42 protein-coding genes (2 of these 42 running past the window's edge) are annotated in these 57671 nt (G+C 58.8%); 17 read left to right on the top strand and 25 right to left on the bottom strand.

The window, feature by feature from the left end; all coding sequences use genetic code 11:
- From DIT72_RS06420 to DIT72_RS06430, 3 genes are all read left to right on the top strand, one after another.
- Positions 1-1121 carry the 3' portion of an acetyl-CoA C-acyltransferase gene (locus DIT72_RS06420; RefSeq protein WP_135954330.1) on the top strand. It extends 64 nt beyond the left edge of the window, so 1121 of the gene's 1185 nt are visible here — the last part of the coding sequence; the start codon falls outside the window, past its left edge; it ends in the stop codon at positions 1119-1121.
- Between the two features lie 162 nt (positions 1122-1283).
- The gene (locus tag DIT72_RS06425) at positions 1284-3086 is read left to right on the top strand and encodes an acyl-CoA dehydrogenase (protein WP_135954331.1); all 1803 of its coding nucleotides are present in this window, start codon (positions 1284-1286) and stop codon (positions 3084-3086) included.
- 135 nt (positions 3087-3221) lie between these two features.
- Positions 3222-4637, top strand: coding sequence for an aldehyde dehydrogenase family protein (locus DIT72_RS06430; protein ID WP_135954332.1), 1416 nt, complete (start codon positions 3222-3224; stop codon positions 4635-4637).
- Between the two features lie 148 nt (positions 4638-4785).
- On the opposite strand, the gene DIT72_RS06435 is transcribed toward DIT72_RS06430, so the two are convergent.
- Positions 4786-5370, bottom strand: a complete 585-nt coding sequence (locus tag DIT72_RS06435; RefSeq protein WP_135954333.1) for a QsdR family transcriptional regulator — start codon at positions 5368-5370, stop codon at positions 4786-4788.
- Positions 5371-5557: 187 nt separating this feature from the next.
- Here DIT72_RS06435 and msrB point away from each other — a divergent pair, with 187 nt between their 5' ends.
- Positions 5558-6778, top strand: a complete 1221-nt coding sequence (msrB, locus tag DIT72_RS06440) for a peptide-methionine (R)-S-oxide reductase MsrB (RefSeq protein ID WP_135954334.1) — start codon at positions 5558-5560, stop codon at positions 6776-6778.
- 12 nt (positions 6779-6790) lie between these two features.
- On the opposite strand, the gene DIT72_RS06445 is transcribed toward msrB, so the two are convergent.
- The 6 genes from DIT72_RS06445 to DIT72_RS06470 all read right to left on the bottom strand — a co-directional run bounded on the left by DIT72_RS06445 (position 6791) and on the right by DIT72_RS06470 (position 16857).
- Entirely contained in the window at positions 6791-7528 is a 738-nt protein-coding gene (locus tag DIT72_RS06445; protein ID WP_228260742.1) for a 3'-5' exonuclease, read from the bottom strand.
- Positions 7521-9395, bottom strand: a complete 1875-nt coding sequence (locus DIT72_RS06450; protein WP_135954335.1) for a putative nucleotidyltransferase substrate binding domain-containing protein — start codon at positions 9393-9395, stop codon at positions 7521-7523. The genes DIT72_RS06445 and DIT72_RS06450 overlap by 8 nt, the downstream gene beginning before the upstream one ends.
- A 166-nt stretch (positions 9396-9561) precedes the next feature.
- A complete protein-coding gene (locus DIT72_RS06455) occupies positions 9562-12753 on the bottom strand; it encodes an efflux RND transporter permease subunit (RefSeq protein ID WP_168355024.1) in 3192 nt (1063 codons plus the stop codon).
- A complete protein-coding gene (locus tag DIT72_RS06460; protein WP_135954337.1) occupies positions 12740-13894 on the bottom strand; it encodes an efflux RND transporter periplasmic adaptor subunit in 1155 nt (384 codons plus the stop codon). The genes DIT72_RS06455 and DIT72_RS06460 overlap by 14 nt, the downstream gene beginning before the upstream one ends.
- Positions 13891-15201 (bottom strand): TolC family protein, encoded by a 1311-nt coding sequence (locus tag DIT72_RS06465; RefSeq protein WP_135954338.1) that lies wholly within the window; start codon positions 15199-15201, stop codon positions 13891-13893. The genes DIT72_RS06460 and DIT72_RS06465 overlap by 4 nt, the downstream gene beginning before the upstream one ends.
- A gap of 351 nt (positions 15202-15552) precedes the next feature.
- On the bottom strand, positions 15553-16857 hold the full coding sequence (locus DIT72_RS06470) for an MFS transporter (protein WP_135954339.1): 1305 nt from the start codon (positions 16855-16857) through the stop codon (positions 15553-15555).
- A 206-nt stretch (positions 16858-17063) separates the two neighbouring features.
- Here DIT72_RS06470 and DIT72_RS06475 point away from each other — a divergent pair, with 206 nt between their 5' ends.
- Genes DIT72_RS06475 through DIT72_RS06485 form a run of 3 tightly spaced genes read left to right on the top strand, consistent with a single transcriptional unit; the run spans position 17064 to position 20345 of the window.
- A complete protein-coding gene (locus DIT72_RS06475; protein ID WP_135954340.1) occupies positions 17064-17930 on the top strand; it encodes an MBL fold metallo-hydrolase in 867 nt (288 codons plus the stop codon).
- Between the two features lie 8 nt (positions 17931-17938).
- Positions 17939-19762, top strand: a complete 1824-nt coding sequence (locus DIT72_RS06480) for a SulP family inorganic anion transporter (RefSeq protein ID WP_135954341.1) — start codon at positions 17939-17941, stop codon at positions 19760-19762.
- Positions 19686-20345: an energy-coupling factor ABC transporter permease gene (locus DIT72_RS06485; RefSeq protein ID WP_135954342.1), complete on the top strand. Its 660-nt coding sequence runs from the start codon at positions 19686-19688 to the stop codon at positions 20343-20345. Before DIT72_RS06480 ends, DIT72_RS06485 begins: the two co-directional genes overlap by 77 nt.
- On the opposite strand, the gene DIT72_RS06490 is transcribed toward DIT72_RS06485, so the two are convergent.
- The 5 genes from DIT72_RS06490 to gdhA form a co-directional block, all read right to left on the bottom strand.
- Positions 20281-22416 (bottom strand): GGDEF and EAL domain-containing protein, encoded by a 2136-nt coding sequence (locus tag DIT72_RS06490; protein ID WP_135954343.1) that lies wholly within the window; start codon positions 22414-22416, stop codon positions 20281-20283. The genes DIT72_RS06485 and DIT72_RS06490 overlap by 65 nt on opposite strands.
- A gap of 131 nt (positions 22417-22547) precedes the next feature.
- Complete coding sequence (locus DIT72_RS06495) at positions 22548-23081, bottom strand: response regulator transcription factor (RefSeq protein WP_135954344.1); 534 nt, start codon at positions 23079-23081, stop codon at positions 22548-22550.
- Entirely contained in the window at positions 23078-24349 is a 1272-nt protein-coding gene (locus DIT72_RS06500; protein ID WP_135954345.1) for a sensor histidine kinase, read from the bottom strand. Before DIT72_RS06500 ends, DIT72_RS06495 begins: the two co-directional genes overlap by 4 nt.
- Positions 24350-24412: 63 nt before the next feature.
- Entirely contained in the window at positions 24413-26989 is a 2577-nt protein-coding gene (locus DIT72_RS06505; protein ID WP_135954346.1) for a PEP/pyruvate-binding domain-containing protein, read from the bottom strand.
- Between the two features lie 7 nt (positions 26990-26996).
- Positions 26997-28346 carry an NADP-specific glutamate dehydrogenase gene (gdhA, locus tag DIT72_RS06510; RefSeq protein WP_135954347.1) on the bottom strand — a complete coding sequence of 450 codons (1350 nt, stop codon included), beginning with the start codon at positions 28344-28346 and terminating at the stop codon, positions 26997-26999.
- A 253-nt stretch (positions 28347-28599) separates the two neighbouring features.
- On the opposite strand from gdhA, the gene DIT72_RS06515 reads away from it, so the two are divergent.
- The 3 genes from DIT72_RS06515 to DIT72_RS06525 all read left to right on the top strand — a co-directional run bounded on the left by DIT72_RS06515 (position 28600) and on the right by DIT72_RS06525 (position 35056).
- A complete protein-coding gene (locus DIT72_RS06515) occupies positions 28600-30597 on the top strand; it encodes a TonB-dependent receptor domain-containing protein (protein WP_135954348.1) in 1998 nt (665 codons plus the stop codon).
- 176 nt (positions 30598-30773) lie between these two features.
- Positions 30774-31829, top strand: a complete 1056-nt coding sequence (locus tag DIT72_RS06520; protein WP_135954349.1) for an efflux RND transporter periplasmic adaptor subunit — start codon at positions 30774-30776, stop codon at positions 31827-31829.
- Positions 31826-35056 carry an efflux RND transporter permease subunit gene (locus DIT72_RS06525; RefSeq protein WP_135954350.1) on the top strand — a complete coding sequence of 1077 codons (3231 nt, stop codon included), beginning with the start codon at positions 31826-31828 and terminating at the stop codon, positions 35054-35056. The genes DIT72_RS06520 and DIT72_RS06525 overlap by 4 nt, the downstream gene beginning before the upstream one ends.
- Here the strand turns inward: DIT72_RS06525 and DIT72_RS06530 are convergent, their stop codons facing one another.
- Positions 35057-36115: a GGDEF domain-containing protein gene (locus DIT72_RS06530; RefSeq protein WP_135954351.1), complete on the bottom strand. Its 1059-nt coding sequence runs from the start codon at positions 36113-36115 to the stop codon at positions 35057-35059. It lies immediately after the preceding gene.
- A 267-nt stretch (positions 36116-36382) separates the two neighbouring features.
- Between DIT72_RS06530 and DIT72_RS06535 the strand changes: the two genes are divergently transcribed.
- From DIT72_RS06535 to DIT72_RS06555, 5 genes are read left to right on the top strand one after another with little or no spacing between them, the layout of a single operon-like run.
- Positions 36383-37624 carry an efflux RND transporter periplasmic adaptor subunit gene (locus DIT72_RS06535; protein WP_135954352.1) on the top strand — a complete coding sequence of 414 codons (1242 nt, stop codon included), beginning with the start codon at positions 36383-36385 and terminating at the stop codon, positions 37622-37624.
- Positions 37621-40767 carry an efflux RND transporter permease subunit gene (locus DIT72_RS06540; RefSeq protein WP_135954353.1) on the top strand — a complete coding sequence of 1049 codons (3147 nt, stop codon included), beginning with the start codon at positions 37621-37623 and terminating at the stop codon, positions 40765-40767. The genes DIT72_RS06535 and DIT72_RS06540 overlap by 4 nt, the downstream gene beginning before the upstream one ends.
- Positions 40767-41450 (top strand): ABC transporter ATP-binding protein, encoded by a 684-nt coding sequence (locus tag DIT72_RS06545; RefSeq protein ID WP_168355025.1) that lies wholly within the window; start codon positions 40767-40769, stop codon positions 41448-41450. Before DIT72_RS06540 ends, DIT72_RS06545 begins: the two co-directional genes overlap by 1 nt.
- Before the next feature lie 3 nt (positions 41451-41453).
- Positions 41454-43709: an ABC transporter permease gene (locus DIT72_RS06550; protein WP_323053135.1), complete on the top strand. Its 2256-nt coding sequence runs from the start codon at positions 41454-41456 to the stop codon at positions 43707-43709.
- A complete protein-coding gene (locus tag DIT72_RS06555) occupies positions 43706-44806 on the top strand; it encodes a lipocalin-like domain-containing protein (protein ID WP_135954355.1) in 1101 nt (366 codons plus the stop codon). Before DIT72_RS06550 ends, DIT72_RS06555 begins: the two co-directional genes overlap by 4 nt.
- Positions 44807-44867: 61 nt before the next feature.
- On the opposite strand, the gene DIT72_RS06560 is transcribed toward DIT72_RS06555, so the two are convergent.
- A complete protein-coding gene (locus DIT72_RS06560; RefSeq protein WP_135954356.1) occupies positions 44868-45287 on the bottom strand; it encodes a YkvA family protein in 420 nt (139 codons plus the stop codon).
- Between the two features lie 107 nt (positions 45288-45394).
- On the opposite strand from DIT72_RS06560, the gene DIT72_RS06565 reads away from it, so the two are divergent.
- Entirely contained in the window at positions 45395-46150 is a 756-nt protein-coding gene (locus DIT72_RS06565) for a fructosamine kinase family protein (protein ID WP_135954357.1), read from the top strand.
- A 9-nt stretch (positions 46151-46159) separates the two neighbouring features.
- On the opposite strand, the gene DIT72_RS06570 is transcribed toward DIT72_RS06565, so the two are convergent.
- From DIT72_RS06570 to DIT72_RS06615, 10 genes are all read right to left on the bottom strand, one after another.
- A complete protein-coding gene (locus DIT72_RS06570) occupies positions 46160-46642 on the bottom strand; it encodes a DUF6231 family protein (protein WP_135954358.1) in 483 nt (160 codons plus the stop codon).
- A 36-nt stretch (positions 46643-46678) separates the two neighbouring features.
- Positions 46679-48001 (bottom strand): DASH family cryptochrome, encoded by a 1323-nt coding sequence (locus DIT72_RS06575; RefSeq protein ID WP_135954359.1) that lies wholly within the window; start codon positions 47999-48001, stop codon positions 46679-46681.
- Positions 48002-48091: 90 nt separating this feature from the next.
- On the bottom strand, positions 48092-48808 hold the full coding sequence (locus DIT72_RS06580) for an ABC transporter ATP-binding protein (protein WP_135954360.1): 717 nt from the start codon (positions 48806-48808) through the stop codon (positions 48092-48094).
- On the bottom strand, positions 48805-49548 hold the full coding sequence (locus DIT72_RS06585; protein ID WP_135954361.1) for an ABC transporter ATP-binding protein: 744 nt from the start codon (positions 49546-49548) through the stop codon (positions 48805-48807). Before DIT72_RS06585 ends, DIT72_RS06580 begins: the two co-directional genes overlap by 4 nt.
- 13 nt (positions 49549-49561) lie before the next feature.
- The gene (locus DIT72_RS06590; protein ID WP_228260743.1) at positions 49562-50539 is read right to left on the bottom strand and encodes a branched-chain amino acid ABC transporter permease; all 978 of its coding nucleotides are present in this window, start codon (positions 50537-50539) and stop codon (positions 49562-49564) included.
- Positions 50529-51401: a branched-chain amino acid ABC transporter permease gene (locus DIT72_RS06595; protein ID WP_135954362.1), complete on the bottom strand. Its 873-nt coding sequence runs from the start codon at positions 51399-51401 to the stop codon at positions 50529-50531. Before DIT72_RS06595 ends, DIT72_RS06590 begins: the two co-directional genes overlap by 11 nt.
- A gap of 98 nt (positions 51402-51499) precedes the next feature.
- Positions 51500-52759, bottom strand: coding sequence for an amino acid ABC transporter substrate-binding protein (locus DIT72_RS06600; protein WP_135954363.1), 1260 nt, complete (start codon positions 52757-52759; stop codon positions 51500-51502).
- Positions 52760-53039: 280 nt separating this feature from the next.
- Positions 53040-53789 (bottom strand): SDR family oxidoreductase, encoded by a 750-nt coding sequence (locus tag DIT72_RS06605; protein ID WP_135954364.1) that lies wholly within the window; start codon positions 53787-53789, stop codon positions 53040-53042.
- A 31-nt stretch (positions 53790-53820) separates the two neighbouring features.
- Positions 53821-54942 (bottom strand): alkene reductase, encoded by a 1122-nt coding sequence (locus DIT72_RS06610; protein WP_135954365.1) that lies wholly within the window; start codon positions 54940-54942, stop codon positions 53821-53823.
- Positions 54943-55017: 75 nt separating this feature from the next.
- Positions 55018-55605, bottom strand: coding sequence for a TetR/AcrR family transcriptional regulator (locus tag DIT72_RS06615; RefSeq protein WP_135954366.1), 588 nt, complete (start codon positions 55603-55605; stop codon positions 55018-55020).
- Positions 55606-55694: 89 nt separating this feature from the next.
- Between DIT72_RS06615 and DIT72_RS06620 the strand changes: the two genes are divergently transcribed.
- Complete coding sequence (locus DIT72_RS06620; protein WP_135954367.1) at positions 55695-56807, top strand: S-(hydroxymethyl)glutathione dehydrogenase/class III alcohol dehydrogenase; 1113 nt, start codon at positions 55695-55697, stop codon at positions 56805-56807.
- 132 nt (positions 56808-56939) lie between these two features.
- Here the strand turns inward: DIT72_RS06620 and DIT72_RS06625 are convergent, their stop codons facing one another.
- A protein-coding gene (locus DIT72_RS06625; RefSeq protein ID WP_168355026.1) for a DUF1329 domain-containing protein crosses the window boundary here: on the bottom strand, positions 56940-57671 show its 3' portion. 597 nt of this gene lie beyond the right edge of the window; the window shows 732 of its 1329 coding nt (coding positions 598-1329); the start codon falls outside the window, past its right edge — the gene reads right to left on this strand; it ends in the stop codon at positions 56940-56942.

The raw sequence follows: 57671 nt of genomic DNA on the forward strand, positions 1-57671 counted from the left end.
TGAACAACACCCACTCTGTGGATCTGGCCGGTCATGTGATCCGGCATGCCGTTGAGCGTGCGGGCATCGACCCGGCCATTGTGGAAGATGTGATCCTTGGCGCGAGCTTCCATGAAGGCGCCCAGGGCAAGAACATTGGCCGTCTGGCGGCGATTCGGGCCGGCCTGCCGGTAACGACTGCAGGTATGTCCATCAACCGGTTCTGCAGCTCTGGCCTGCAATCCATCGCCATCGCCTCCCAGCGGGTGGTGTCGGAAAACGTGCCAGCCATGGTGGCGGGTGGTGTCGAGTCCATTTCCCTGGTGCAGAACGACAAGGCCAACAGCTTTCATGCCACCAATGAATGGCTGATGAAGAACAAACCCGAGTTATATCTCGCGATGATCGCAACCGCCGATATTGTCGCTCAACGCTATGGCATCAGCCGTGAATCCCAGGATGAATACGCGCTGATTTCCCAGCAGCGTACGGCGGCGGCCCAGAAGGCCGGCAAGTTTGACGATGAGATTGTGCCTTTCGACGCCACCATGATGGTGAAAGACAAGGAAACCGGTGACATCAGCTATAAAGACGTCACCCTGACCCGTGACGAGTGCAACCGGCCCAATACCACACTTGAGGGCCTGCAGGGCCTGAATCCGGTGCGTGGGGATGATCAGTTTGTCACTGCCGGTAATGCGTCCCAGCTTTCGGACGGTGCCTCTGTGTGCACAGTAATGAACAGCACCTACGCGGAGAAGCACAACATTGAGCCCATGGGCATCTTCCGGGGCTTTGCCGTAGCCGGTTGCGAGCCGGACGAAATGGGTATCGGCCCGGTCTTCGCCATTCCGCGACTGCTGGAGCGCAGCGGTCTGAAGATGGACGACATCGACCTGTGGGAACTGAACGAAGCCTTCGCCTCGCAGGTGATTTATTGCCGTGACCGTCTGGGCATTCCCATGGAAAAGCTGAACGTGAATGGCGGCTCTATTTCCGTGGGCCACCCGTATGGCGTTACCGGCTCACGTCTGACTGGCCACGCCCTGATTGAAGGCAAGCGCCGCGGTGCCAGGTACGTCGTAGTGACCATGTGCATCGGCGGTGGCCAGGGTGCTGCCGGCCTGTTCGAGGTGGTTTGAATATTTCTGCCAGGCCCGATATGACAACTTTGGCTTTGTCGGATTACGCTTCGCTAATCCGACCTACGTGGTTAATCCCGCCGTCGTAGATCGTAAATCGTAGGTCGGATTAGCGAAGCGTAATCCGACAAAATCGCCGACAGTTACCAAGAGTGCGAGGCCATGCAACAAAAAATCATCAACACCCAGGACCTTGCTTTCCAATTGTTCGAACTCCATGAAGTCGAACAGATTCTGGGCTATGAACGTTACGCCGACCACAACCGTGAAACCCTTCAGGCCGCACTGGATCTTGCACTGAAAGTAGCGGCCGAAGAATTTGCCCCCCACGCCCGCCTGGTCGACGAAGAGGAACCCAGATTCGAGAATGGCCGAGTGGTTATGCGCCTGGAGGTCAAAAAGGCCCTGGATGTCCTGCGGGATACTGGCCTGATGGCCGCCGGCCAGGACTACGAACGCGGTGGCATGCAGCTGCCTGCCGCCGTAGCCCAGATGTGCGTTGGGATGCTCAAGGGAGCAAACGTGGGCACTCAGGGCTATGCGGGGCTGACGATTGCGGCGGCAAACCTGGTCATGGCCCAGGGCGATGAGCATCAGCAGAAGAAATACGCCGAGCCGATGATGGCCGGCCGCTTCTTTGGCACCATGTGCCTGACAGAACCCCAGGCGGGTTCATCCCTGGGTGATTTGCGAACCCGCGCGGAGCCGCAGGCCGACGGCAGCTATCGCCTGTTCGGCAACAAGATCTATATATCCGCGGGCGATCATGAGCTGAGCGACAACATCATCCACATGGTGCTTGCCCGTTTACCGGATGCCCCTTCCGGAGTGAAAGGCATTTCGCTGTTTATCGTGCCCAGGATACTGGTCAATGAAGACGGCAGCCTCGGCGAACGTAATGATGTGGTGCTGGCGGGCCTGATTCACAAAATGGGGTATCGCGGCACTACCTCCACGATGCTCAACTTCGGTGAAAAAGAGGGGGCCGTGGGTTACCTGGTCGGCGAGCCCAACAACGGCCTGGCGGCGATGTTCCATATGATGAACGAAGCCCGCATCGGCGTCGGTCTGGGATCGGTCATGCTGGGTTACACTGGCTACCTCCACGCCCTGGACTACGCCCGCGATCGCAAACAGGGCCGTCCCGTGGGCGAGAAAGATCCCGGCTCGCCACAAGTGCCGCTGATCCGCCATGCCGACATCCGCCGCATGCTGCTGACCCAGAAAGCCTACGTCGAAGGTGGCCTGGCACTCTGCCTGCAAGGGGCCATGCTGGTTGACGAGAAAAAACACGGCGCCACGGAAGACCAACGCAGAGTCGCCGCCGGCCTGCTGGATCTGCTGACGCCGATCATCAAATCCTGGCCATCCCAGTTCTGCCTGGAGGCCAACAGCCTGGCAATCCAGGTTTACGGAGGATACGGCTATACCCGCGAGTATCCCGTCGAGCAGTTTTACCGCGATAATCGCCTCAACCCCATCCACGAGGGCACCCACGGCATTCAGGGTATCGACCTGTTAGGGCGCAAAGTCTCCATGGCCGGCGGTGAGTTTTACCAGGAACTGATGGACCGGATTGAAGCCACTATCGATGAAGCTCATGGCATTGAGCGGTTGGCACCCTGTGCCGACAACCTGGGTCGAGCACTGAAAGCCATGGCTGTGGCGACAGAGGCCATTAACACCGAGAAAGCCAGGGGTAGTGTGGAGAAAGCCCTGGCCAACGCCTCGCTTTATCTGGAAGCCTTCGGCCATCTGGTGGTTGGCTGGCTCTGGTTGCGACAGGCTGGCAAGGCCATGACCGGACTGGATGGAAGAGGTGAGCAGACAGCGCAATTTTACGAGGGTAAAGTGAAAGCCTGTGAGTATTTTGCCAGCTACGAGTTACCGAAGGTGGACAGTCTGGCCAGATTGCTGAGTGGATTGGATACCACGCCGCTGAGCATGCAGGATTCTGAGTTTTAGCGGTGACCCGGTTTGTCTGCAACTACAGGTTTCTGCCCCTTCCCGACAGAAGACGCCACCAGCGCATTTGATGATATGGTAGCGGGCAGGAACGCCCGTGGCGTGATCGTGTTCGACTGATTCAGGAGCAGAACCATGAACAACCTCAGCAGTAACTACATCAACGGCCAGTGGCAGGACTGGAGTGGCGATACCATCGATGTCCATGAGGCTGCTACCGGCGACGTCATTGCCAGGGTCCCGGCCTCCGGCCGTGAGCAGATGGAACAGGCCATAGCCGCCGCTAACGCCGCCTTCGAAAGCTGGTCTGAAAGCACGCTGGAAAAACGTATCCACGTGCTGGAACAGCTTCACGCCGGCCTCAAGGAACGGGCTGGCGAAATCGCGGAAACCATATGCAGGGAAGTGGGCATGCCCATCAAGCTGGCCACCGGCATCCAGGCCGGTCTGCCGGCCACCATCACCAAAAGCTACCTGAAACTGCTGCCGGACTTCCCGTTCAGCGAGCAGGTTGGCAATTCCGAAGTCCAGTACACACCGGTGGGCGTGGTGGGTTGTATCACCCCCTGGAATTACCCCCTGCATCAGGTGATTCTCAAGGTGGTTCCGGCCCTGGCCGCTGGCTGTACCATCGTTCTCAAGCCCTCGGAAATCGCACCCCAGAGCGCCTATATTCTGGCGGACATCCTGGATAAGACGGACCTGCCCGAAGGCGTCTTTAATCTGGTGTGCGGCGAAGGCAGTACCGTGGGCGATACCCTGATCAAACATCCGGACGTCAACATGGTGTCCTTCACCGGCTCCACCCGCACCGGCAGCCTGATCGCCCACGCCGCGGCCGATGACTTCAAACGCTTTGCCCTGGAGATGGGCGGCAAGTCGGCATCGGTCATCCTGTCGGACGCCGATCTGGCCAAAGCGGTGAAGGGAACCGTCAACAACTGTCTGCTGAACTCGGGCCAGACCTGTACCGCGCTGACCCGCATGCTGGTGCCTGCCGACAAACACGACGAAGCCTGTGAACTTGCCGCCGCTGCGATGGCGAAAATGACGCCGGGCAATCCCCTGGAAGAAACCACACGCCTGGGCCCGCTGGCCTCGGCGCAGCAGCGGGACAAGGTCATTGATTACATCAAACTCGGTATCAAGGAAGGCGCGACCCTGATTGCCGGTGGCCCGGAAGCACCGGAAAGCTGCGCCCACGGCTACTTCGTCAAAGCCACCCTGTTCGGCAACGTCAAACCGGACAGCCGCATTGCCCAGGAGGAAATTTTCGGCCCGGTGTTGTGCGTAATCCCTTACCAGGATGAGGCCGAGGCTATCGAAATTGCTAACGGCACTGCGTATGGCCTGTCAGGCGCGGTCTGGTCCGGTGATGATGCCCACGCCAGGAAAGTGGCCGGAAAGCTACGCACCGGCCAGGTGTTTGTTAACGGCGGGGACTTCAATCCGATGGCCCCGTTTGGCGGGTTCGGCCATTCCGGCATCGGGCGGGAGTTTGGCAAGTGGGGATTGGAGGAGTTTCTGGAGGTGCGGTCGTTGCAGTTGTAATTGCCGGCAGCCGGGTGTCGGATTACGCTTCGCTAATCCGACCTACGGGGCGAGGTTCCACCATGCAGGCCGGATCCGTCTCGTAGGTCGGATTAGGCGCAGCCGTAATCCGACAATATACCCTCCACACACAGCCAGCCCCAAAACCTCAGGCCTTACCACCGAGCAGAATCCGCACCGCCGTACAGGCATCCTCCAGCTCCTCATCCCGCGGTTCGCGGCCGCCAATAATATCAGCATAAAGGCAGGATTCCGCCAGCCGCACCATGAAGTAGGACAGGCTTTCCAGGTTCATCGGCGGCTGAATATAACCGGCGGCGACCTGCTCTTTCAGCATCCGCGTATTGGCCTCAACGGTGCGGCTGTGCAGTGTGGAACGAGAGGATGTCAGCATCTTCAGGGCATACTCCGGATCATCGTGGATGAAACGCCGCAAGGGTTGCGAATGGAGCAGTATCGAATTTATGTAGCGGAACACTCCCACCACATAGTCCACGCCATGGCCGGAGGTATGCCTGATGGCGTCCTGACGCACGGAATCGTATAACGACCACAAGACCTCGCCCATGAGAAGGTCTTTGTTACCAATCCAGCGGAACAGGGTGGCACGGCCGATGTTGAGTTCTTCCGACAGTGAAGCAAGATGAATGCGCTCACCCTTCAGCCAGAGCCGGCGGGCGTGGCGGACAACGTCCTCGGGTGTTGCTCTGGTTGAACTCAGGTCTGCTGCCACTGGAACCTCATAAGCCGGACTCTTGTATTCTATCGTCAAAGCACAAGGCCTGCCATTTCCGAACAAATCGCTCCCTGCGCAGGCTCTGGTGATCCCAACCATACACGGTATTCGTAAATGAAGGGGAACTCCCCCGGTTTAAGCCGTCAAACAGACGACTGGACTGTTAATTGCCCGAGGCAAATGTATGAAACACTATCTTTTACTGATGTCCATGGCCGCCGCCATAACATTGACCGCTTTACAGGTTGGTGCTGCCAGTGGACAGGATTCGAAATATGCCCCGGACGACCCTGAACTGGCGGTTGCGACCTTCGCTGGTGGGTGTTTCTGGTGCGTTGAAGCCGCCTATGAGGAAAAAGTACCCGGCGTCGTTGAGGCGGTGTCCGGTTACAGTGGTGGTGACGAGAAAAATCCCACCTATCAGCAGGTTTCGAGTGGGCGCACTGGCCACACCGAGGCGGTGCAGGTCTACTACGACCCTGATGAGATTACCTATGAAGGTCTGCTTCAGGCCCTGTGGCGCACCGCCAATCCGACCGATGTAAAAGGCCAGTATGTGGATCGGGGCAGGCAGTACCGGCCGGCCATTTTCTATCACAATGACGAGCAGAAGCGGGCTGCCGAAGCCTCTGTGAAAGCGCTGGAAGAATCCGGCCGCTATGACAACCCGGTGAAGATTGAAATTGTTCCCTTCGAGGCCTTTTACGACGCCGAGGAATACCATCAGGATTACTACAAGAAGAATCCGGTGCGCTACAAGCTCTACACGTTCAACTCCGGTCGCTACCAGTTCATTGAAAAGGTCTGGGGCGACGATGAAGAGGTAGATTATGCCCAATATCGGCCGGAACAGAAGGGCTCCGGGAACAGCGGCAATTCCGGGCAATCCGGAGGCGATGAGTCTGCTATCGACCTCAGCGAGGTTGAAGCATTCAATCCGGAGACCTTTGACAAACCGGATGAGCAAGCATTGAAGGAGCAGCTGACCAAAGAGCAGTATTATGTGACCCAGGAAGATGGCACCGAACCGGCTTTCAAGAACGAATACTTTGATGAAAAACGGCCGGGGCTTTATGTGGATGTCGTCTCTGGCGAGCCACTGTTCTCTTCCCGCGACAAGTACAAATCCGGCACCGGCTGGCCCAGCTTCACCAGGCCGATCAGTCCGGACATGGTGGTGGAAAAAGAGGACCGCTCCTTTTTCATGACACGCACTGAAATCCGTAGCCGATACGCCGACTCGCACCTGGGCCACGTGTTCAATGACGGACCTGACCCCACAGGCCTGCGTTACTGCATGAATTCCGCGGCACTGAAGTTTATTCCGCTGGAGGATATGGAGGCTCGGGGTTACGGGGCGTTGATCAGCGAAGTGGAAGAGAACAGTCGCACCGCTTCTAAATAGGCCGTCTGCTCGTCACAGCCAGAGATCCCCGATGCGGGTTTCCGGCGAAAAGTGATGCTGTATCTGCGCCATCAGTAATTCTGCGCTGGCCAGTGCGTCCACCAGAGCATTATGGGGTGGGTAATGGGGCAGGCCATATCTCAGCCGGCTGTCTGTCAGACGGATGGAGACGGGTTGCTGGCCCCTTAACTTCTGCCACCAGTTGGGCTGCCGGTCGGGGTGCAGATGGGCTTCGATGGCCATGGTGTCGATCACCGGAAATTCTATCTCCTGCCCGATCCGCCACTTCAGTGCGACGTTCAGGAACGGCCGTTCGATACTGCGATAGTGAACCACCGGAATGCGACCGGCCAGGCTTCCGAGAACCTCACCAAGTACATCGTCCAGATCCGGTGCCTTGTCGATATCGGTGTGGGTGATGCCGTGTATCGTGATGGACGTCTGATGCAGCGGAAGCTGTGGTTTGACCAGCCAGTGCCGGGCACCTCCCAGTTGCACCCGGTCGAGGGTAAACGGCACCACGCCGATACTGACAATGGAGTGCTTGTTGGGGTCCAGGCCGGTGGTTTCGAAATCCAGGCCCACGAACGCAACGTCTTTCATGGGGGTTTCAGGCCCGACGCAACCCGCTTCGTAGAATGACTTTAGCCGTTCATCCCTGGCCTGCGTTGCAAGTTCCCGGAAGCGTTCGGGCCACGACAGGGCCTGGGGCATCTCCCCGGTCGTCGTAGATTCGCGGTTATCAGACATTCCGCCCCACCTGTGCGTTATAACGGAACTTGAGGAACTTCTGGGCCTGGCTGACCACCTGGAAAGCATCTTTCAGGTGGCTGCGTTCGAAGGGCGAGAGGTCTTCCGGGCGCACGTTGTTGTCGGGTTGGCGGCCGGCTTCGATGGCAAGGGCCTGATGGCGGATCCGCACAATGGCGATGAATTCGAAGGCATCCCGCAGGTTGTCCACGCCGTCTTCCGGAATCAGCCTGGTTTTGCCGATGGCCTTGAGGCGGTTGAAAGTATTCTGGGCCTTCGAGCCGCAGGCCAGGGAATGCACCCGGATCAGGTCGGAGACCGGCGCCGTTCCGCGACGCTTCAGGTTGATGGTCTTGGCCTGCTTGCCGCTTTCCTCCATTACGAAGGTGCGGAAAAAGCCCAGTGGCGGCGTACGGTTTAGGGCGTTGCGCGCCAGCATGGCCAGGAACCGCTGGCTGTTGCTGGCCTTCTCGGCGATGAACGCTTTGAGCTCCTCGGTGTACTCGGTGCGGCCATGGATGCCGTCGAGGTCGAAGAAGATATTGCTGTTCAGCAGCGCTTCGGCCTTGGGGTTTTCGGTCCAGTCGGCGAAGTACTCCTTCCACACCCGCAAGGGTTGGCGCCACTTCTGATTGGTCGCCATGATATCGCCGGTGCAGTACGCGTAACCGCATTCCGCCAGGCCGTCGCTGACGAATTTCGCCAGTGCCAGGAAGTACTCGTCATGTTGCGCCGGATCGAAACTGTCGTCCAGCACCATGGCGTTATCCTGGTCGGTTACCACCAGTTGCTCGTCCCGGGCCATGGAACCGAGTGCCATGAAACAGTAGGGTATGGGTGGTGGCCCCAGCTTTTCCTCCCCCAGTTCCAGCAGTCGCTGGCTGAAACTGCGGCCGATACCGGCCATGGCGCTGCCGATCATATGGGAATTGGCGTCTTCCCGGACCATACGTACAAAGGTGTTGGGCACTTCCTTGCTCAGACGCTTGAGGCCTTTTATATCCTGTTGCTGGTAGATATTGCTGACCAGGTAGAGGCTGCTCTGGGACTCGTGCTTGACGATATCGGACAGCGCAATTACCCCGCGGATTCTGTCGCCCTCCATCACCGGCAAGTGGTGCACGTTGTTGTGCAGCATGGTCAGCATGGCTTCAAAAATGAACGAATTGGAGCTCGTGGTGATCAGCTGATCGGTCATGATCTCACTGATCGGTGTTTCCGACGGCAGGGCTTCACTGAGTGCGCGTGTGCGCAGGTCACGGTCGGTAATGATGCCGGAGAGCCTGGCGTTGTCACCGCTCTCGTCCATGAGGAGCAGCGCTGAAACACCCTTTTCCGTCATGATGCGGGCAGCCTCCTGCAGGCGAACGGTGTTGGGCGCAGTGACCGGCTCACGGGAAATCAGCCGGGTTACCCGGGCGGTCATGGGCTGGTTGGACTTTTCCCGCCGGGACAGCGCTGAACGCAGGCGCGAACGGTCTTCGACTTCCACGAAATCGGTAAAATTCTCGTCGGTTTGCCACAGATACTGGAAAATCTCGTCGGGAATCAGGTAGATCAGGGAGTCTTCAATGGCCGTGACAGGAAAACGCACGGTTTTGCTCATCAACAGGCCATACTGGCCAAAAATCTCGCCTTCACCGAGACGGTTGTAGAGTTCGCCCGAACGGCGATACATCTCGACGGCGCCACTGCGAATGTAGTGCAGATAGGCGTTGCTTTCTCCGAATTTGAGGACCTCGGTGCCTGCACGGAAATAGGCAACTTCAATGCTCGATACGATTTTGTCGAGGGTCTCCTCAGGCATCTCGTCGAATGGAGAGTGCTGGGCCAGGTGGTTGCGTATTTCGATCAGCTCTGCCTGCATGAAGTCTCCCTGATTTCCGGCGGGTGGATCAGTCTAAGGTAGCAATATAGCAGTGGCAGCAAGGGACGGCTACGAAACGAAGGTGGCAAGCTGCCATGAGCGGCGTTGCCGTGGCCGCCGCTTCACTGGTTACCCTGCCGGGCCGGGCTTGGATCAGGATGTCACTTCAGCCAGGGCTGGATTTACCTTTGAACGCATGGAAGTAAAGTAATGGAATCAGCAATAGGGTCAGGAAGGTGGACACAAGAACACCACTGGCCAGGGTAAGGCCGAGCGGCTCGAGTGATGGTTCGAAGATCAGAACCCCGCTGCCAAACATTACAGTAGCGGCGGTGAGGATGATGGGGCGGGTCCGCTGCGCTCCGGCCTGGATGACCGCTTCTTTGATGTCCATGCCTTCATCCAGCCTTTTCTCGATGAAGTCCACCAGCAGGATGGCATTACGGGTGACGATACCGCCCAGTGCGATCACGCCCAATACACCCGTGCCGGCAATATTGATGCCCCAGGCCCAGTGGGCCGGAATCACGCCGATGAAGATCAGGGGGATGGGCAGCATTATCAACAGGGGCAGCCGGTAGGAGCTGAACCAGCCGGCCAGCAACACGTAAATCAGGATCATGACAACAAGCCCTGCCACGCCCAGGTCCCGGTACACGTCCCGGGTCATTTCCCACTCTCCTGACCAGTAGATGACCGGCTCGGACGCGTTATCGGGCGGGGCCAGCCAGCTTACTCCGGTTTCCGCGATGCTGGCCGGAGATTCAAGTTGCACGGTCAGTGGCTGGGCGCGGGAACGGTCCAGATCCGCGAACACGGTCGTTACCGGCATCAGTCCGCGGCGGAAGAGCGCGCGCTCCCCGTCCGTGTAATCGAACTCCAGAACGGATTCCAGCGACACCGGCTCGCCGTCCACGTTGATGACGTACAGGCTCCTTATGGCCTGTTCGGTTTCCCGATCCGGTCTGGCCAGCCTGAGTATGATGGGAATTGGCTCCCGCGAGTGCCGGTCGCCGGACCAGTTGGCAAGGGTCTCTCCCTCCAGGGCAAGGTAGAGGTTGCGAGTGACTTCTGCCGGAATGACGCCGAAGGTGGCGGCCCGCTCCGGATCCACTTCCAGATTGAGGCGAGGGAGAGGTCGCGACGGGCTCTGATCCGTCGAGATCACCCCTTTCTGGTCGCCCAGCCATTGCTCCACCTGATGGGCGACGGATCGGCGGGTCTCCGGATCGCGCCCATAGATTTCAGCTGTAATCGCCCGGTCGCTGCTGGGGCCGGACGGAATACGGCTGATATGCCCTTTTGCGTCATAGGGTTCCAGCCAGCCGCTGAGGTTGTGAGCCACTTCCCGGCTGACTTCATAACTCTGGCGGTTCCGCTGCTCTTCGGGAACCAGGACCACGTGCAGTGTCAGGTCCCGTGGCGCCTTTGGCCCGGGCGGCGACAGCGTCTCGGGCGGATAGATCAGCGGTGCCGAAAGGCCCGAATAAATAGTGACACCGCTCACCTCCGGAACAGCCCGCAGGTGTCGGTTGATCTCCGAGGCTGCTGTGAGGGACTCGGTCAGGGTTGAGGCAGGTGGCAGCTCAACATTGACGGCAAACACATTACGGTCCAGCAGAGGCGTCAGGCCGATCTGGACCATCCTGAAAGCAACCAGTGAAAAACTGGCGATAAGCAGAACAATAAGGCCCAGATAAAACAGCCAGCGCAGCCAGGTGGCAGCAAGAAAAGGGGCGAGGAGGCGGCGATAGTAGCCAACCAGAGGCGTGTCACCGGATTCCCGGTCCCGGGAAGCCTCTTTTGTTCCGTTATCCGTCTCTGCGCTGGCGTCGGTATCGACTTTCAGCAATCGATAACCGAAATAGGGGGTGATGGTGAGGGCTATCAGCAGGGAAAACAGTACAGCCGCTGACGCGCCAACAGGAAGGGCGCGAACATATTGCCCCATTTCTCCGGTGATATAAGCAGTAGGAAGCAGCGTGGCCACCACCAGCAGATCTGCCAGTATCGTCGGATTGCCCACTTCGTTTACGGCCCTGACTGTCAGCTCCCGGGTTTTTTCTCCGGCACGCTGAAAATGGCGGGACACATTTTCCAGCATGACCACGGCATCGTCCGAGAGGATGCCAATAGCCAGGATCATCGCGGCTATGGATACCGGATTGAGGGTAAAATCGAGATGGTGGTAAAGGTAGGGAACAATCGACAGCGATGCCGGCATCATGATTGCGATGATCACGGCAGCGGGCCAGCCAAGCCCAAGCCAGATGATACCGACGACGATCAGGGTGCCGGACAACAGCTGGAACAACACATTGTAAACCCGTGCTGTGGCATCTTTACCCGCATCGTGGGTAACGTTCAGCTGTACGTCGTCGGGCAAAGAGCTGGCGGCGAATTCCGTCAGCCGTTGTTGCACCTTCCGGGTAATATCACTGACATTCATGCCCTCGAGCGTGGTTATCGCCAGAGTGACGGCAGGAAAGGGAGCTGACTGGCCTTTTTGCCAGTGCAGAACGGCATGATTCTGCTCAATACTGCCAAGTCTGACGTCCGCCACCTCATCCAGGTACACGGGTCCACCGCCGTCGCTGCCAACCGGTATACGGCCCAGCTGTGCTGCGCTGGTGAAATCCGGGCCGGCCTGAAGATCCGTTACCGGGATGCCTTCCAGCCGGCCCACCGGCACCCGCCGGTTCGCCCCGGCAACGGCCTCGGCCAGCTGGCTCAGAGGGATTTTCCGGGCCGCCAGATCCGTTGGTCTCGGCATGATCTTGATGGCGTTCCGGTCTCCGCCAAAGCGCCCGATATCTCTCACGCCGGGGAGGGTGAGAAGGTCTGCGGAGAGTTCTCCGGCTATATCTTCAAGGCCGTCAGGGCCAACGGTTTTGCTGGTGATGGTGGCCATCAGGACCACCAGCCTTGCTTCGCCGTAGGTTTCGATACGGGGAGGCCCGGCCATTTCGGGTAACTCGCCGGCACGGGCCCCGAACAGTTCGTCAAGTCTGGAAAATGCTGTTGCCTCCTCTGTGCCGGCTTCAAACTCAACGGATAGCAGTGCCGCATGGTTGGAGCTGCTGCTTCGCACCTCGCTGACCGAGGCAATTTCACGGACCCAGCTGGCGGCACGGCGGGCAAGCTGCTCATCGACCTGCTCTACGCCTGCTCCGGGCCAGGGCAGGAGCACCAGGGCTGTGGGTACGTCGATGTCCGGCCGGTCTTCCCGGGGAGTAACCAGAAGTGCATAACCGCCAAGCAACAAGCAGGCGACAACAAACAGCGGCACCACCGGTGAGTCCAGTAACCGGTTGGCAATGTGCCCCGCCAGTCCCAGACGCATGCTATTTTTTGCCATCGACTGTACCGGCATTCTCAATAATCACCGGCTGGCCATCCTGAAGATCGGCGGATGGGTCCAGTACCACCCGGTCGCCCACCTCAAGCCCCTGGGTAACGGGAATCAGGTCGGAAGCAATCGCCGGCATGGTCGCCGTTTTGATCCATCGTAAATTGACGACTGCCGGTTCTGCGGACACCTGTTCACCCGGGCTTCGCACGACAAGCACGCCGGTCAGCTGTCCTCGCCTGATGAGTGCGTCCTGCGGCAGGGCCACCCAGGTCGTGTCCCGGTTCCGACGTTTTGCGTCCGCCACCGGCACCACAACTGAAACGACCTGGCCGGGTGCGAGAGCGGCCGTTTCCGTGTCGATGGCAAGCCGTAAACGCTGGCCGGTACCTTTGTCATCAAGTGCAGGTATTATGCTGACCAACCGGGCTTCGTAGGTGCCGTTTCCTGGTCCTGCAACCACCGAAAGTGTCTGTCCCTGCACCAGAGAGTCTGCCTGGTTGCTGGAAACCGGCACATCAATTCTCAGCTGTTGGCGATCCTCCAGGACAATCAGTGGCTGGCCGGGGCCGACGAAGCTGCCGCTGTCCACCAGGGTTTCGGCAACTACGCCATCAAACGGAGAGGTCAGGCGTGTATAGCTGAGGTTGGTCTGCTGCGCTTCGAGTTCTGATTTCGCAGCCTGCCGCTGTGCTTCCAGTTCCTCGAGTCTGACCCTTGCACGCTCGGTGCGTACCCGTGCAATCAGGTCTTCCTGATAAAGTCTCTCGAGTCGGTCGCTGTCCAGTCTGGCTTGCCGGACCGCTGCCTCGGCCGCGATGATTTTTTCCTCGGCAGCGGCGATGGCTGCCTCTATGTCTCTGGCGTCGATGGTGGCAAGCAACTCGCCGGTGGTTACTTCATCGCCGGGCTCCCTGGTAACGGATGTCAGGGTGCCGGCAATCCGGGTGCTCAGAATGGCACGCTTTCCGGGCCTTACAACGCCTGGCAGCTGACGGGTTAACGGATATTTCCATTCACTGATTTCAGCGACGGTGACGGGGACTTTTCCAACCGCTTCGGTCGTGTTTGAGGGGGGCGGGTCAGAACACCCGGTCACTGCCAGAAAGAAGGCTGAAAACAGCAGCTGACATCGGATGTTAGCGGTCATGGGAGTTGCTCCCTGACAGCCAGAATCGGATCATAACCGTTCTGAAGGTGATAGTTCATAGCGGCAAGAACAGCCTGGTACCGTGCATCAACAAGGTTCGTGCGCTGGCGGTCAAGCCGCGCCTGCGCCGCAAGCAGGTCAGTCATTGAGCCGATTCCTTCTTCATAACGCCTCAGTGCCAGCTGCTCTGCACGCGTTGCAGCCTCGGTTGCCTTTTGCGCCGCATGCCATCCGGCATAGCCTGCTTGCCAGAGAGTCATCGCCATGGTCTGCTCCCTCTGGATGCGGCGCTTTACACCCTCCAGTTCAATTCGGGCTTTTTCTTCCTCGGCTCTGGACTCGGCAATTCTGCCCTGACGACCCAGGCCATCAAAAATGGTCCACTGAATGTTGACGGCGACCAGCCATCCATCGGAGCTTTCATTGAGAGGCTCGTTGCCTTCAACCCACTGCTGTCTTGCCAGAAGGTTTACCCTGGGCATCCATTCAGCCCTGGAGGCACTGGTGCCGGCGCTGGCTGCTTCAGCTGCTAGCTGCCGTGCCTGCAGGTCTTTGCGTGCGCGGGGATCGCCGATGCGGACAGGAGGCGAAGGTCGGGGCAGGGGTGTGGAAAGGACAATCTCCTGTTCCGGAGTCATGCCCAGCAGGGTTTCCAGCTCAACCTGTGCCTGCACTCTTTGAGCATTTACATGTTCGATACGGGCTTCAATCGCAGCCAGTTCGGCATCCGCCTGTTCAGTGTCCAGACGTGACGCCAGTCCCTCCCGGTAACTGGCGTGTGCCAGCGTTGCCGCTTTTCGGGCTGCCTGATAGGACATCTGGACGGCTTCCACCCGTTCCCGTTGTCGCAGGACATTGAAGTAAAGACGGGATATTTCCAGACGGATGGCCTGGTTTCCCCATTGTTGAGCATGGCGGCGGGCATCGAGCTTCAGGGCCGCGGCCTGGCGTAGTTTGATCGCATCGGCGTTAATCAGCGGTTGTATTACCTGCACGCCAGTCAGAGTGCCTTCCACCGGGCCTAAATCTGCGCGCTGGATGGTCGGGGGGATGCCAAGAGAGGGGACCGGCACACCGGTAATCAGGGAGGAATCTGCCCGCAGCCAGGAAGCGTCTGCGCTGACGGAAGGCAGATAGGCCTGTGAGGACTGTTGATGGACAGCTTCCGCCTGCCTGGTTTCGGCCGCAAGTGTCTGCAGAGTGACAGCCTCCTGACGGGCGGCTTCCAGTGCCTCAGTCAGCGACAGGGCATGGATCGTGGCCGGAGCCAGAAAAATAGCGAGAATTACAGCCCACCTGTAGTGCAACGGAGCTCCCTGTTCGTCGTTTCCCTTGGGTTGAGGCTTGTTCCTGCGTGATCACTGTTGGTGCAATATCGAAACTGAAATGAAGTATACCAATTTTAAACGGACTTGGCTTTTGGCTTCACGCCCCCTCCGGATAGCGCTGCTGTTTTCTTTGCTCGCCACGGCGCTCCGTTGCATGTTGCGTAATTGCTGCAAGTGGGCAGACAGCCGCGACAGGGCAGCCTCGTAGGCGTGGCTGGTGCGGTAGAAGAAGCTTGCGTTGACATAGGATTCCTGTTGTATCAAGTGTCAGAGTCGGATTTTACGGCGGCGGAAGACCTTCGGATGTACAAATAACCGGGACACCCGCAATTAACGGTCTTTCCTCACTTCAGTCGCGGGCACCTTGAGCATCAGCACAAAACCGATCAGCAGGAATGCCAGTATGGTGCTCATGCCCCAGCGCTGACTGCCGGTCACCGAGGTAACCCAGCCCACCAGCAGGGGGCCGGCGAACGCCGTGGCTTTTCCCGAAAACGCAAACAGGCCGAACATCTGTGTTTGCAGGTGGGGTGGCGCCACCCGAGCCAGATGGGAACGGCTTGCAGATTGTAGCGGCCCCACAAAGATCCCCAATGTCATGCCCCATATCCAGAACGCAGTGGTCCCGTCCACCAGCAGGATGCCCAGTGCACTGCTGCCAAGCCCCATCAGTGACAGCAGTATGGTGTTGCGCCCGCCCAGGGCGTCGTCAATCCAGGAAAAAGCCAGCGCGCCCAGCCCGGCTGTTACGTTCAGGGCAATGGCAAACTGCAGTACTTCGGTGGGGCTCATGTTGAAAGTGCCGGCGGCGTACACGCCCCCGAAGGTAAAGATTGTCGCCAGGCCGTCGGTATACAGCATGCGGGCAATCAGGAAACGCACGATGTCCTTGTACTGACGGACATCAACGATGGACTGTTTGATTTGCAAAAACCCGGCGCGGGTGGCGGCTGCCAGCTTCAGGCCGGTGGGAGGACGGTCCGGGATGAAGATGAAGGCTGGCAACGCAAACACCAGGTACCATACCGCAACCAGGACGAAAGTGGCACGCACGTGCTCGGCTTCGTCCCGGTTCAGGTTGAACAGGCTGGCATCAATTTCGATAAAGCCGTACAGAGCCACCACTAGGCTCAGCACCCCCCCTACATAACCCAGTCCCCAGGCCCAGCCGGACCAGCGGCCGGTGCGCTCCGGGCTTGCCAGGTCTGGCAGCATGGAGTTGTAGAATATGAACGCAAATTCGGCGCCCAGCGTGCCCAGGCCTACCCATAACGCGGCATTCCAGAACTGATCCCGGTCTGGCGTGACCGTCCACAGCATGGCGCAGGACACCACGCAAAGCAGAGTAAAGCCGATAAACCAGGGTTTGCGCCGGCCTGACTGGTCGGCAATGGCCCCCAGTATGGGTGCCAGGACGGCGATAAGCACACCGGAAATGCCGACGATGTAGCCCCAGGCCTCGGTGCCTTTCACCTCGTTCTGCATTACCGAAACGCTGAAATACTGGGCGAAGACAAACGTGAGGATGATGGTAAAAAAGGCACTGTTGGCCCAGTCGTAAAAGGCCCAGGACCAGAGCGCGCGCTTGTTTTCCTGCGTGCGCTGTGGTTCGGCGGGGGGCGCTTGCGATGACATGGTCGGCAGAGCTCCTGTTCCTTGCAAGGGTCATCCTTGCGCTGATTGTCGCCCTTATCAGGGCCAATGCCCAGCCCTGCCGCAAAGTTGGCTTGCCGTGCCCGAGAGCCAGGGGCCATCGCGGCAATTACAAAAGCTCATTTCCCTTAATATTTCATTTTAGTATATGCTTAGAACGAAATACCAATCGCGGGGAGATGAGTACTATGGCCGATCCACTCGTCCAGCACTTTTTCGACCAACCTACCAATACCTTCAGCTATGTGGTCAGCGACCCTGACAGCAACGCCTGCGCAATCATCGATTCCGTTCTCGATTTCGACTATGCAGCAGGTAAAACCGACGTGCGCTCCGCCAACGAGATCATTGACTACATCCGCACAAAGAACCTTCGGGTGGAGTGGATCATCGAAACCCATGTTCACGCGGATCACCTGTCCGCAGCGCCCTGTCTGCATGCTGAGCTTGGTGGTAAAACCGGTATTGGTGCTCACATCACCGAGGTGCAGGAGATTTTTGGCAAGGCATTCAATGCCGGTACCGAATTTGCCCGGGATGGCAGCCAGTTTGATGTCCTGTTCCAGGAAGGGGACCGCTTCCGGATCGGCAATCTGGAAGGGCTGGTGCTGCATACACCTGGCCACACTCCGGCCTGCCTGACCTACGTGATCGGAGATGCCGCTTTTGTGGGGGATACGCTGTTCATGCCGGATTACGGCACCGCCCGCTGTGATTTCCCGGGCGGCGATGCACGAATGCTGTACCGGTCGATCCGGAAGGTCCTGGCGTTACCGCCACAAACCCGTATTTTTCTGTGCCATGATTATCAGGCGCCGGGGCGTGAGGAATACCGGCATATGACTACTGTGGCCGAACAGCGTGAGGCCAATATTCATGTCCGCGAAGGTGTTTCCGAGGAAGAGTTTGTGAAGATGCGCACCGAAAGGGATGCAACACTGGACATGCCCAGGCTGATTCTGCCTTCGGTGCAGGTCAATATGCGGGCCGGGCATATGCCCCCCGCGGAAGACAACGGCCGGGTCTACCTGAAAGTACCGGTTAACCTGTTCTGAGATTCCCGATGAATCTTAAACGCTATCTGCCCATTCTGCAGTGGGCGCCGCAATACGGGCGCGGTCAGGCTACCAGTGATCTGGTGGCGGCGGTCATCGTGACCGTCATGCTCATCCCCCAGTCACTGGCCTATGCCCTGCTGGCAGGGCTGCCGGCCCACGTGGGGTTATACGCCAGTATCCTGCCGCTGGTGATCTATGCCGTGTTTGGCACCAGCCGGACCCTGTCTGTCGGGCCGGTGGCAGTGGCTTCGCTGATGACAGCGGCCGCGCTGGCGCCATTGGCAGAAGCAGGCACCCCGGAATACATTGCCGGTGCGGTTCTGCTGGCGGTGATGTCAGGCCTGATGCTGACGATAATGGGTGTTCTCCGCCTTGGCTTCCTTGCCAATTTTCTCAGTCACCCGGTGATTTCGGGTTTTATCACCGCCTCCGGCATTGTTATTGCCGCCAGCCAGCTCAAGCATATTTTCGGCATTCAGGCCTCCGGGCATAACCTGCTGACAATTGGCCAGTCGCTGATCCTGTCGATAGGAAACACCAATCTGGCGACGCTGGCCGTGGGCACCGGAACTCTGCTGTTCCTGGTGTTCGCCCGCAAGCGTCTGAAGCCTCTGCTAACGGCTATGGGGCAGGCACCGGCATTGGCCGATATCCTGACCAGAACGGCCCCCATTCTGGCAGTACTGGTTACCACCCTGGTGGCCTGGCAATTCCAGCTTGACTCACAGGGTGTTCGCCTGGTGGGTGATGTGCCACGTGGATTGCCCGATTTCACCATGCCCAGCCTGGATACGGAATTGTGGCAGCAGCTGGCGGTCAGCGCCCTGCTGATCAGCGTGATCGGCTTTGTGGAGTCAGTGTCCGTGGGGCAGACCCTGGCCGCCAAGCGGCGCCAGCGGATTGATCCGGACCAGGAGCTGATTGGCCTTGGCGCCGCCAACCTGGGCGCCGGGTTTTCCGGCGGGATGCCGGTCACGGGCGGTTTCTCCCGTTCTGTGGTCAACTTTGATGCCGGTGCCGAAACTCCCGCAGCGGGCGCCTATGCGGCTGTAGGTATTGCCCTGGCAACCCTGTTCCTGACGCCGGCCATTGCCTATCTGCCCCAGGCGACCCTGGCGGCAACCATCATTGTGGCGGTTTCCACCCTGATCGACCTTCCCGCCCTTGGCCGGACATGGCGGTATTCGCGGCCGGATTTCGGCGCCATGCTCGCTACCATCGTGCTGACCCTGGTATACAGTGTTGAGGCCGGCATCGTCGCAGGTGTGGCCTTGTCCATCGGTCTGTTCCTGTACCGGACAAGCCGCCCCCACTGTGCGGTGATTGGCCCGGTACCGGGTACTGAGCATTTCCGCAATGTACTGCGGCACCGGGTGGAGCTGTGCCCCAGGGTGACCTTCCTGCGGGTGGACGAAAGCCTGTATTTTGCCAATGCCCGTTTCCTGGAAGAAACCGTGATGGACCTGGTAACCGGGCAGCCGGAGCTGCAGGACCTGGTGCTGGTGTGCCCGGCAGTCAATCTGGTGGATGCGTCAGCCCTGGAAAGTCTGGAAACCATCAATGAACGGTTGACGGATGCGGGTGTCCGCCTGCATCTTTCGGACGTAAAAGGACCTGTAATGGACCGCCTCGGGGACACCGAGCTGCTGGCGAACCTTGGAGGTCAGGTCTTTCTGAGTGCCTACGAGGCCTGGCAGGCACTGACCAGGCCCGCTGCGGCGGCTCAACGTTCTGAACCGGAGCATCCTTACCATGGGAATGACAGAGAACCTGCTCTCTGCCGGCCAGCTGATCATCACCGGTCTGATATTCCTGGCGATACTGATTAACGCTGTACGCGGCATCAACTGGTCGGAATTTCGCCGCGACCAGGCCCTGCAACATTCCTTTTATGGCGCCGCGGTCGTTCTGGGTTTTGTCTGGCAGCTGCGGGCGGGGATTTCTCCGGGGTTATCCATCCACGTGTTTGGTATCACCCTCATTACCCTGATGATGGGGTGGCGGCTGGCGGTACTGGCCGGGTTACTGGCACTGGCAATTACCGTGATTACCGGGCGTGAACCGCTGATCGCCTTCGCTGCCAATGGCCTGGTCACAGTGATGGTGCCGGCCCTGGTCAGCTACGGCATCATGCTATGGGAGCGGAAACGCGATTTCCGCAATTTTTTTGCTTATATCTTCTTCTGCGGCTTTTTTGGTGCGGGTATCTCTGTTGCAGTGGCGGGCGTGGTGATGTGTCTGATGCTCTGGTCCGCCGGCGTGTATACCTTCGGCGAACTGGTTCACGAATATCTGCGCTATCTGCCGCTGTTCATGGTTCCTGAGGGATTTGTGAATGGCGCCTTCGTCACCGGGTTGATGGTATTCCACCCTGACCGGCTGACAACGCTGGATCAGAGGCGTTACCGCTAGGGTCCCGTCTGTGCTGCCGTGCCCAGCCGAGAACCGCGGTGGCGGGCATCGGGCGGGCGAAGCCGTAGCCCTGTGCGAAGTTACAGCCCATCTGCCGGAGTGCCCGGGCGTGCTCCATGGTTTCCACGCCCTCGGCCAGTACCGGATGAGAAAACCGCTGGGCCAGGAATATCACGCTTTCCACAATGGCGTGGTCACTGGCATCCTCCAGCATGTTCCGCACAAAACTCTGGTCAATCTTGATGATGTCAACGGGCAGCGTGCGAAGGTAAGTGAGCGACGAAAAGCCGGTGCCGAAGTCATCCAGGGCGACCCGAAGGCCCAGAGTCTGGCAGCGGGCCAGTACGTTGCTGGCCTGCTTGGTATCTTCGAGGGCGGTTGATTCCAGCACTTCCAGAGTGATCTGGCCGGGATTGACTTCCGGATGGCTGTAGAGATAGCTCTCCAGGTAGTCAGCAAAACTGTGATCCATCAGATGCGGTGCGCTGATGTTGATGCTGACCGCCATATCCTCGCCCGCTTCCTTCCAGACGTTCATCTGATGAATGGCTTCCTTCAGTACCCACTGGCCCAGTGGGACTTCAAGATGACTGTTCTCGACGATGGGCAGAAATTCCCCCGGTGAGACCAGGCCCTTCTGGGGATGACGCCAGCGGATCAGCGCCTCAAAACCAAGGAGCCGGCCATCGGCGAGCCGGATCTGGGGCTGGAAAAACAGCTCGAATTCCTGGTTTTCCAGTGCCCGGGAAATTTCCATCAGCTGCGCGCGGCGGTTTCGACGATGCTCATCAAGTCCGGGATCGAAAAAGTGATACTGGTTACGGCCTTTCTCTTTGGCCGAATACATGGCCTGGTCGGCATGGCGAATCAGGCCTTCTGCGTCGGCTACGTCTTCGGGATAGCGCGTGATGCCAAGGCTGGCCGTCAGGGTAACACTCTGGTCGCCTACCGGAAGGGGTTCGCCAACAGCGGCCAGAATGCGCTGGTAGACGGTGTCGTGATTGTCATCACCCTGCAAAAGAAGAACAAATTCGTCGCCACCGATCCTGGCTACGGTATCACCGCTACGCAACGCCCCTGTCAGTCGCTCCGACAGCGTGCGCAGCGTCTGGTCGCCGGTGGCATTGCCCAGCCGGTCGTTGATGGACTTGAATCCGTCAAGGTCCAGATAGCAGACCGAGAGACTGCGATGTTGCCGGTCGGCATGAATGCGGGCAGTGCCCAGGCGCTCTTCCAGAAGTTGCCGGTTGGGCAGGCCGGTCAGCTCATCGTAATTGGCAGCGCGGTCCAGTTCCCTGGCGTGATTTTTGAGGGCGGTAATGTCGGAAAATGCAGCAACGTGGTGGTACTGCCCGGGCTCATCCAGATGAACGCGGCTGATCGAGAGTAATTCGACGTATTCCTCACCGCTTTTCCGGCGGTTCCAGATTTCACCCCGCCAGTGATCGGTCTGTTCGATTGACCGCCACATGGACTGGTAATATGCCCCGGAATGGCGACCGGAACTCAGAATGGCCGGGTTGAGCCCCAGAACCTCTTCCCGGCTGTAGCCGGTAATCCGTGAAAACGCCGGATTAACATCGAGGATCCGATTCGACCGATCGGAAATCATGATGGCTTCGTGGCTGCGGTCAAATACGCTGGCAGCAATACGCAGGCCGCGTTCGCTGTTCTTCCGGTCCGAAATATTGTTCTGGATAGCAATGAAGCCGGGCGCGACACCCCTCTCGCCGCCAATCGGGACGCAATAGGTGTGGACCCAGTAGGGTGCCCCGGATCTGGTGTAATGGAGAATGTCCTCTTCGATTACTTCGCCGCAGTGAAGCTTCTGGTTAATGCGTCTTGCGGTTTCGGGATCCGTGTTTGGCCCGTAAAGGACCTCTCTCGGGAAGCGACCGCGTATTTCAGCCAGCGAATACCCGGTATGTTGTTCAAAGCTGGGATTTACCCACTCGATACATCCGGCTTCATCAAGCATGACCAGCAGGTTTGGCGTGGCGGAGGCAATCAGCGCAAGGCGATCCGGATCTATCTCTGAAGGCGGCTGTGTCATTTCGGGGGGGCGGTGCATGCGAGTCAGCCAGGCTTTGTCCGGGTTTGGTAATCGGTTTCGGAGGAGGCGCATGCTACCGGAATGACGCCGGAAAACCATGGGAGAATGGTCAAAGGCGGTTGATAGAGGTCAGTTTTTTGCCAGATTGTTTATGATCGCCACCGGGAATGTTTCTGCAGTTTCCGCTGCAGGGTCCGGCGATGCATGTTCAGGGCCCGGGCAGTGGCTGACACGTTACCGTCATTGTCGTTGAGAATTCGCTGGATGTGTTCCCACTCCATTTCTTCCACCGAGGGTGGCTCATCCCGGAGGTCCGGCGGCGCATCGAGCGGTTCGAAAGCCGCCAGCAGCTGCTTGACGGTCACCGGTTTGCACAGGTAATTCACGGCGCCCCGGCGCATGGCCTCGACGGAGGTAGCGATGCTGCCAAAACCCGTCAATACCAGAATTTCCAGCTCGGGGCTTATTTCCAGAAGTTCCGGCAACAGCTGCAGGCCGCTTTCACCCGCGAGGTTGAGATCCAGAACACAACGGTGGACATCGCCAGCGGCCAGCGCCTCCCTGGCCTGCTGATGGCTCCGTGCAAGTCGTGACTCTATACCCTGACGGCTGAGGGAACGTTGAAGAACCTGCAGGAAGGCATCGTCATCATCAACAAGAAGCCAGGCCCGGTTTCTGCTCACGCGCTTCCCCCTCTCCGGTTTTTGTGATCGGTTGCAACGGGCAGGTCAATAATCATGGTCGTGCCCTGGCTGGTAACACTGGCCTTCAGGGTCCCACCGAGCCGCTGGATGGTAGCATTGGACAGAAACAGGCCAACTCCGAGGCCGTTTTCCGAACTCACAACCTGTTCACCGGGCGCGTCCTCCAGGGCAGACTCGAGGCCATCGCCATGGTCCTCAATAATGATCTCCAGCCTGCCGCCGATCCCTTCACGGGCACTGATCGCGACCCACACGGGGCTCGCGGTTATCGCATTGGCAAGCAGATTCAGAACGGCCTGGTCAAGGGTGGCATCCACCGCGACCCGGCAGTCCGGAAAAGGCTGTTGCCATTCAATAGTCGCGCCGGGCCACAGCAGGGTAGCGGACTCCCGCAGCCGCATAATCCAGTCCGGCGCGTCAATGATTTCCAATTGCGCCGCTCTGGCCTGCATGGCTGCGGTGGACAGTTGCTGCAGGTGCCTGCTGCAGAGGCTGAGCTGTTTCTCCATCAGCGACAGGTCTTCAGATAGCGGCTCGCCGGAAGGAGCCGCCGCTTTCATCTCGTCCACCAGCAGCGTCATGGTGTTGAGCGGGGTTCCCAGGCGATGTGCTACGGCTGCAGCAGAGAGCCCCAGTGCGATGATCTGCTCGTCCCGCAGCCGGGTCTCCCGTACCTGTGCCAGCTGCAGCTGTTGCTGGCGTAAACGCCGCGAGAGCGCACCAACAACCAGAAGCAGAATGGCAGCAGAAATGGCAAAGGTCACCCACATGCCGACAAGATGCAGCTGTGCCAGGTTGCCGCTGTGGTGTTCATGAATGACCGGTGTATGCCAGAGCACCAGCGAGGTATAGACCGCGACCCCTGCAACGGTGACCGCGATGCTCTGGCCCGGGGGCAACAGTATGATGGCAACGGCAATGGGCAGCAGCAGCAGAGAAACCAGGGGGTTGGTATAACCGCCGGTGAGATACAGCCAGGCGCCGATCAGCAGCAGATCGGCAGTCAGCACCAGGCTGACCGTTGCCGTGGAGCGGGGCGGACGTCGGGTAAACCAGAGCCATCCCACTGTCGCCACAACCGCATAAACCAGGCACACAATCAAAGCCTCGGCCCGGTGCGCCAGGGTCACCATGGTTTCGGCCACGGCGATCGCGATCAGCTGAAGAGCGACAAGCGTCAGCCGCATTGCCAGTAAATAACGGGCAGCCTGCTGAAAACCGGTCTGTGAGTGGGTAAGCCATTCCATGGACGGGATTCTAGCAGCAGACGCCTGGCATCGGTTGGAAATTGCGTGTGCGATTGCGGCGGATCAATCGGGGAAATAGCAGAGCAGTTGCTGGCGCACGATATCGCCTCGCAACTGAAGCGGCCGGTGACCGAGGTCATGGACCTGCACCGCAGTGCTGGGCGAAGGCGTTTGCGCTGCCGGGGGCGGGGTTTGCTGAAGATGATCCGGATAATACCGGCAGTAGCCGGTTTCAGGGAAAAGAGCGGCGTAGGCGATACCGGTTTCCACCAGATCCTGGAAAAAGTGGGAACCATAGGACAGGTCCGGGACCATAGCACCGGCATTTTCCGACACTTCCACCAGTGCGGCTATGCCGGCAATGTCCGAAAAGCGCACCGGAACGCCCAGTTCCGGGCTGCTGGTACCCCATCGGCCAGGTCCGATCAGCAGGGTCGGTGTGCTGGTGGATCGGACCTGCTCACCGACCAGGCGGGCTACCTCATAGCGCTGATTGGTGCTGAGTTCTGCGTAGACCGGTGCATCCACACGGATCACCCGATGAATTGCCAGGTTGATGTTGCCGCCCATAAAGTGACCTTCGGTGCGGAACAGAATACGTTCCTCCGGTACCTGTTCGGGGATGTTGACCGGACCCGTTTCGCCAACAGTAGCCAGGGGGCGACACTGAACCAGGTTGAACGCCGGATCTCCCTGTTCGTCGAGGTGCAGGGTGAATTCCACATCCACCGGGTGCCGGTAACCGGCCTCGAGGGTCTGTAACAGCCGGGAAAGCCTTGAAATGAAGGCCCCCTGCTGCACCAGTGGCCGGAAAGTCAGGCGCCAGACAGGGCCTTTCATTCCGATCTGTTCCGCGCGAGTGGTTGCTGACCGGTCCACTTCGGCCAGGTGTGTCATGGGCAGATCGGTGGTGTTTGCCAGCAACTGGCTCAGGGGGAGGGTATCCAGAGTGCCGTCCTGGATATCCAGCAGGTCCACCAGATGCTGGGAGTAGCGGTAGGATTCCTCCTGGTTGCGGAAAGGCTGCCGGGTGGGCTGGTCCAGCGCCATGACACAGGCATGGTCACCCTCAATCCGGTCCACCGCACGGGTGCCCAATCCCATGACCATCCGCACCATTCCCGCTTTCGGATCCATGGTGCTGTCCCAGGCGAAGGTGTTACGGGAGACGCCCACACCGGCAGCATCCGGCAGGTAGTAACGGCCACGGAAACGGCCATTGACCCTCTGGATCAGCAGGGCCATGGGCTCTTCCCTCTGGTCCAGCCGCCGTTGTTTGCGGTAGCGCAGCGCATCTTCATTCATGGATGAGGCATACACCTCACGAATGGCATTTTCCAGCGCCGCCAGCCGTTGTTCCGGCGCGCCCTGATTGACCAGGAACACGCTCGCGTATTTTCCGGCAAAAGCGTTGCCGAATCCGTCTTCCTGCAGGCTTGATGAACGCACCAGAATGGGGTACTGGCCGTAATGATCCAGCAGCCGCTCCAGCTCTGTACGGATTTCATCGGGGAAGTGGCCGCAGAGAATATCGTCTCTCAGCGCCGGCGCCTCGCTCAGGTAACCGGTCTCTGACCGCTGGCGCATGATCGCCGGCCACAGCCCGTTGTGGACCAGAAACGCATAGTAGACATCGGTGCCGAGATAGCGGGAGTCGTGTGGCTCCAGGTATTGCTGCCAGAGGCGAGGAGCATCCTTCAGCAGGATGTTTCGTGCAATCAGCATGCCCGTGGCCTTGCCGCCGATGTATCCGCTGCCCACCAGCCGGCCGCGGATGCCCAGCAGGTCTTCAAGTGACAGATAGCGTCGCGCCAGTTCCAGAATCTGTGGGTCCCGGCTGATCAGTACCTGCAACACCTGCTCCTGCAGATCGGCAATGCAGCCTTCATCCTGTTCGGACAGTGCCCGACCGGCTTCCTGGAACAGGCGATCCCAGTAATCCAGTAGTGGCTGGCGTTGCAGGTGTTCCAGCTCCAGGCTGGCTTGCAGGCGGGTCGCATCGCTGCTGTCGGTGATCGGCTGAAACTGGCCGTTGTGTTCCCGGTGGGGCAGGAACATGGTGGGTGACTGGCGGCGCCAGGCCTTGATCGGGTGAATCTGTACCTCGTCGCCGTGTCGATCGACATCGATCATCACCTGGGTCGTCTCGCGGATGCGGTCCAGAGTCATGCGGGAGTGGCGGTCCGGATGCAGGGCAAACCAGGCCACTGTGTCCAGTTCAAACAGGAACGGGCATACCACCCGGAAGAAATTCCCCACCATGGCATCGGTGGCCCAGGCATTGAGCAGTTCACTGAGGCTGTCGCACACGTAAAAGGCGCCACGGCCATGCTGTTCGATCAGATGCCATACCCGGCTGGTAAAACTTTCGAAACCGCCAAGGGCATCGATCTCGATGGTGCGGACCGCCGGATGCCGCTCAATAATGGGTGGGTGTTCGCCGAAGCGAAGATAAATGATCTGGCGGCCGGAATCGGCGGCAGCGTCCAGAAAGGGCAGTACGAACCGGCGATAGTCTTCGAGGTCGGAAACGCGCCAGACCACGTTATCGCCAATGCGAAGGCCGTCCAGAACCTCGTCCAGCCCGGTCAGCCCGGTAGAGATCCGGTCTGCAGGCTGGGGAGGTTCCCTGCTGATCATGGCCGGATCAGATGACGCCCATGGCGTTCATCGCCCTGGCAACCCGGAGGAAGCCACTAACGTTGGCGCCCACCACGTAGTTGCCTTCCAGGCCGAACTCGGCGGCAGTTTCATAACAGTTCTTGTGGATATCGATCATGATTTCCTCAAGCCGCTTCTGGGTGTAGTCAAAGCTCCAGGAATCACGGCTGGCGTTCTGCTGCATTTCCAGTGCGGACGTGGCGACACCGCCGGCGTTAGCGGCCTTGCCCGGGCCGTAGGCCAGCCTGGCATTCTGGAAGATATCGATGCCTTCCGGTGTGGTGGGCATGTTGGCGCCTTCGGCCACCGCGATGCAGCCATTCTCAACCAGAGTCCTGGCATCTTTGCCGTTGAGCTCGTTCTGGGTGGCGCAGGGCAGTGCCACGTCACAGGGCACGGTCCAGATGTTGCCATTTTCCACATATCGCGCATCTTTGTGGAATTCAGTGTAGGCGCTGATACGACGACGCTCCACTTCCTTGATGAGCCTGAGAGTCTGCAGGTCGATTCCTTTCTCGTGCACGATCATGCCGCCGGAATCGGAGCAGGCGATGACCGTGGCGCCGAGTTCGTGGGCCTTTTCGATCGCGTAGATAGCCACGTTACCGGAACCGGAAACCACCACGGTTTTGCCTTCCAGCGAATCGCCCCGGGCTTTGAGCATTTCATGGGTGAAGAATACCGTGCCGTAACCGGTGGCTTCGGTGCGGGCGCAGCTGCCGCCCCACTCCAGCCCCTTGCCGGTGAACACCCCGGACTCGTAACGGTTGGTTATACGCTTGTACTGGCCGAAGAGGTAGCCGATTTCCCGGCCCCCGACGCCGATATCTCCGGCGGGAACATCTGTGTATTGGCCCAGGTGCCGATACAGTTCGGTCATCAGGCTCTGGCAGAAACGCATGATTTCATCGTCCGATCGGCCTTTGGGATCAAAGTCGCTGCCACCCTTGCCGCCGCCAATCGGCAGGCCGGTCAGGGCATTCTTGAAGATCTGCTCGAAACCCAGGAACTTGATAATGCCGAGATAAACCGACGGGTGGAAACGCATGCCGCCTTTATAGGGCCCCAGGGCGCTGTTGAACTCGACGCGGAAGGCGCGGTTGATATGGATCTCGCCGCTGTCGTCCTGCCAGGGCACGCGAAAAATGATCTGGCGCTCGGGCTCGCAGATGCGCTGGATGATTTTTTTGTCAGCAAATTCCGGGTATTTCACCAGAACGGGACCGAGGGTTTCCAGAACCTCATGGACGGCCTGGTGGAATTCGCTTTCACCAGGGTTACGGTGCAGTACGTCCTGGAAGATCGGTTGCAGTTTTTCGTCGAGTCTTGCAGTCATGTGAGTCTGGCCTTCGGAATACGCGTATTGAATACCGCAAAAAAAGCGGCTGCAAAGAAAAAAGGGCACTGATTGCACCACAGAGGTGCGTATTTTGGCAAGTGAGTTCTTCAGGTCGGACCAGTTGCCTATACGGAATACCCCAAAATGGGTGCGGCATTCTGTCTCAAGCCAACATAAGCCCTGCACCATACAATCCTCAGCAATGTTCCTCACTCCAAAACGACTGATGCAGTAACAAGGATCCATCCGCATGATAAAGAAACATCTGGCGCGTTGTGTCAGCCTGGCTCTGGCTGGTTGTGCCGGCACCTCCCTTGTCTATGGTCAGACTGCCGCAGAAGACGATTTGCTGATTCGGGTAACCGAAGGCCGGTCCGTAGAAGCGGCGCGGCTGTCCGAGGCGGCAGTTCAGTCTGAACCGGTTGAGCGTTTGTCTTCCAGCCCTTCGGTGTCGCTGTCTCGTATGGGGGGCCGGGGTCTGGACCCGGTGATCCGTGGCCAGAATGAAGAGCGGGTGGATGTTTTGCTGGATGGTATGCGTGTTGAGGGTGCCTGCCCGAGCCGTATGGATCCTCCGACAAGTCGCCTGAGCACGGCCCTGGCACCTGTGCTCGAAGTACGCACCGATAACCGTACTCTGCGCTGGGGCCCGATCGCTGGCGGCCAGATTGTGGCGACCACTGCGGCGCCTGAATTTGCCTCCGGCAACCTCACCACCGGCCACCTGACTCTGGGCGGCTCCGATAATGGTGACGGCAAACTGGTCAATGGCAGCGCCGCTGCAGGTAACAAAAATACATACATCCGGATGGCCGGGGGCCATGACGAAGCCGATGATTACGAAGACGGCGATGACAGGGAAGTGCGCAGTTCTTACGAGAATACCGAAGGCCGGGTGGATGCAGCCTGGACCGCGGATAACGGCTTTTATACCAGGGGCATGGCCAGCCGTCAGGAAGAACGGGATGTAAAATTCCCGGGTCGGGGAATGGATGCGCCGAAAACCGACACCGATATGTATCGCCTGGAATTCGGTGCGCCGGTTGCCAATGGTGGCTGGAACCTGATGTCCTGGCAGGCGGATGTCGACCATGTGATGGATAACTTCAGCCTGCGTGAGCAGACTGCGCCGATGAAAATGCTGACAGCCTCGGAAACCCGCACTCAGGGAGTGCGGCTGACTCTCGATCAGCGGGCCGGTGATCGCACCGACTGGGCAGTTGGCGTCGATTACGAGACCAATGACTGGGATGCCGCCCTGAACAACGTTGATAAAGGCGTTGTGGCATCCTTTATGTGGCCGGGTGTAGAGCGGGATCGGGTCGGTATGTTCCTCGAACAGTTCACCCGCATTCAGCCTGACCTGCAACTGGGTGCCGGCGTGCGTTACGACCGTGTCGAAATGGAAGCGACCAGGGCTGACGACACCTACATGCTCAGAAGGATGGACGGAACCATGGTGCCAATGAGTGCTGCCAAGGCTTATGAGCAGGTCTACGGTACTACGGATACTGACGCCGCGGATGATAATTTCAGTGGTTTTGTCAGCAGTGAATGGCGCTATGCCCGGAATCGGCGGCTGGATATGGTGGCCAGTCACAGTGTACGTAGCCCCGGGGTAACTGAGCGCTATGTCAACAAGATGCTTGCCTGGGTTGGTAATCCGGGCCTGGACACCGAGAACCATAACAAACTGGAAATCGGCCTGTCCGGTCACCAGGGCAACTGGAACTGGCGCCCGGCTGTCTGGGTGGATCAGGTGGATGACTATGTGCTGCGTTCGCAGGATCGCTATACCAATATCGACGCCCGCCTGCTTGGCGTAGAGGGTGAGCTGGGCTGGACCAATGGCAGCTGGAGCGCCACCAGTAAGCTGGCGTCTGTGCGCGGTGAAAACCGGGATGCAGACAAGCCTCTGCCCCGTATTCCGCCGATTCAGTTTGTCCAGACACTGGCGTGGGCATATCAGGGTCATACGCTGGGTGCCGAGTGGGAACTGGCGCGCCGACAGGATCGTATCGATGAGGAATCGGGCCTCGACCCGGGCACTTCTCCGGGATACGGCGTATTCAATCTTTCCGGAACCCACCCGGTGATGGCGAACCTGAGCTTCACCTGGGCCCTGGATAACGTGTTCGATAAAACCTGGGCGCCGCACGTGAGCAAGTCCGATGCTTTAGGGCAGGAGTTTTTCAAGGTCAACGAGCCTGGCCGTACAGTTCGCGCAGCTCTGACTGCTCGTTGGTAAACCATGATTATGGCGGTTACCCGCTTCCCATAGCCGGCGGGTGACATTGTGCCCCGAATGGAGCCAACTCCGCCATTCGGGGTTTTTTTTGTCCGTACTCAATGTAAGGGCACAGCCTCCCTGTTAAACTTCGATCAGCAACTGGAATATTCTTATAACCTTTTTGTGAGGTCGGCATGCGCCATCCCGGTCACCTTTTCTTCATTCTTGTGTTCATATTGCCCGCACTTGCCTCTGCGCAACCTGCCTTTGAAACCGTCGAGCGGCGCTCATTCCAGCAAACCATTCATCTTGATGGCATCATTGAAGCCGTTCAGCAGAGCACCGTCTCTGCCCAGACCAGCGGCACTGTCCAGAAACTGCCTTACGATGTTGATGACTCGGTTGTCGCCGGTGACCTGATCGTTCAGCTGGAGGACAGTGAGCAACGCTCGCGGCTGCGCCAGGCCCGGGCCGGACTGGAAGAAGCCGAAGCGGCGCTCACGGATGCGCGGCAGCAGTTCAACCGGATCGAGTCGGTCCACGAGCAGGGACTGGTATCTGGCCAGGAGTTTGACCAGGCCCGGAATAACCTGGCCGCTGCCAGAGCCCGGGTAGCGAGTGCCAAAGGTTCGGTCTCCGTAGCCGAGGAACAGTTGTCCTATACCCGGGTGGAAGCGCCCTATGACGGCATTCTCACCGAGCGCCACGTGGAAGTTGGTGAGTCCGTAAGCCCCGGTCAGCCGCTTCTTAGCGGGTTGTCCCTGGAAGAACTGCGGGTAGTGGTTGATCTGCCACAGAAGTACGCGGAGATGGCACGTGCTGAACGCCAGGCCCGGGTCAAGCTTGCCGATGGCCGGGTACTGGAAACCGGCGAGATGACGTTTTACCCCTACGCAAATCCGGCAAGTCACACTTTCCGGCTGAGGATGCGCCTGAATGAACCTAACGGCTCCCTGTTTCCCGGTATGCTGGTGAAGGTCAGCATTCCGGTTGCCAGTCGCGAGAGCCTCTGGGTGCCGGCCAGCAGCCTGATCCATCGCAGTGAACTCAGAGCAGTGTATATCCTGGACAGCAACGACCAGCCTCGCCTTCGCCAGGTAAGCACGGGCATCCGCGATGGCGAGAGCCTGGAAATTCTGGCAGGTGTCAGTGAGGGCGAGCGAGTGGTGACCGATCCTTCGGTTCTGGTGGGGAGTGAGCGCCTGAATCTGCCTGAGGCCGCCGAGCCTGGCGGGGAGGAGGGGCGGTGAGCGAAGAAAAGCAGCGCGTCGGACCTTCCGGCGCCATTGCCCGGGTTTTCCAGGATAGCAAACTGACGCCGTTGCTGGCGGTGCTGGCGGTGGTGCTGGGTATCCTGGTGGTGATCATTACCCCGAAAGAGGAAGAGCCGCAGATTGACGTCACCATGGCCGACATCATGGTGGGCTTCCCCGGTGCCAGTGCCCGGGAAGTGGAGAGCGCCATCGCTATTCCCGCAGAACAGGTGATGAGCGAAATTGACGAGATTGAGCACGTTTACTCGGTATCGCGTCAGGGCCAGGCAATCATTACCGTCCAGTTCGAGGTCGGTGTGCCCAGGCAGGAGGCGCTCGTCCGCCTCTACAACAAGGTCTATTCCAACCAGGACTGGTTGCCTGCCAATCTGGGTGCGACCCAGCCTCTGGTCAAGCCCAAGGGCATTGACGATGTTCCGGTGATGACCCTGACACTTTACGACCCGGTAAACGGTCACACCGGTGAGGAGCTCACCCGCCTGGCCCATATGCTGGAGGTGGCCCTCAAGCGGGTGCCGGGCACCCGGGATATCTACACCGTGGGCGGAATACCTGATCGTGTTGATATTGTCTTCGATCCGGCCCTGCTGGCCGGTTTTCAACTGACGGTCAGCGACATCCAGAAGGCCCTTCGGGCGGCGAACGCCAGTAGCCAGGAAACCCGGGTGACCCGCAACAATCTGTCGATACCGGTGCAGGTGGGCACGTTGCTGGAGACAGTGGAGGACGTACGCAGCCTGGTGGTAGGCATGCACAACGGTGCTGCCGTGCGGCTGGAGGATGTGGCACGGGTCCGTCGGGGTGGCACTGTCGCGGACCAGAGCGTGATGACCGGCTTTGGCCCGGGCGCGCAAGTCGGCTCCTCCAGTGAGCCCGGTCAGGTTTACCCTGCGGTCACGCTGGCCATCGCCAAGAAACCCGGTGAGAACGCCATCGATATCACCACCGCCGTCGAAAACCGCCTGGAACGGCTACGCAACCGGGCTCTGCCGGCGGATGTGGAAGTGCTGGTTACCCGTGATTACGGTGAGACGGCTTCACAGAAGGCCCGCAAGCTGATATCGGACCTGATTTCCGCCACCCTGGCAGTGATGATTCTGGTCCTGGCTGCCATGGGCTGGCGTCAGGCGCTGATTGTCGGGATTGCGGTGATGATCACCCTGTTGCTGACCCTGGTGTTCTCTTGGGCCTGGGGCTTTACGCTCAACCGGGTGTCCCTGTTCGCGCTGATTTTCTCCATCGGTATTCTGGTCGATGACGGTATCGTCATCACCGAAAACATCAACCGTCGGATCCAGAACTCCCGCCGTGCGGTGAAAGAAATCATCCCACTGGCAGTGGACGAAGTGGGCACCCCCACTATCATGGCCAGCCTGACCATCATGGCGGCGCTGATTCCGATGGCCTTTGTCAGTGGGCTGATGGGCCCCTACATGAGCCCGATTCCGATCAATGCTTCCGCAGGTATGGTGATTTCCCAGATCGTCGCCTTTGTGGTGGCACCCTGGTTGGCGTTCCGATTGTTGCGACACAAGAAGGGTCAGGCCGCGGAAGATGCGGAAGAAGCCTCGAATTCCGCCGAGGGGGTCAGTCCCCGCGCTCTGAAGATCTTCCGGGCAGTCCTCTCACCATTTTTGGGTGACCATTCCTGGCGCCGCCGGCTTCTGGCCCTGGGTGTGGTGTTGGTGACGGTTGCGGCGGCTTCGCTGCCGGTGTTCCAGGCCGTGATTTTGAAAATGCTGCCGTTCGACAACAAGTCCGAACTGCAGATCGTGGTGGACATGCCCGAGCGCACGCCCATGGTACAGACCCAACGGGTACTGCTGGAGATGGGTCACTACCTGGAGACCGTAGACGAGGTGGTCAACTGGCAGACCTATGCCGGCACGGCATCCCCCATCAATTTCAACGGCCTGGTGCGGCAGTATTATCTGCGCAGCGGACCTTACCAGGGTGATATCCAGATCAACCTCGTTGGTGACGAGAGCAGGGCACGGCAGTCGCACGCCATCGCCCAGTCCCTGCGCGGACCGCTGACTGAGATTGGTGACCGGTATAATGCCGAGGTGAAGGTGGTCGAAGTACCCCCGGGTCCCCCGGTTCTGTCGCCGGTGGTGGCGGAAATCTACGCCGTGAATAACGAGCGCCGTGCCGAGCTGGCCCTCCAGGTGGCCGAAAAAATGGGCAAAGTGGAAGGTCTGGTAGAGATCGATACCACCCTCGAAGCGCCTACCCGGCAGTGGGAGGTGGTGGTGGACAGGTCCCGGGCAGCCCGCCTCGGGGTTTCCCAGGCGCAGGTGGTGATGGCCCTGCAAACGGCCCTGGGCGGTCGGAGTGTCAGCTTCCTGCATGATGAACATGCCAAGTATCCGGTGCCGATCCGGATCATCCTTGGTGAGGGGGACAAGGCCCAGCCCTCTGCCCTGATGTCTGTCAACGTGCGCAGCCGCAGCGGCCAGATGGTGCCGTTGGCCAGCATCGCCGAGGTTCGGGAAGCGGACTGGATGGGTGCGATCTATCACAAGGATCTGCTGCCGGTGACCTACGTGACTGCGGCCATGGCCGGTGAGATCGATTCACCCCTGTATGGCATGTTCGACACGGTGGAACGGCTGGAGCAGGATCCGGGCGCGCCGGAGCAGTATTTCATCAGTCAGCCGGTGTTACCCGAAAAAGGCACCCTGAAATGGGACGGCGAGTGGCAGATCACCTATGAAACCTTCCGCGATATGGGCGCCGCCTACAGCGTGGGCGTATTCATGATTTTCGTGCTGCTGGTGGCGCAGTTCCGCTCCTACATCCTGCCCCTGGTGATCATGGCGCCCATACCGCTGACGCTGATTGGCATTATGCCCGGCCATGCGTTACTGGGACGGGAGTTCACCGCCACCAGCATGATCGGGATGATTGCCCTGGCGGGGATCATTGTCCGCAATTCCATTCTGCTGGTGGTGTTTATCCGGCAATTGATTGATGAAGGCGTGGAGGTGGGGGAGGCCGTAGTTCTGGCCGGAGCCGTTCGGATCAAACCCATAGCCCTGACGGCGATCTCGGCGATGGTGGGTGCTTACTTCATACTGAATGATCCGATTTTCAACGGCCTGGCGATATCGCTGGTGTTTGGTCTTGCCATGTCCACGGTGTTCACCATAATTGTGGTGCCATTGCTTTACTACACCCTGGCGCGCTGTCGATGGGTGTGATCAGGTTTGGGCTGCCGTGGCTGATGGGGAAAGCGCGGGGATGATCTGGTTGCGGCCGGTATTCTTGGCTGTATAAAGGCGGATATCCGCCTCGCGGACCAGATCCCGCAGGGTATGGCCATCGCTTCCAAGTTCAGCGACGCCGCCGCTGAGTGTCAGGCGAATCACATTGTTGCTGATGGTCAGGGGTGTGGAGGCAACGGCTATGCGGATTTTTTCAGCAACTTCCATGGCCTGCTGGCTGTTGGTGTTGCTGAGCAGAATGCCGAATTCCTCGCCTCCCAGGCGTGCCGGGAGATCGGTGGCACGCAGGCATTCCCTGAAAATACGGGCAACGTGCTGCAGCGCCCGGTCTCCGGATTCGTGGCCGTGGTCGTCATTGACGTTCTTGAAGTGGTCGAGATCCAGAACCAGTATGGATATCGGTAAACTGTACCGCTGTGCCCGATGTTTTTCCCGCTCAAAGATATCGCTGAGCCGGGCACGGTTGGCGAGCCCGGTCAGCGGGTCAGTCTGCGCGGTTTTCATGAGTTTGCGTTCGGACGTTTCACGGGTGACTTCGTAAACATGTGAAAACACCAGAATGCACAGAGAAATCATGGCGATGTTGGTAATTGGCAGGGCCTGCATCATTTCTGGCTGGTCCTGGTGCCTGAACAGGAAGATAACCGCTGCGATTCCCATGTAGATGGCAGAAACGGCCAGTCCCAGTCTTCGCCCCAACAGCAGGTGGGAAACAATGGGTATCAGCAATACCCAGGCATGTACGGCGGAGGTGGAGCGTGGGGTGGCCATTGCAAACATCATGGCGGTGAAGAACGGAATCAGGTAGGCAATAATCCAGCGTTCCAGATGCCGGGTGTGGCGGATTGCCCGGTAAACGACGATGGCATAGATACCCATTGCGATTTCAACAAGGGCGAGCGGGTAACTGCCTTTCAGGAAATTCATCGACGAGAACAGTGTAGCGCCAACGAGAGTCACCAGCAGCAGCGCCTTCAGTACTGCTTTACGGTAAGGTCGCGCCAGTTCTTTCAGGGAGTCTTTATAGCTATCCATGCGCGAGGTCTGGGGATGCCGGCATCGGGCTGACTCTGGCCGTGAAATGTGTAGATAAGATAAGCGTATAACAGAACTGTGAATTAGATCAGATTTTTGATGAAAAGTAGCGTTAATTAAGACCAAAGTCTCATTCTTTCCGGCAATAAGCCAACATGCGCTATATTGAGGCGCCTTAACGGGTCCGGATCCAAAACTGCGTTCCGGCTGTATAGTAAAGAGCCTGTATTTATCCGGGCTTACACACCGCAATTGGTCAGAAAAACCATGTTGAAACGAATTATTCCCCTGCTGATACTTGCCGTCGGTGTTGCCGGTTTCATTCTGCTCAAGGTCACCCGGCCCGAGCCGGACACGGTCAGCGCCAAAGAGCGCAGCTGGCTGATCGAGGTGATGACGGTGAGGCCTGATACCCATACGCCGGTATTGTCCTTGTATGGCGAACTGGTAGCGCCGGAACAGACAACCATCGCTGCGCCGCTGGCAGGGCGGATTGGCAGCCGGCCGGTGCAGGAAGGGCAGCGGGTGAAAGCGGGAGAGCTGCTGGTTGCCCTGGACAGTGCCGACGTGACACCCCTGGTTGACCAGGCAGAGGCAGACGTAAACGATCTCCGGGCCCAGATCGCCTCGGAACAGGTGCGGCATGCGAACGACCGCGAGGCACTTGCAGGCGAGAAGGCCATTCTGGAGAACGCGCGGCGGCAGTTTGAAAGAACCCAATCGCTTGTCGGTCGCAACCTGTCGTCACAGGAAACCCTGGATGCAGCTGCGGACGTCCTGGCTCGCGCCCGCCTGACGGTCACTGCGCGGCAGCGGGCCGTCGATGAACACCCATCCCGCCTGCAAAGCCTGGAGGCCAGGCTGGCCCGGGCCCAGGCGGCACTGACTTCGGCGCGGCGGGATGCCGAGAGAGCGACGGTTGCGGCCCCGTTCGACGGTATTGTGACCGCTATTCAGGTGGCGGAGGGCGACCGCGTATCACAGAATGCCCCGTTGCTTTCCGTCTACCCTGACCAGGGGCTGGAGCTGAGGGCCAGAGTTGCGGATGTTTTCCGGCAGGAATTGCTGGATGCCGTGAACGCTGGTGAGGACCTGCAGGCGGCGACCGGCGATGGTCGGCACCGTTTTACGCTGTCCCGCTTTGCCGGCACCAGTGACCCTGCCGGTACCGAAGCGATTCTGACACTGAACGGCGATACCGGTGGCCTGCGCCCGGGCGGGTTACTCCCGGTTACGCTGGAAAGGCCGCCAAGACAGGATTCCATTGCCATCCCTTACAGTGCTCTCTATGGCAGCGACAGTGTTTATCGGATGACGGATGATTACCGCATGCAGCGTGTCACAGTGAAGCGCCTGGGTGAGGCCAGGGCCTCCAACGGCGAGCGCCAGGTTCTGGTGTCGGCCGAGGGCCTTGACGCCGGCGACACCCTTATTATCACCCACCTTCCCAACGCCATGACCGGCTTGAAGGTGGAGCTGGCGGGCGCTGAGCCGGAGGCGGGCGAATGAGGCGCCGCCGTGGTGTAATCGGTTTCTTTGTACACCACCGGGTCGCCGCCAATCTGGTGATGCTGATGATGCTGCTTGGCGGCACCCTGGCGCTGACCAGGATGAATATCCAGTTCTTTCCCAACTTTGCCCTGGATATTGTCAGCGTACGGGTGGTGTGGAGCGGTGCCTCTGCCGAAGACGTGGAGCAGGGCATCACCAACCCGCTGGAGCAGCGCTTGCGCAGCGTCCAGGGGCTGAAAAAGATGACATCCACCTCCGCCCAGGGGGTGTCGTCCATCACCCTGGAATTCACCGAGAATACCAACCCTATCCAGGCCCTGGATGATGTGCGCCAGCAGGTGGATGAGTTCACCAACCTGCCAGCGGAAGCGGAAGAACCCCAGGTAACCCGGTTTGAGCGATACGAACCCGTCGGCCGGTTGCTGGTTTATGGTGACATGGATCGATCAGAGCTGCGGCAACTGGCTTACCGATACGAGGATGAGCTGCTGTCACGGGGCATCGACCGGGTATCCATTCGCGGCCTGCCGGAGCAGCAGATCAGCATTGATGTGCCGGTGGAACGCCTGGAAGCCCTGGGCCTGTCCCTCGATCGGATTGCTGACCGCGTAGGGGCCATCTCCCGCGACCTGCCTGCCGGCATGATGGGGCAGCAGGACGCCACCCGCGAGCTCCGGTCGGTGGAGCAGCGTCGCAGCCCCCAGGCCTTTGAAACCATACCGGTGCTCAGCGACGAACGCACACAGCTGAACCTTGGCGACATTGCCATTATCCGCCAGGAAGCGCGGGAAAGTCAGGTCAAGCTTACCCGCAATGGTTACCCTGCGGTGGAGCTCCAGCTCCAGCGCGCCGAGGACGGCAACTCCCTGGAAGCCGCCGGGGTGCTTGAGAACTGGCTGGCGGATACCCGGCCGGTGCTGCCTCCTTCCGTTGAACTGGAAGTCTATGACGAAACCTGGCAACTACTGGATGACCGCATTTCACTGCTGATCAAGAACGGTTTGGGCGGCCTGGTTCTGGTCATTATCCTGCTGTACCTGTTTCTTCCGGGCCGGGTAGCCCTCTGGGTTGCCATTGGCATTCCCACCGCCTTTCTGGCGGCGCTGGCAGTGCTCTGGGGTATCGGCGGCTCCATCAACATGATTTCCCTGTTTGCACTGATCATGGCGCTGGGGGTCATTGTTGACGATGCCATTGTGGTGGGGGAGGACGCCGACGCCCATGCCCGCATGGGAGAGGAGTCCATCTATGCCTCGGAGGGGGCTGCGAAGCGCATGGTGTGGCCGGTTCTGGCGTCGTCACTGACCACCGTGGCGGCGTTCATGCCGCTGCTGGTGGTGGGCGGTGTCATTGGCAATATTCTCGGGGATATTCCCCTGGTGATGATCTGCGTACTGATTGCCTCGCTGCTGGAGTGCTTTATCGTGCTGCCGGCTCACCTGCGCCACGCTTTTACCCCCGGCAAGCGCAAACAGTCAGATCCCGGCCCCATAGAACGCGTGCGTAAACGGTTTGAAACAGGCTTTGACCGCTTCCGGGAAGGCCCTTTCCGCAGGGCCTCCCGTTACACCCTCCAGCATCGTGGCATCACTCTGGCCACCGCTCTGGCGGTGGCTTTGTTGACGGTGGGGCTGCTGGCGGGCGGCCGGCTGGGATTCAATTTCTTTCCGACCCCCGAGCCTTCGGTGCTCTATGCCAATGCCAGCTTCGTGGCTGGCACCAACCGGGGAACCGTGGATGATTTTGTCGCTGAAATGCAGCAGACACTGAACGAAACCGAAGCGGCACTGGGCGGTGACCTGATCCTGCATGCCGTTGCCAACCACGGCACGACCCAGGGTGCGGAGGGCACAACGCGAACCGGGGACGAACTGGGCTCCATCCTGGTGGAACTGGTGCCCTCGGATCGGCGCCAGGTACGCAACCCGGAATTCATCACTGCCTGGCGGGATCGCCTGGATCTTCCCGCCGGACTGGATAACCTGACCATCTCTGAGCGCCAGTCCGGCCCGCCGGGTAAGGATGTGAACGTACGGCTGATGGGGGAGCACGCCATTGATCTGAAACAGGCTGCCGAGTCCCTCAACGAATCCCTGCGCTCGTTGCCCGGCGTACTTGATACCGAGGACGATATGCCCTGGGGGCGGGAACAGCTGATTTACCAGGTCAGCGCCCATGGTGAAGCCTTGGGCCTGACCACCGAGAACCTGGGTGGGCAGTTGCGGGCTGCGTTTGACGGCCGCATTGCCCAGATTTACCAGGACGGGCGGGATGAGGTGGAAGTGCGGGTGCAACTGCCCCGTGAGCAGCGTGAAAGCATGGCCACCCTGTCGCAGCTGACAGTGCGGATACCGGACGGGCGTTTTGTGCCGCTGACTCAGGTCATGAACCTGGATCACCGCCAGGGCTTTCAGGCACTGCGGCACGCAGAGGGGGAACTGGCGGTTGAGGTTACAGCCTCTCTCAATACCCGTATCAGCACGGCCGACCAGATCATCGCCAGCCTGGAAGAGGAAGTGCTGCCGTCGCTGGCCAGCCAGTACAACCTGCGCTACAGCTTTGAAGGGCGGGCAGCGGACCAGCGCGAAACCATGGACGACATGAAAACCGGCCTGATCATCGGCCTGGGCCTGATGTACGTGGTGCTGGCCTGGGTGTTCGCTTCCTGGAGCATGCCGGTGATAGTGATGGCCATTATTCCCTTTGCGTTGGTGGGTGGGCTGATCGGCCACTGGTTGATGGGCCTGCAACTCACCATACTCTCGCTGTTCGGGCTGTTTGGTCTGTCCGGCATTGTGGTGAATAACGCGATCATTCTGGTCGCTTTCTACAACCAGCAGCGGAAGAAAGGCCTGGGCATTACCGATGCCCTCAACGAGGCCGCCGTGCAGCGGGTGCGCGCAGTTCTGCTCACCTCCCTGACCACGATTGGCGGCCTGCTGCCGCTGCTGTTTGAAACCTCGCTACAGGCCCAGTTCCTGATTCCCATGGCGACGTCCATCGCCTTTGGTCTCGGGCTGTCGACACTGCTGGTGCTGGCTGTGATTCCGGTGTTGCTGTCCTATCTCGAACAGTTCCGGGAATGGCGTGCCTACCGCCGGGGTGAAGATCCGGAACCAACCATTCAGCGGAGCGTATGATGGCGGATCCTGTTCTGGTCGTTGAACGGTTAAGCAAAAGGTTCAGCAGCGGTGGCCAGCCGGTCACTGTTCTGACAGACCTGTCGTTCAATCTTGCCAAGGGTGAGTCACTGGCTGTTGTCGGCCGCTCGGGTTCTGGCAAGAGTACCCTGCTGAACCTGCTGTGCGGCCTGCAGGTGCCGGATAAGGGAAACATCACGGTGACAGGAGAATCATTCAGCGAATCGGTAAATTCCGACTCCGATGCGCGCTGGACCGAACTGCGACGCCGCTCGATCGGTGTGGTATTCCAGCAGGCAAACCTGATGCCGGCACTGTCCCTGGAGGACAACGTGCGCCTGCGGTCGCATCTCGCCGGGCACGCCGCTGGCCACGAGCGCGGGTGGCTGGAACGGCTGGGAATTGGTGCAGAGGCGGACCGGTACCCGGACCAGGTTTCCGGTGGTCAGGCACAACGGGCCGCACTGGCTATGGTGTTTGCCATGGCGCCGGCGGTAATACTGGCAGACGAGCCCACCGGTAGCCTTGATCGTAACACCGCCGATGAGGTGGCTGACTGCCTGTTCGCCATGCAACGGGATAGCGGATGCGCTTTGGTGCTTGCCACCCATGACCGGGAACTGGCGTCACGCTGTGATCACCTGCTCGACCTTAGCGCCCTCCATCTGGGTGGTACCGACTGAACCATGATGCTGGTCCGCGCTTTCGTCAGCCATTATCGCCGCCATCCGTTCCAGCTGGCGGCGCTGGCGTTGATGATTGTGCTGGCTACCATGCTGTGGACAGGTGTCACCGTGCTGACGGACCAGGCCCGTAACAGCCTGTTCCAGAGTGAAGAAGCTGTGGCCGCCGGTGTCCATGTGGTGCGCACCGATGGTCGGCCTGTCAGGGTGGAAGACTTTGCCGAGCTGCGAATGGCCGGCCTGTGTGTCGCGCCCTGGCTGGAAGTAAGACGCCCGCCTCCCGCGGGGCGGGTTATCGGTATTGATCCCCTGGCGATGGGCTGCTTCGGCAAGGCCGCTCCCGGCGGCAATCGGGGCGAACTCGACGGCGCGCCATTTCTCGATATCAGCGCAGCCGTGAGGCTTGCCCGCGAAGGGTACGACAGCCGGCTGTATCTGCTTGCCAGCACTGAAAACGAGACCCTGCCCCAGGGCTACGCCCTGCGCGAATTTTCGCTGGGCCCGTCCACGGGTGAGCTGGCGGACAGCTTCCTGCTCAATCTGGATGCCCTCAGCCTGCTGGTGCTGCTGATTACCGGCCTGCTGGTGCGCAGTGTACATCGTCTGGGCATTGCCCAGCGGCAGGACAGCTTTGACCTGCTGTTCCGGTTCGGGGTGCCGGGCCGGCGAGTACGGCAGCTGCTGGCCCTGGAGCTGGTGGTGCTGACCGGTGTCTGTGTGCTGCCGGGCCTCTGGCTGGGAACGCAACTGGCGGCAATACTGGGTGGCGGTTTCGGGCAGGCCCTGAACAGCCTGTTTGATGTGAATCTCTATGCCGGAGCTGCAGAATCTCTGCCGTGGCAGGCCGCCGCAGTCATGGTCTTGCTGGTGCTGGCGGTTTGCCTGGTGGACTGGCTGGTGCCGCGGCGGTGGCAGCGCGCCGTCAGTTCCGCCCGTGGACGCCTGCTTGCGGTGCTGGTTCTGTTTGCGGGGTTGGCAGGTGTTGCTCTGGCCCCGGACCTGGCCGGGGTTTTTGCAGGCACGGCAGTGGTGTTTGTTGCCGCTGGCTGGCTTACGCCGGGGCTGCTGGCTTTATCGGCGCAAAAGCTGTCCGACGGTACCGATCTGGACGGAAGCGGTCCGCTCACACGCTGGCGGCGCCGGGAACTGGCGGTAATGTTCGGCCATCTGGCGCTACCGGTGGTGGCACTGCAGTTCGCCATGGCAACGGTGTTGGCAGTGCAGGCGCTGGTGACAACTTTTGAAAGTACCTTCGACGACTGGCTCGCCCAACGTCTGGAGGCGGAGTTCTATGTGGAGGTGCCGGCCGGGGCGGATGCCGGTCTGGCGGCGGAACGCTTGCAGAACCTGGAAGGCATTGGGCCCTGGCATCGGGTGACCCGTGGCGAGGCGGTCATCAGTGACGAAGGCGCTGCCGGTGAAGATAAAACTGCTGTCGTTGATCTTTTTGCACTGACACCGGTCAGCGAGCTGGTCGTGGACTGGACCCTGCTGGCAAGCATGGAGCGGCCCTGGCAGCGGCTTGCGCAGGGCGCAGTGATGGTTAATGAGCAGTTGGCCCGACGTCATCAGCTTGAGCTGGGTGATACCCTGGAGTTTCGGGTGGCGGATACCGAGATGGGTGCGAATATAGTGGCGGTCTATGCCGATTACGGCCGCCCCGCGGGAGAAATATTGGTGTCGGGGTCAGCACTGCCGGAGGATTTCAGCGCCCGTTTCGAGAGTTTCTCGGTGAATCCCGGCGAGTGGGCCATGGCAGAGATCAGTGAACAGCTGGCGGACGTCTGGAACGTATCCGACGTCACCGTCAGGGATAATGCCAGCATCCACGCTCTGGCATCGCAGGTGTTCGGCCAGACTTTCCTGCTCACCCGCGCCATCAGCCTGCTGACGCTGGTGCTCGCCGCGGTCGCTTTGCTGATCATGAGCTGGGTGTTTTTCTCTACCCGGGCCTGGTACTTCCGCTTGCTTGGCATCTGGGGGCTGCCGGCCGGAGCCATTCACCACCAGCTCCGGCGCCTGTCGGTCACTCTGACCCTGGCCGTTACCATAACCGCTATACCGCTGGGTATCTGGCTGACCTGGGTGCTGGTCAGCCGAATCAATCCGCTGGCGTTTGGCTGGTCACTGCCGATGGACCTGTATCCCCTGTTCTGGCTGGAATTGGGCCTGATAGCCGTGGTAACAGGCCTGGTGGTTGCCTATCTGATGCGCTGGCAACTGGTTCAGCGGGAAAATGGAAAACAGGTGAAATCATGAGAGTGCTTTCCGGCGTTATTGTAATGCTGTTCGCTGCTGTTGCAGCAGGCTGCTCGGATTCCCCGGGCGATGACGGCTTTGCCGGCCTCGCCAAACAGATGGGAGACTCGGAGGAATCCGGATTTCTGCAACCACGGCCCGGCAATACCCTGACCTTTCCCGAAGACTGGGGGTCTCATCCGCAACACCGTATTGAGTGGTGGTATCTCACTGCCAACCTGGAAACCCCGGAAGGCAAACCCGTTGGCGTGCAATGGACCCAGTTCCGCCAGGCCCTGCAACCCCGAGCGGCCGAAACCGCTCCGCCCGATCCCGGGGCCTGGCCCCTGGAAGCAGCCTGGATGGCCCATGGCGCGGTCTCGTTCGAGGGCGGGCATTGGTTCACGGAGAAACTTGCCAGAGGCGATGTGGGCCATGCGGGCGCCACGGCAGAACCCTTTCAGGTGTGGCTGGATGACTGGCGGCTGGAATCGGTGCCGGGCTCCGCTGATTGGCGCCTGCAGGCGAGTGGCAATGACTGGAGCTACGACCTGCGGCTCAGGAATACCAGCGATGTGGTCATGCACGGCAATGAAGGCTTCAGTGCCAAGTCTGCCAGCGGTGAGGGGACCATGTATTTCAGTGTGGTGGATTTGCAGATTGAGGGCACCGTAACGCTCGCAGATGAAACCCTGGAGGTATCCGGTAAAGGCTGGTTTGACCGTGAGTGGAGCAGCCAGTTTCTGAAGGCGGGACAGCAGGGCTGGGACTGGTTTGCCCTGCACCTGGCCGGTGGCGAAAAGCTGATGGCGTTTCGTCTGTGGGAAAAGGATGACACCTATCTGTCCGGCAGCTGGATAAACGCCAACGGTGACGTGGAGGTGCTGGGTAATGAAGACCTGACACTGGCTGCGATCAACTGGCGCGAAACGCCGCAGGGTCGCATACCCGTGGCCTGGCGACTGAGGGTTCCGGCACAGGAAGTGGACCTGACCATCTCAGCGCCGGCGGGCAACTACTGGAACAGCGGGCTCTATCGGTATTGGGAAAGCCCGGTATCCATTACCGGCTCCCACGACGGCGTGGGTTATATGGAGCTGACCGGCTACAGCGATTGAGGCCTGAGCTGTCCCGACTACCCTTGAGGCGCACAGAAGTTAACGGTTGCTCATCAGGGGGTCAGTCAGTATCCGCAAGCGATTGCGTCTCTGTTTGATGGTCTTTCCACGCGGCGAAGCGCAGAAGGTCGGATTCCACCAGGGCCAGGCATGCCGCCACCACACCAAAGTCATCCAGAAAACCTATCCCGAACAACACGTCCGGAATCAGATCCAGGGGGTTGAGTACATAAATGAGAGCACCGGCAATGGCGGCAATACTCTTCCATGGCACATCGCGGTAGTTGCCCTGCCAATAGTCCCGCAGCATGGTAAACATCAGGCGGATGTCGGTGCTGAAACGGCTCAGTTTGCCACTTTTCCTGACCTTGTCCTCGATAGCTCGCTGACGGTCGAGCAGGTCGGCTACATCGTCCCGCTGGACCTTGCCGGCCTCGGTATTCAACTGTTCGTTTGCCTTGCGATTGCTAAAAGTTGCCATTGGCTGTTACCTGTCGTGAATTACCTTGCCAGATCCATCATCCATCAAGCGCCCGCCAAAACCAAGGGGTTTGCGCGGTGTTTCCTTATCGTGGTTATACTAAGAATATGGCCGATTTCATCAAACACAATCCCACGTCCTTTCCCACTGCCCTTTTCTGCGAGGCAAAGGGTCTTGAAGCACTGTCAGAGGCCCTTGAGGCCGCTGGTGTCAGCGAATTGCGTGTTCCGGAGGTGAAGTCCGTTTCAGAGCGGGAGCTGGTTATCCCAAGGATCAACCCCGGCCCCGCAAGCGATGCTGCCATGACAATGCTGGGCGAGGGGCTGGCCCGGATGCATGGGGTTCGTCAGGCTCACTACGGGTTTGATAGTGACAACATGATCGGATTGTCACCGCAAAAAAATCGCCTGACGGACGATTGGGGCGACTTTTTCCTGAATGACCGGCTGGGTGTGCAGGTTGGAATGATCGGCAACCGGCAGGTACGGAAGCAATTCGAGGGCGTGCTGAAAAACAGCGGTTCAGCGCTCTCGCAATTCCTCAATGAGCACTGCGATCACCCCAGTCTCCTTCACGGTGATCTCTGGTCCGGCAATGTGCTGTTCGACAGCGACGGTCCCTGGCTCATTGACCCTGCGGTCTACTATGGTGACCGGGAAGCAGATATCGCCATGACCGAGCTTTTCGGCGGCTTTTCAACGGCATTTTACGCCGCCTACGATCGGGTTTATCCGAGGACGGCGGTCTATGACACCAAGCGGGCTGTCTATAACCTCTATCACACTCTCAACCACTACAACCTGTTCGGAACCTCTTACCTCGATGCCTGTCGACGCAATCTCAGGGTGATCGAAACGATGTGATGGTGGCGGCTACCACCATGCCTTGCCCCACATTTCCGGGTTGGCCCAGTTGTCGGGGTTGTTCCAGGCGCGTTTGTGGTTGTAGCTGTCGATGTTGTAGGTGTAAAGGATTGACGGGTTGGTTTCGTCCTCCAGCTCCGCCTGACGACGGAAACCCAGCCCGATGAAATCGGTAAATGTCCACTCGGGACTGTTTGCCTCCACCACCACCGCAATCTGGTGGGTGCCGTAGTTGCGGAGCTGGCCCAGCAGGACTTCTCCCTGTTCGTGGCGCAGGTGTTCCAGGGTATCGGTGATCAGCGCCAGGTCCTGGGTCTGAGGGAGGGGGAAAGCATCGTTAGGGGAACCGGAGTCCAGCCTGGTCATGGCAGAATCGCCATGGTGCTGGCACCAGTGATTGCCCACTTCCCCGGCCACCCTGCCGCAGACCACCAGAGTGCCGGGCTGGCAGGTATCAATAATGCGGGCAAGAGCTTGTCGGGTTGTGGGCATGGTCAAGGCTATTCTCCGGGGATTGTATAGCCAGTATCACACTGGCCAGTCGGCGGCATCAACCAGGTGCAGGCCAACCGGCTGGGCTGCGTTACCACGCCAGCGCTTTACGAATTCGCCGTCCGGGTCGAATTGCTGAGACTGCTTTTCCAGGTTGAAATGCCGAGAGCCCCTGGAATTGGCACCGGCACCGGCCAGGTACTGCCAGTTACCATAATTGCTTGCGACATCGTAATCCACCAGTTGCTCTTCGAACCAGGCAGCGCCGTAACGCCAGTCCAGTTCCAGTTCGTTGACCAGGCAGCTGGCGACAATCTGCCGGCTGCGGTTGCTGATGTAGCCGGTTTCCCGCAACTGGTTCATGGCGGCGTTGACCAGCGGGTATTCCGTACTGCCCGCGCACCAGGCCTTGAAGCGGTGAGGGTAGAAGGAAGCAGGGCGCTTTTTCTGCTGCACCCCGTCACGGCGAAACAGGTCAGAACCATGCTTCAGGGTATACCAGTAGAAATACTCCCGCCATAGCAGCTCGAACCACAGCCAGTAGGTGGATTCATTTTTAACGTGGCTCTCTTCGTACTCGGCGATGGTCTCGGCCACTTCGCGGGCAGACAGTGAGCCATTGGCCAGCCACGGGGATAGCCGGGAAGACGCTTCAGGGTCATCCAGGGCGTTGCGGGTTTCCTTGTAGGAATCGATGTGGTGGTTTACGAACAGGTAGTCGTTCAAGCGCTCCAGCCCCGCGGACTCGCCGCCCTGGAACAGGGCAGGGTGCCGCGATTCGGGAATGGCCGGACATTCGCCACGATTGTCTTCCGGGTAGCCGGGTGCCGGCGGAAGTGCCGTGAGCGTGCGAATGCGCAAGCGTCCGGAGTTATAGTCAGCGTCCGTCTCAACCAGTTTACGGAAACCGGAGAAGGTATCCGGCAGGTTCTCCAGCTCCATTGGTAGTGAGCCTTCAGTAAACAGGCTCAGAGTCTCGAATTGCTGGAAAACCGTTTTCGGCAACCTGTCTTTTATGGCGCTCCACTGGTCTGCTTCCCGTGTGCCGGGCTGGCGCGATCGTATGACACGCCCGATTCCGTGGTTATGCACCAGTTCCGGAATGACCGTTTCGGGATGGCCAAAGGCAATATGCAGCCGCTGGCCCAGTGGCCTCAGGCTGCGTTCCAGTGTCATCAGGCTTTGCCAGAGAAAGCGCCAGCGATGATCCCCCATGGTTTTGCACTGGAAGGGGCCTGGCGCAAACCAGCGCGGGTCTACCACATACACACAAAGCAGCATGTCCGACTTTGAAGCGGCCAGCAGGGCTGGATTGTCGTGTAGTCGCACGTCCCTTGTGAACCAGTATAGGGTCGCCAAAATCAGAGAACCTCGTTGAATGACATGGACGGGAACTATACGTTGTGCCGGTGGGGATAGATCGTCTCGGCGCGATTGCAGTGGTTTGCGTCAGGTGCCGCCCATGTAGATCGACATCAAATGATTGTCATCCCTGATATCGTCTTGTGTGCCTGCAAATTTGCGCTTCCCACCCGCAAAGATATAAACACTGTCGGCGACAGGCAAGGCTTCACGAATATTCTGCTCCACCATGATGACGCCGACCCCTCGCTCTTTCAGGCTGACAACTCTTTGCATGGTTTCGTGGACTAGTGCGGGCGAGAGTCCGGCCGACGGTTCGTCCAGCATCACAAACGCAGGATCTGTTACCAGGGCCCGGGCGATGGCCACCATCATCTGTTCGCCCCCCGACAGTGAGCCCGCCGGGGTATTTCTGCGACGCTGCAAATTCGGGTAATCGGCAATCAGAGATTCAATTCGGTCTTCAGTGATATCCCTGTTGTTTAGTGCGTATCCTCCCATTCTGAGGTTTTCCATGACGGTAAATCGCGGGAATACCCCCCCTCCCTGAGGCATCATTACAATGCCTTTGCGCACCATGTTGTGTACCGGTAATCCTGTGAGTTCGGTATCGCCAAGTGTTATCCGTCCGGACCATGCTGGCAGGAGACCGGCAATAGCCTTTATGACAGTGGACTTTCCGCTGCCATTGGGTCCGAAAATACAGGTTATATGCCCTGGAAGTGCAGAGGCGGTTATATCATGCACTATCTCCTGTTTGCCGTAACCGGTGACCAGATTGTCGACTCTCAGTTCGTTGCTCATGTGCGCCCCAGATAGGCTTGTTGGACATTGCTGTCGCTGGCAATGGTTTCAAAGTCGCCTTCCGCCACCACTTTGCCCTGATCCATAACCACAAGCCGGTCGCAGATTTCCTTAACCATTTCCATGTCATGTTCAATGACCAGAAAAGTGATGCCGGTTTTTCGTAATTGCTGTATGGCGTCCAGAATTATCTGGCGAATGTTGGGATGCACGCCCGCAGTGACTTCATCGAGCAGAATTACTTTCGGGTCGCGCACGCAGACTCGCCCGAATTCCACCAGTTTCTGTTGACCGCCGGAAAGCTCAGAGGTCAGGTTGTCGATCACGTGGCTGATCTCCAGCATTTCCAGAGTGCTTTCCATCCTCTCGCGGGCACGTTTCCAGTCTCCTTCGACGGCAGCCGCCAACAGGTTGTCCCTGACAGACATGTTGAGAAACAGGGAAGGAATCTGAAAGGTTCTGCTTATGCCTGTACGGGCGATTTTCCAGGTGGGCCAGCCAGTAACGTCGATTCCCTGCAAACGTATCTTCCCGGCGTCAGGCTTCTGTCCGCCTGCTGCAAGACTGAACAACGTCGACTTACCGCTACCATTGGGGCCAATAACCCCGACTACTTCACTAACATCGGCGGAGAGTGAAACGTCGTCGACCGCGGTAATTCCACCAAAGTGTTTGCTAACCGACTCAATGGCCAGCGGCGGGTACTCCGAGGACTCGGCTTTATGGTACGCAGATGACATCAGAGGCCTTCTCCTAGAGTTTGCCGAGAATTCTGGAAATCAGTTCCTTGCCGCGCTGGCGTCCCATGATAAGACTGATCAACCCGTTGGGAAGGAACAGAACCACCAGCGCGATAATAACGCCGAGGATGGGGAGATATATGACGGTGTCCCCGAACGTCGACCAGATGTAACGATTTGTGATCCAGAGCAAAACCCCGCCCAGGGCCGGGCCCCAAACGGTTCCAAGCCCGCCGAGAAGAACCATGACAACCATCTGGTCGGTAATCTCGGGCCCCATGACGGAGTACGGATCGATATAGGTTGTCCAGTAGGCGTAGATGCTGCCGAAAAGCGCGGTGATGGCTGCTGAGAGCGCAAAAGACTGCACTTTTACCAGGTTTGTCCTGATGCCCAGCGACTCGGCAGCCGGCTCGTCGTCCCGTAGTGCCTTGATTCTGAATCCGAAGCGCGAGCGTTCGATTAACACCCAGACTCCGATGAAGCTGGCCGCTGATGCGATCAGCATGGTGTAGTAGAAGAAAAACTCATTGAGGTAAGCTGGCAGGGAGAGCCCGGATGTGCCACCGGTAAAGTCCAGCACTGTGACCAGCTGTAGCAGCATTTCGGCGAAGGCCCAGGTTGCGATGGCAAAATAGGCGCCCCTGAGCCGCATGGTCGGCCCGCCAATGGCCACGGCGACAGCCATTGACAGAATGATCGCCGGCAGCAGGGTGACGAAGAACGAGGCGCCAACATCGGACTGCATCAGGATTGCCGTGGTGTAGGCACCGATTCCGAAGAATGCCGAGTGCCCGAAGCTGATATACCCAGCGTAACCGCCCACGATGTTCCAGGCACAGGCCAGCCCCGCCCACATCAGTGCGCCGGTGGCAATTCTCAGAGTGTAAGGGTCAATAGCGGCGGGCAATGCCACAAGGGCGATCACCATAGCGCCGATCAGGAGGGACCGGACGATGAGTTTCGGGGTCAGATCAGGTTTAGATGCCACGTCCCAGAACTCCTTTCGGTGCAACCAGAAGAGTAAGATACAGGGTTCCGAAAACAATCAGTAACGAATATCGGGCCCCAATATAGGTGGCGACATAGGCTTCAAGCAGGCCGAGAGCGAGGCCGGCGACCAGAACGCCACCAACCGATCCCAGCCCGGCAAGTACCGCGACAAAGAATGCAAAGAGTGTGTAGCGAATACCGACGCTGGGGTTCACGGAATAGACGGTTGCAATCAATACCCCGGCGGATGCGGTCAAAGCGGTATATATACCGTACACCCATGCTGAAACCCGCTTTACGTCTACCCCCATCAATCCGGCATGGTCATGGTTTTGCGCCAGTGCCCTTACCGCCATACCAAAACGGCTCCGGTAGAGCAGAATAAACAGCCCCAGGCTGAACAGTAGCGCCATGACAAAGGCAGACAATCGCATCAGTGGAATAGTGACCGGACCCAGACTCAGGAACTGACCTGACAACACGGATTCGACGCTGCGGCTGTTGTAGGACCAGAGCCAGAGGGCGCCCCCACGCATAAACAGGAATATGCCGAAAGTAAAGGCCAATGCCATGAGGTCAGGTCGCGCATACCGACTGGTTCTGACATGGTATATCAACGGGCCCAGCCCACGACCGATCAGCAGGAAAAGCGCGAAAACCAGGAAAATACTGATGAAGGGGTCTATGCCGGCCAGGGTTACCAGCCAATAGGCGGTGTAGCCGCCCAGCATGGTCCAGCCTCCGACAGCAAAGTCGATCACATGGAGCACGCCGAACGTGAGCTGGAATCCGATCGTCAGGCAAATCAGGATGCCACCGATCAGGATGCCGTTTACAAGTGTCTGCAGGAAAAGGTCCAAATCGGTACTCCTCGTCCAAGCGTTGTCCACGCGTTGCTACCGTTGCCGACCGCCTTCCCCTCAGGAGAGCTGTCGGCAACGGTAGATTCGGTTTTGTGTCACGAAGTACCGGGGATCGGGTAAACAAGCTCGCCCTTGGATGCGTTTTCCGGAGCCACGGGCACTACATCGCCGTTCTTGATCTGAATGACGACCGGCACCGGCTTGGTATTGTTGTGGAAATGGTTTCCTTCCTTGGCAAATCCCACTGGACCGTAGAACGTTTCAATGTCCGTATCTTCAATGGCTTTGGCGAGTTCCGCACGGGTTCCCTGATCCCAAGGCGGTGCTTTACCGAGCCGGCGCGCGGCGTCCTGTAGTACCAGGCCGCTGGCCGAACAGGCCGCTTCGGTGTAATCCGGCCGTGTTCCCCATCGGGAAAAGGACAGATCTGAATAGTCACTGGCGGTTCCGAACAGTTCGTCCTTGTAAGGTAATCCTTCTGTCCACACGGAGACCCCGAGAATGCCGTTCGAATCGGTTCCGGTTTCCTTGATGAATGCTGCAGACGTTACACCGTAGTGCATGATCATGGCCTTGGGCTTGTAATTCAGCGCCTTCGCCGTACTCACAAAATTGATAAAGATATCTTCATGCCCTCCGATAGCCACGATATCCGGGTTTTCCGATTTCAGCTTGGATACAATGGCCGAGAGATCAGAGCCGGCGGGAAACAGCTCGTAACTCAGGAGATCCAGTCCCGACTCTTCAACACCTTTGCGGAAGCCTTCCGCCGTTTCCTTGGAGAAGGGCTCATCAACGCCGATAACCGAAGCGGTTTTTGCCCGGTCGCCAAGATTTTCCGCCAGCACCATCATGGATTTATCGGTGGTAAGATCCACTGCCGGAATCATCCCGAAATTGAAGGCCGGTTTTGCCAGCCAGACATTCGGAGACTCGGCGGATCCGGAAATCATCGGCACCCGGTATTTCTGACTGATGGGTTGCACTGCGAGGGTGACGCCAGAGGTATAGGGGCCAAACAGGACATCGACCTCGTCCTGGATGATCAGCCGCTCCGCGGCATCCGCACCAGAAGCGGGTCGTGACTGGGCATCACCATAGAACATTTCTACGGGATATCGTTCTCCCTCAATCTCGATGCCTCCGAGCTTGTTGATTTCTTCGGCCCATAGATCGTAACCACGGCGTGTCAGGTTACCACCAAAACGATTCGCGCCTGACAATGAGGTGACGACACCAACACGAATCTTGTGCTCTTTCGCGTTAACGTTCAACGCGGGAAAACCAAGAGTCATTGCGCCAGTGCCGAGTATGGAATTCCTTAGAAACTTCCTGCGGGAAAATTTATGACTCATGAGCCTGCTCCCTCCAATGGGTGCATTCGATGCCTTGTTGTAGATCTGAAAATTCCGTGCCGAAGTCTGAAAACCAGCCGATGCAATTATTCCAGACACATGTTTATGGTTAGTCGATATTACCGGGGTTTTCAAACTGGATTGTGAAATGCACTTAATTGGTATCGGGCTTCGGGGCACAATGATGCGTGGTAAAGGGGAGGAAAAGTCTGGGAATATGGCACTGCTACGCCGCCTCTGGAGGGCGACGTAGCAGTGAATCTGAACTGCCGGCTAGCCCTTATAGCTCCTGAGCAGTGGGCCGCAGGATGATTTCGTTGATATCGACGTCTGCCGGCTGCTCAATAGCATAAACAATGGCCCGGGCCACGGCGTCTGCATCGATTGCCACCTCATAGAGTTCCTCCGCCGACTTCTTGGCGTCGGGATCTGTAATGGTGCTTGTCAGTTCGGTAGCGATGGCACCAGGCGAAATGTTGGTACTGCGGATTTCGTCACCGGCTTCCATGCGCAGGCCTTCCGAGAGTGCTTTCACCGCGTATTTGGTTGCGCAATAAACGGCTGCGCCCGGAAACACTTTGTGGCCAGCGACGGATGACAGATTGATCACATGTCCACTGTGCTGCTCACGCATGGTGGGCAGTACAGCTGCGATCCCGTACATGACGCCTTTGATATTGACGTCCACCATCTGTTCCCACTCATCGACTTTCAGTGCGTGCAGCGGTGCCAGTGGCATAAGACCGGCATTGTTGATCAGCACGTCGATTCTGCCGAAGGTGTCTTTTGCCAGGGCGGCCAATGCTTCCACCTGTTTGCGGTCAGTGACATCGGTGGTCTGCCATATCACTTCGGCTCCCTCGGCTTTCAGATCCTCGGTCAGGGCCTTCAGGCGATCCTCACGGCGGGCCGCAAGTACCAGTCTGGCGCCCCTGCCTGCCAGGCGGCGTGCGGTGGCCTCACCGAGACCACTGCTGGCACCGGTGATGATCACAACCTTCTGGTCAATCGGTTCGTTGGTATTACTCATGGATATACTCCTGGTTGAATTCATTTTTGAATCAGGTGCTGGTTTCGAGCTCTTTCAGCGTCGGATAATCGGTATAGCCGCGCTCATCGCCGCCGTAGAAGGTACTGTCATCCCATTTATTCAGTTCCGCGTTCTGGCGGAAGCGTTCCGGCAGGTCCGGGTTGGCGATAAACGGACGGCCAAAGGTGACCAGGTCGCAACGGCCGCTACTGATGCGCTTGCGGGCCTCTTCAGCGGTGTATGCGCCGTTGCCGATATAGGTACCCTCGAATTCGGCCTGAATGGCATCGATCACTTCTTCCGGGCGGCCGTTGGCGTGATTGCCCTGGAAAGAATCCTCAACCACCTCGATATAGGCAATGCCCAGATCGTTGAGGTGTTTGGCAAATGCGCCGAAGGTTTCCACAGGATCTTCGTCATACATGTCGTTAAAGCTGCCCGTCGGGCTGACACGAACGCCGACTCTGTCCTTGCCCCAGACATCGATCACGGCTTCAATCACCATTAGTGGAAGGCGCATCCGGTTTTCCACGGATCCGCCAAACTCGTCGTTACGCTTGTTGCTGCCGCTCTTCAGGAACTGGTCCAGCAGATAGCCGTTGGCGGCGTGGACTTCAGCGCCGTCAAACCCGGCCTCTTTGGCGTTGAGCGCTCCGCGACGGAACTGCTCAACGATATCCGTCATCTCTTCCGCTTTCAGGGCCCTCGGCTCTGGTACGTCCACCATGCCTGAATCGGCGCTGATGAACGTCTTCGCACCTTCAGGTTTGATGGCGGAGGGCGCTACTGGCTTTTTGCCCTCTGGCTGCAACGCGGTGTGGGAAATGCGGCCCACGTGCCACAACTGGGCATGAATCCGCCCACCGGCCATGTGTACTGCAGCGGTGACTTTGCGCCAGCCTTCGACCTGTTCCGGCGAATGGATGCCGGGTGTGAACGCATAACCCTTGCCCTGGGGCGACACCTGCGTGGCCTCGCTGATGATCAGTCCTGCGCCGGCGCGCTGCTGGTAATACCGTGCGTTCATGTCGTTGGGTATGTCCCCGGGCTGGCTGGCGCGGGCACGGGTCAGCGGTGACATCAGCACGCGGTTGGGCAGTGTCAGTGAGCCGAGATCGTAGGGTTGAAACAGTACATCGTTAACGTTGTTCATTGATTACTCTCCCTGATGGTTAACTGGATTTAATTAGACCAGTCTACTATAAAATGTCGAAAACGGGCCCGGAATTCATTGGATACCAAGGCACTGCTGGAAAAAGACCCGCACAAATCGCTCCATGGGCTCGGTTGACTTCACAACCTTGGCGCGCAGAATGGCACCTTCCCAGCCTGAGAGCAGGAAGCTGGCCACATCGGCAGGGTTGATGGCTTCATCCACATCCCCTGCCTGCCGCGCTTCCTCGATACAGCGTTCGAAACGCTTTTCCCAGCCCTGAAATATCGTGTCCAGGCGCTTGCGGAAGATTTCGTTCTGCCCGGCTAATTCCTGGCCGAGATTGCCGATCAGGCAACCCCGGGTGAATTCGCCGCTGGTCATGGTGTCCAGTCCGTTGCTGAAATAATCGCGAAGGCGATCCACACAGGAGCGGCTGGTGTTGTTGAGGATCTGATCCAGCCTGGTGTCGTATTCCTGTGCGAAGGTGTCGATAACAGCCAGCCCGAAATCGTTCTTGCTGCTAAAGTAATGGTAGAACGATCCCTTGGGTACACCGGCGGTGGTGAGCACGGCGTTGATGCCTGTGGCACCAAAGCCTTTCTGGCCGATCAGGTCGGCACCGGTATGAAGAATATGAGTGCGGGTGTCGTTTGATGTCATGGCTGCTATAATAGACCGGTCGTCTAGAGTACGTCAAACCCGTAAAACCCGAGACGTTTAATTCCGAATTGTGTTCAAGGAGTCTGCCAGTGATTAAATCCCGTGCCGCGGTGGCGTTTGCCCCCAATAAACCGCTGGAAATTGTGGAAGTGGATGTTGCCCCGCCAAAAAAGGGGGAGGTGCTGGTGCGTATTGTTGCCACCGGCGTCTGCCATACCGATGCCTACACCCTTTCCGGTGCCGATTCCGAAGGTAATTTCCCGGCCATTCTGGGCCACGAAGGCGGTGGTATTGTAGAGGCAGTCGGCGAAGGTGTGACGTCCCTGGAGGTGGGTGACCATGTTATTCCCCTCTACACAGCAGAATGCGGCAAGTGCAAGTTCTGTACCTCCGGCAAAACCAATCTGTGTGGTGCGGTGCGTGAAACCCAGGGCAAGGGCGTGATGCCGGATGGTACCTCACGGTTTTCCTACAAGGGTGAACCCATCTACCACTATATGGGCTGTTCCACCTTCTCCGAGTATACCGTGCTGCCGGAAGTCTCCCTGGCGAAGATTCCCAGGGAAGCGCCGCTGGAGAAAGTCTGCCTGCTGGGCTGTGGTGTCACTACCGGTATTGGCGCGGTGCTCAACACCGCGAAAGTGGAAGAGGGTGCAACCGTCGCCATCTTCGGCCTTGGCGGTATCGGCCTGGCAGCCATCATCGGCGCTACCATGGCCAGGGCCAGCCGCATCATCGCTATCGACATCAACCCCGGCAAGTTCGACATCGCCAAACAGCTGGGCGCCACCGACGTGGTCAATCCCAGGGATTACGACAAGCCGATTCAGGAAGTGATCATTGAAATGACCGACGGCGGCGTGGACTATTCCTTTGAGTGTATCGGCAACGTGGACATAATGCGTTCAGCACTGGAGTGCTGTCACAAGGGCTGGGGTGAGTCGATCATTATCGGTGTGGCCGGCGCCGGCGAGGAAATCTGCACACGCCCGTTCCAGCTGGTAACCGGCCGGGTCTGGAAAGGCTCCGCCTTCGGTGGTGTCAAGGGCCGCACCGAACTGCCCGGTTATGTGGAAAAGGCCGAGAAGGGCGATATTCCGCTGGATGTGTTCATTACCCACAACATGCCCCTTGAAGACATCAACGAGGCGTTTGAGTTGATGCATGAGGGTAAGAGTATCCGGTCGGTTATTCACTTCTGATAAGGTCAGACGGTGCCCCTGCAGTTCGGGGGCGCCTGGACTCAGTCACTTCGGTCATTCTTTGCTAAATAGGCAATAACCTTCGCCCAAAAAAAGGGCCCGCCAATGCGGGCCCAAGGGGTAGCACCAGCCTTAGCTGCCGGTTGCGCGGAGATGCTGAACGTTGAACATGCTGGGAGGTGACATTTCAGGATCTACCTGACCCTTGAACTGGCCGGTGGTGCAGTGGCTGGCCTGCACGTCGATCATGCTGAAGCTGTCGTCTATAGACACACCGGTACCTTCATTCTTGGGCAGGTGATGGTCAGGATGTGCCTGGCCAATAGTGAAGGTCTTCCACAGGCTGCCCTTACGGTCGTATGACACGGTGCGGGGAATCGTAAATGTCTGGGTATCCATGAAATGAACCCGCTTTGACAGGGGATGACTCTCATCAACGGGAACAGACTCAACCTCATGGACTTTGCGCAGCTGCCATGTGATGTTCGGGAAGCAGCCACCCTGGCCGCTGAATGACACAACCTGGTAGCCGTCGCTGTCACTGTGGGTTTCGGAATCCAGCGTCAGGTCGTTGTGGTTGTAGAATGGCATCAGCATGTAACGGGTCCCTTTGTAGGTCCAGTCCATGTCGGAGATGCGGCCATTGTAGCCCTCGAAATCCTCAATCATCAGGTCAGATCCGAGGAAAGCATCGGTTACCTGTCCGGTAGCCAGACGGCGAACACGACGCTGGAAGCCCAGATACAGCCAGGAATTGTCCCGCTTGAGATCGTCTGCCGCGCGGTGTATCAACAGCTGGGTGTTGCGAACATCGGCCGGATCCAGCACCTGAACGTAGATGGCGCGGAACAGGTCGGACGGGTT

The organism is Marinobacter orientalis, from assembly GCF_004792665.1.
Classification (GTDB): Bacteria; Pseudomonadota; Gammaproteobacteria; order Pseudomonadales; family Oleiphilaceae; genus Marinobacter; species Marinobacter orientalis.

What these genes read in the sequence shown, in the direction of transcription:
- DIT72_RS06425 (WP_135954331.1), top strand. Translation starts at nt 1,284, where the DNA reads ATGCAACAAAAAATCATCAACACCCAGGACCTTGCTTTCCAATTGTTC.
- DIT72_RS06430 (WP_135954332.1), top strand. Translation starts at nt 3,222, where the DNA reads ATGAACAACCTCAGCAGTAACTACATCAACGGCCAGTGGCAGGACTGG.
- msrB (WP_135954334.1), top strand. Translation starts at nt 5,558, where the DNA reads ATGAAACACTATCTTTTACTGATGTCCATGGCCGCCGCCATAACATTG.
- DIT72_RS06445 (WP_228260742.1), bottom strand. Translation starts at nt 7,528, where the DNA reads ATGTCTGATAACCGCGAATCTACGACGACCGGGGAGATGCCCCAGGCC.
- DIT72_RS06450 (WP_135954335.1), bottom strand. Translation starts at nt 9,395, where the DNA reads ATGCAGGCAGAGCTGATCGAAATACGCAACCACCTGGCCCAGCACTCT.
- DIT72_RS06455 (WP_168355024.1), bottom strand. Translation starts at nt 12,753, where the DNA reads ATGGCAAAAAATAGCATGCGTCTGGGACTGGCGGGGCACATTGCCAAC.
- DIT72_RS06460 (WP_135954337.1), bottom strand. Translation starts at nt 13,894, where the DNA reads ATGACCGCTAACATCCGATGTCAGCTGCTGTTTTCAGCCTTCTTTCTG.
- DIT72_RS06470 (WP_135954339.1), bottom strand. Translation starts at nt 16,857, where the DNA reads ATGTCATCGCAAGCGCCCCCCGCCGAACCACAGCGCACGCAGGAAAAC.
- DIT72_RS06475 (WP_135954340.1), top strand. Translation starts at nt 17,064, where the DNA reads ATGGCCGATCCACTCGTCCAGCACTTTTTCGACCAACCTACCAATACC.
- DIT72_RS06480 (WP_135954341.1), top strand. Translation starts at nt 17,939, where the DNA reads ATGAATCTTAAACGCTATCTGCCCATTCTGCAGTGGGCGCCGCAATAC.
- DIT72_RS06485 (WP_135954342.1), top strand. Translation starts at nt 19,686, where the DNA reads ATGGGAATGACAGAGAACCTGCTCTCTGCCGGCCAGCTGATCATCACC.
- DIT72_RS06490 (WP_135954343.1), bottom strand. Translation starts at nt 22,416, where the DNA reads ATGCACCGCCCCCCCGAAATGACACAGCCGCCTTCAGAGATAGATCCG.
- DIT72_RS06500 (WP_135954345.1), bottom strand. Translation starts at nt 24,349, where the DNA reads ATGGAATGGCTTACCCACTCACAGACCGGTTTTCAGCAGGCTGCCCGT.
- DIT72_RS06505 (WP_135954346.1), bottom strand. Translation starts at nt 26,989, where the DNA reads ATGATCAGCAGGGAACCTCCCCAGCCTGCAGACCGGATCTCTACCGGG.
- gdhA (WP_135954347.1), bottom strand. Translation starts at nt 28,346, where the DNA reads ATGACTGCAAGACTCGACGAAAAACTGCAACCGATCTTCCAGGACGTA.
- DIT72_RS06515 (WP_135954348.1), top strand. Translation starts at nt 28,600, where the DNA reads ATGATAAAGAAACATCTGGCGCGTTGTGTCAGCCTGGCTCTGGCTGGT.
- DIT72_RS06520 (WP_135954349.1), top strand. Translation starts at nt 30,774, where the DNA reads ATGCGCCATCCCGGTCACCTTTTCTTCATTCTTGTGTTCATATTGCCC.
- DIT72_RS06530 (WP_135954351.1), bottom strand. Translation starts at nt 36,115, where the DNA reads ATGGATAGCTATAAAGACTCCCTGAAAGAACTGGCGCGACCTTACCGT.
- DIT72_RS06535 (WP_135954352.1), top strand. Translation starts at nt 36,383, where the DNA reads ATGTTGAAACGAATTATTCCCCTGCTGATACTTGCCGTCGGTGTTGCC.
- DIT72_RS06540 (WP_135954353.1), top strand. Translation starts at nt 37,621, where the DNA reads ATGAGGCGCCGCCGTGGTGTAATCGGTTTCTTTGTACACCACCGGGTC.
- DIT72_RS06545 (WP_168355025.1), top strand. Translation starts at nt 40,767, where the DNA reads ATGGCGGATCCTGTTCTGGTCGTTGAACGGTTAAGCAAAAGGTTCAGC.
- DIT72_RS06550 (WP_323053135.1), top strand. Translation starts at nt 41,454, where the DNA reads ATGATGCTGGTCCGCGCTTTCGTCAGCCATTATCGCCGCCATCCGTTC.
- DIT72_RS06555 (WP_135954355.1), top strand. Translation starts at nt 43,706, where the DNA reads ATGAGAGTGCTTTCCGGCGTTATTGTAATGCTGTTCGCTGCTGTTGCA.
- DIT72_RS06560 (WP_135954356.1), bottom strand. Translation starts at nt 45,287, where the DNA reads ATGGCAACTTTTAGCAATCGCAAGGCAAACGAACAGTTGAATACCGAG.
- DIT72_RS06565 (WP_135954357.1), top strand. Translation starts at nt 45,395, where the DNA reads ATGGCCGATTTCATCAAACACAATCCCACGTCCTTTCCCACTGCCCTT.
- DIT72_RS06570 (WP_135954358.1), bottom strand. Translation starts at nt 46,642, where the DNA reads ATGCCCACAACCCGACAAGCTCTTGCCCGCATTATTGATACCTGCCAG.
- DIT72_RS06580 (WP_135954360.1), bottom strand. Translation starts at nt 48,808, where the DNA reads ATGAGCAACGAACTGAGAGTCGACAATCTGGTCACCGGTTACGGCAAA.
- DIT72_RS06585 (WP_135954361.1), bottom strand. Translation starts at nt 49,548, where the DNA reads ATGTCATCTGCGTACCATAAAGCCGAGTCCTCGGAGTACCCGCCGCTG.
- DIT72_RS06600 (WP_135954363.1), bottom strand. Translation starts at nt 52,759, where the DNA reads ATGAGTCATAAATTTTCCCGCAGGAAGTTTCTAAGGAATTCCATACTC.
- DIT72_RS06605 (WP_135954364.1), bottom strand. Translation starts at nt 53,789, where the DNA reads ATGAGTAATACCAACGAACCGATTGACCAGAAGGTTGTGATCATCACC.
- DIT72_RS06610 (WP_135954365.1), bottom strand. Translation starts at nt 54,942, where the DNA reads ATGAACAACGTTAACGATGTACTGTTTCAACCCTACGATCTCGGCTCA.
- DIT72_RS06615 (WP_135954366.1), bottom strand. Translation starts at nt 55,605, where the DNA reads ATGACATCAAACGACACCCGCACTCATATTCTTCATACCGGTGCCGAC.